At 34.3% G+C, this 57,671-nt stretch carries 43 protein-coding genes (1 of these 43 running past the window's edge); 35 read left to right on the top strand and 8 right to left on the bottom strand.

Features of this window, described 5'->3' with window-relative positions:
• The 4 genes from DM397_RS08535 to DM397_RS08520 all read right to left on the bottom strand — a co-directional run.
• Nucleotides 1-170, bottom strand: partial view of a helix-turn-helix domain-containing protein gene (locus DM397_RS08535; protein WP_111377244.1) — the start only. 754 nt of this gene lie to the left of the window's left edge; 170 of the gene's 924 nt are visible here — the first part of the coding sequence; the start codon lies at nt 168-170; the stop codon falls past the left edge of the window.
• Between the two features lie 166 nt (nt 171-336).
• Nucleotides 337-897, bottom strand: a complete 561-nt coding sequence (locus DM397_RS08530; protein ID WP_111377132.1) for a 2'-5' RNA ligase family protein — start codon at nt 895-897, stop codon at nt 337-339.
• Between the two features lie 24 nt (nt 898-921).
• A complete protein-coding gene (locus tag DM397_RS08525; protein ID WP_111377131.1) occupies nt 922-1,236 on the bottom strand; it encodes a hypothetical protein in 315 nt (104 codons plus the stop codon).
• 557 nt (nt 1,237-1,793) lie between these two features.
• Entirely contained in the window at nt 1,794-2,825 is a 1,032-nt protein-coding gene (locus DM397_RS08520; RefSeq protein ID WP_111377130.1) for a helix-turn-helix domain-containing protein, read from the bottom strand.
• Between the two features lie 107 nt (nt 2,826-2,932).
• Between DM397_RS08520 and DM397_RS08515 the strand changes: the two genes are divergently transcribed.
• The 3 genes from DM397_RS08515 to DM397_RS08505 all read left to right on the top strand — a co-directional run bounded on the left by DM397_RS08515 (nt 2,933) and on the right by DM397_RS08505 (nt 8,060).
• Nucleotides 2,933-5,323 carry a TonB-dependent receptor gene (locus tag DM397_RS08515; RefSeq protein ID WP_111377129.1) on the top strand — a complete coding sequence of 797 codons (2,391 nt, stop codon included), beginning with the start codon at nt 2,933-2,935 and terminating at the stop codon, nt 5,321-5,323.
• A 25-nt stretch (nt 5,324-5,348) separates the two neighbouring features.
• Nucleotides 5,349-6,581, top strand: coding sequence for a DUF4374 domain-containing protein (locus DM397_RS08510; RefSeq protein ID WP_111377128.1), 1,233 nt, complete (start codon nt 5,349-5,351; stop codon nt 6,579-6,581).
• A gap of 135 nt (nt 6,582-6,716) precedes the next feature.
• Entirely contained in the window at nt 6,717-8,060 is a 1,344-nt protein-coding gene (locus DM397_RS08505) for a PepSY-associated TM helix domain-containing protein (protein WP_111377243.1), read from the top strand.
• 89 nt (nt 8,061-8,149) lie between these two features.
• On the opposite strand, the gene DM397_RS08500 is transcribed toward DM397_RS08505, so the two are convergent.
• Nucleotides 8,150-9,088: an alpha/beta hydrolase gene (locus tag DM397_RS08500; RefSeq protein WP_111377127.1), complete on the bottom strand. Its 939-nt coding sequence runs from the start codon at nt 9,086-9,088 to the stop codon at nt 8,150-8,152.
• Nucleotides 9,089-9,495: 407 nt separating this feature from the next.
• Between DM397_RS08500 and DM397_RS08495 the strand changes: the two genes are divergently transcribed.
• The 8 genes from DM397_RS08495 (at nt 9,496) to DM397_RS08460 (ending at nt 19,341) form a co-directional block, all read left to right on the top strand.
• A complete protein-coding gene (locus DM397_RS08495) occupies nt 9,496-10,962 on the top strand; it encodes an MFS transporter (protein ID WP_111377126.1) in 1,467 nt (488 codons plus the stop codon).
• 97 nt (nt 10,963-11,059) lie between these two features.
• Entirely contained in the window at nt 11,060-11,899 is an 840-nt protein-coding gene (kduI, locus tag DM397_RS08490) for a 5-dehydro-4-deoxy-D-glucuronate isomerase (protein WP_111377125.1), read from the top strand.
• A gap of 1 nt (nt 11,900) precedes the next feature.
• Nucleotides 11,901-12,692 carry a gluconate 5-dehydrogenase gene (locus DM397_RS08485; RefSeq protein WP_111377124.1) on the top strand — a complete coding sequence of 264 codons (792 nt, stop codon included), beginning with the start codon at nt 11,901-11,903 and terminating at the stop codon, nt 12,690-12,692.
• Nucleotides 12,693-12,716: 24 nt separating this feature from the next.
• Entirely contained in the window at nt 12,717-14,117 is a 1,401-nt protein-coding gene (uxaC, locus tag DM397_RS08480) for a glucuronate isomerase (RefSeq protein ID WP_111377123.1), read from the top strand.
• A 196-nt stretch (nt 14,118-14,313) separates the two neighbouring features.
• Nucleotides 14,314-15,333, top strand: a complete 1,020-nt coding sequence (locus tag DM397_RS08475) for a sugar kinase (protein WP_111377242.1) — start codon at nt 14,314-14,316, stop codon at nt 15,331-15,333.
• A gap of 12 nt (nt 15,334-15,345) precedes the next feature.
• Nucleotides 15,346-16,014 carry a bifunctional 4-hydroxy-2-oxoglutarate aldolase/2-dehydro-3-deoxy-phosphogluconate aldolase gene (locus tag DM397_RS08470; protein ID WP_111377122.1) on the top strand — a complete coding sequence of 223 codons (669 nt, stop codon included), beginning with the start codon at nt 15,346-15,348 and terminating at the stop codon, nt 16,012-16,014.
• Between the two features lie 220 nt (nt 16,015-16,234).
• A complete protein-coding gene (locus DM397_RS08465) occupies nt 16,235-17,680 on the top strand; it encodes a tagaturonate reductase (protein WP_111377121.1) in 1,446 nt (481 codons plus the stop codon).
• Nucleotides 17,681-17,718: 38 nt separating this feature from the next.
• Nucleotides 17,719-19,341: a UxaA family hydrolase gene (locus DM397_RS08460; RefSeq protein ID WP_111377120.1), complete on the top strand. Its 1,623-nt coding sequence runs from the start codon at nt 17,719-17,721 to the stop codon at nt 19,339-19,341.
• Nucleotides 19,342-19,691: 350 nt separating this feature from the next.
• Here DM397_RS08460 and DM397_RS08455 read toward each other — a convergent pair whose 3' ends face one another.
• Nucleotides 19,692-20,720 (bottom strand): LacI family DNA-binding transcriptional regulator, encoded by a 1,029-nt coding sequence (locus DM397_RS08455; protein ID WP_111377119.1) that lies wholly within the window; start codon nt 20,718-20,720, stop codon nt 19,692-19,694.
• Nucleotides 20,721-21,008: 288 nt separating this feature from the next.
• On the opposite strand from DM397_RS08455, the gene DM397_RS08450 reads away from it, so the two are divergent.
• From DM397_RS08450 to DM397_RS08380, 15 genes are all read left to right on the top strand, one after another.
• Nucleotides 21,009-22,445 carry a glycoside hydrolase family 28 protein gene (locus tag DM397_RS08450; RefSeq protein WP_111377241.1) on the top strand — a complete coding sequence of 479 codons (1,437 nt, stop codon included), beginning with the start codon at nt 21,009-21,011 and terminating at the stop codon, nt 22,443-22,445.
• A 31-nt stretch (nt 22,446-22,476) separates the two neighbouring features.
• Nucleotides 22,477-25,605 carry a SusC/RagA family TonB-linked outer membrane protein gene (locus tag DM397_RS08445; RefSeq protein WP_111377118.1) on the top strand — a complete coding sequence of 1,043 codons (3,129 nt, stop codon included), beginning with the start codon at nt 22,477-22,479 and terminating at the stop codon, nt 25,603-25,605.
• A 13-nt stretch (nt 25,606-25,618) separates the two neighbouring features.
• A complete protein-coding gene (locus DM397_RS08440) occupies nt 25,619-27,292 on the top strand; it encodes a RagB/SusD family nutrient uptake outer membrane protein (RefSeq protein WP_111377240.1) in 1,674 nt (557 codons plus the stop codon).
• A gap of 100 nt (nt 27,293-27,392) precedes the next feature.
• On the top strand, nt 27,393-28,331 hold the full coding sequence (locus DM397_RS08435; RefSeq protein ID WP_111377117.1) for an alpha/beta hydrolase: 939 nt from the start codon (nt 27,393-27,395) through the stop codon (nt 28,329-28,331).
• Between the two features lie 12 nt (nt 28,332-28,343).
• Nucleotides 28,344-29,309, top strand: a complete 966-nt coding sequence (locus tag DM397_RS08430; protein WP_111377116.1) for a DUF4861 family protein — start codon at nt 28,344-28,346, stop codon at nt 29,307-29,309.
• A 5-nt stretch (nt 29,310-29,314) separates the two neighbouring features.
• Nucleotides 29,315-30,535: a glycoside hydrolase family 88/105 protein gene (locus DM397_RS08425; RefSeq protein WP_111377115.1), complete on the top strand. Its 1,221-nt coding sequence runs from the start codon at nt 29,315-29,317 to the stop codon at nt 30,533-30,535.
• Nucleotides 30,536-30,557: 22 nt separating this feature from the next.
• Nucleotides 30,558-31,781 (top strand): glycoside hydrolase family 88/105 protein, encoded by a 1,224-nt coding sequence (locus tag DM397_RS08420; protein ID WP_111377114.1) that lies wholly within the window; start codon nt 30,558-30,560, stop codon nt 31,779-31,781.
• A 148-nt stretch (nt 31,782-31,929) separates the two neighbouring features.
• Complete coding sequence (locus DM397_RS08415; protein WP_111377113.1) at nt 31,930-33,519, top strand: glycoside hydrolase family 43 protein; 1,590 nt, start codon at nt 31,930-31,932, stop codon at nt 33,517-33,519.
• A gap of 239 nt (nt 33,520-33,758) precedes the next feature.
• Nucleotides 33,759-35,759, top strand: a complete 2,001-nt coding sequence (pelA, locus tag DM397_RS08410) for a pectate lyase (RefSeq protein WP_111377112.1) — start codon at nt 33,759-33,761, stop codon at nt 35,757-35,759.
• Nucleotides 35,760-36,025: 266 nt separating this feature from the next.
• On the top strand, nt 36,026-37,381 hold the full coding sequence (locus DM397_RS08405) for a glycoside hydrolase family 28 protein (RefSeq protein WP_111377111.1): 1,356 nt from the start codon (nt 36,026-36,028) through the stop codon (nt 37,379-37,381).
• 291 nt (nt 37,382-37,672) lie between these two features.
• Nucleotides 37,673-38,416 (top strand): rhamnogalacturonan acetylesterase, encoded by a 744-nt coding sequence (locus tag DM397_RS08400; RefSeq protein ID WP_111377110.1) that lies wholly within the window; start codon nt 37,673-37,675, stop codon nt 38,414-38,416.
• A gap of 1,202 nt (nt 38,417-39,618) precedes the next feature.
• Nucleotides 39,619-40,062, top strand: coding sequence for a hypothetical protein (locus DM397_RS08395; protein WP_111377109.1), 444 nt, complete (start codon nt 39,619-39,621; stop codon nt 40,060-40,062).
• A gap of 22 nt (nt 40,063-40,084) precedes the next feature.
• Nucleotides 40,085-40,468 carry a hypothetical protein gene (locus tag DM397_RS08390; protein WP_111377108.1) on the top strand — a complete coding sequence of 128 codons (384 nt, stop codon included), beginning with the start codon at nt 40,085-40,087 and terminating at the stop codon, nt 40,466-40,468.
• A 194-nt stretch (nt 40,469-40,662) separates the two neighbouring features.
• On the top strand, nt 40,663-41,952 hold the full coding sequence (locus tag DM397_RS08385; protein WP_111377107.1) for a DUF4861 family protein: 1,290 nt from the start codon (nt 40,663-40,665) through the stop codon (nt 41,950-41,952).
• A 435-nt stretch (nt 41,953-42,387) separates the two neighbouring features.
• Nucleotides 42,388-42,564 (top strand): histone H1, encoded by a 177-nt coding sequence (locus DM397_RS08380; RefSeq protein ID WP_008467640.1) that lies wholly within the window; start codon nt 42,388-42,390, stop codon nt 42,562-42,564.
• A 125-nt stretch (nt 42,565-42,689) separates the two neighbouring features.
• On the opposite strand, the gene DM397_RS08375 is transcribed toward DM397_RS08380, so the two are convergent.
• On the bottom strand, nt 42,690-43,730 hold the full coding sequence (locus DM397_RS08375) for a GntR family transcriptional regulator (protein WP_111377239.1): 1,041 nt from the start codon (nt 43,728-43,730) through the stop codon (nt 42,690-42,692).
• 386 nt (nt 43,731-44,116) lie between these two features.
• Here DM397_RS08375 and rhaT point away from each other — a divergent pair, with 386 nt between their 5' ends.
• The 8 genes from rhaT (at nt 44,117) to DM397_RS08335 (ending at nt 55,002) form a co-directional block, all read left to right on the top strand.
• Nucleotides 44,117-45,166 carry an L-rhamnose/proton symporter RhaT gene (rhaT, locus tag DM397_RS08370; protein WP_111377106.1) on the top strand — a complete coding sequence of 350 codons (1,050 nt, stop codon included), beginning with the start codon at nt 44,117-44,119 and terminating at the stop codon, nt 45,164-45,166.
• A gap of 26 nt (nt 45,167-45,192) precedes the next feature.
• The gene (locus DM397_RS08365; RefSeq protein WP_111377105.1) at nt 45,193-47,337 is read left to right on the top strand and encodes a bifunctional aldolase/short-chain dehydrogenase; all 2,145 of its coding nucleotides are present in this window, start codon (nt 45,193-45,195) and stop codon (nt 47,335-47,337) included.
• 447 nt (nt 47,338-47,784) lie between these two features.
• Nucleotides 47,785-49,059, top strand: coding sequence for a TIM barrel protein (locus DM397_RS08360; protein ID WP_111377104.1), 1,275 nt, complete (start codon nt 47,785-47,787; stop codon nt 49,057-49,059).
• 64 nt (nt 49,060-49,123) lie between these two features.
• On the top strand, nt 49,124-50,485 hold the full coding sequence (locus DM397_RS08355) for an FGGY-family carbohydrate kinase (RefSeq protein WP_111377103.1): 1,362 nt from the start codon (nt 49,124-49,126) through the stop codon (nt 50,483-50,485).
• Nucleotides 50,486-50,580: 95 nt separating this feature from the next.
• Complete coding sequence (locus DM397_RS08350) at nt 50,581-51,321, top strand: (Fe-S)-binding protein (RefSeq protein WP_111377102.1); 741 nt, start codon at nt 50,581-50,583, stop codon at nt 51,319-51,321.
• Between the two features lie 163 nt (nt 51,322-51,484).
• Nucleotides 51,485-52,885, top strand: a complete 1,401-nt coding sequence (locus DM397_RS08345; protein WP_111377101.1) for a lactate utilization protein B — start codon at nt 51,485-51,487, stop codon at nt 52,883-52,885.
• Complete coding sequence (locus DM397_RS08340) at nt 52,878-53,465, top strand: LutC/YkgG family protein (RefSeq protein WP_111377100.1); 588 nt, start codon at nt 52,878-52,880, stop codon at nt 53,463-53,465. The genes DM397_RS08345 and DM397_RS08340 overlap by 8 nt, the downstream gene beginning before the upstream one ends.
• 166 nt (nt 53,466-53,631) lie before the next feature.
• On the top strand, nt 53,632-55,002 hold the full coding sequence (locus DM397_RS08335) for a glycoside hydrolase family 27 protein (RefSeq protein WP_111377099.1): 1,371 nt from the start codon (nt 53,632-53,634) through the stop codon (nt 55,000-55,002).
• A 104-nt stretch (nt 55,003-55,106) separates the two neighbouring features.
• Here the strand turns inward: DM397_RS08335 and DM397_RS08330 are convergent, their stop codons facing one another.
• Nucleotides 55,107-55,439: a YegP family protein gene (locus DM397_RS08330; protein ID WP_111377098.1), complete on the bottom strand. Its 333-nt coding sequence runs from the start codon at nt 55,437-55,439 to the stop codon at nt 55,107-55,109.
• A gap of 540 nt (nt 55,440-55,979) precedes the next feature.
• On the opposite strand from DM397_RS08330, the gene DM397_RS08320 reads away from it, so the two are divergent.
• Nucleotides 55,980-57,671 (top strand): hypothetical protein (locus DM397_RS08320; protein ID WP_162615475.1); only part of this gene is annotated, 1,692 nt, incomplete at its 3' end.

The following is a 57,671-nucleotide window of genomic DNA, read 5'->3' as shown; positions in this document are numbered from 1 at the left end:
CTTCTGTCGTAAGGCATTCCGGGTTTTCCTTTCATGCGCTCCAAAAGTTCTTTTATATCGAAAACATTAAAATGCCCGATTTCTTTCTGAATGTCATTTGGCAATAAGGAAGTTGGATCAACAGTTGAGCCTTCGGTAATTTCTTTGTAAAATGAATCTAGGGATTTCATATCGTGATGAATTGCAAAATTCAAATATACGAAAAAATAAGCTTTGTGAGTTTAACCGCAAAGAGCGCAAGGTTTTTTGATTTAGACAATCTATAAAAACGCAAAGTTCGCAAAGCTTTGTATAAAATCTTTGCGAACCTTGCGTAATCCCTAGCGTTCTTTGCGGTTAAAACAAGCTCCCTTGAACAAACTCCGGTTCTGGATTACTTCCGAAAGCAAAAGCATCAATTACAAAAAACTGTTTTACTTTGGGATCAAATTCCCTTAAAACAATTTCATTACATTCAAATTCAAGATTAATTGCGGTAAAAAGTTCAGAAGCAATTTTGAGATTCTCTGGTGTTAATCTTCGCCCAATCGACATATGCGGATTATCACTTTTTTTAAGTTTTAAAAACTTGAAGGTTTCATGAATCTTTTTCATGATAGGTACCAGATTGTTTTCTGAATCTTTGGTTACGCCAATAAAAAAAGCACCGCTATTTTGGAAAGAGTCAAAATGATCTAATGATACTGGGAAGGGAGTAAAAGTATTCGAAATTTTAGAAAGCTTTTTTTTGATAGAATCGAATTCAGATTCATCGATTGTAAATTCACAAATCGTAATGTGTGCTTCAGAATTACAGCTGTTGTACCAATTGATTTTGCTTTTTAAAGAATCTTTCAACTTTTTAACGGGCTCAACTAGTGTTTTAGAATAAAATACAACCGAATATGTTTTTTCCATTTTTTGAAGCTTTGAATGACAAATTTAAAGCTTTCCTTTCAAATGCAATCGGTGCAGGATTTCAGATTTTAATAGTCCGCTTCCACCACCAAAATGTTCAATGACTTCAACATCTGGATTATGTTTTAAGCAGAAAGAAGTGAATTCTTTCTCCACAAGATCTTCGATTGCAGAACTTAAAAGGACAATATCAATTTTGTTGTTTTGAAAGTATTCTTGCGCTTCCTTTTCATTATTAAAAGCAATCGCATTCCAGTTTTCATCTGCATTAACCAGACGTAGTAAAATAGCTAGAATGGCTTCATTTTTTCCGAGTAATAAAAATTGCAACTGTTTCATTTTTTTAAAGCTTCTAAGGTTCTAAGATACTAAGTTTATTGGTTCCTCATTTAATTATCTAATTGTCCAGATTATCTCATTTTCTAATTAAAATCATTGACAAATGTAGGGAGGGTTTTAAGAAAAACGGCTTAATCTAGGACAAGAAATGAGCTTTTTCGAGTCTTTTTTGGATATACATGAAGAAGAATCTAGTATTTCCTTTCACAAATTTACGTTAAAGAAGATTTTTACAATGTTTTGCGATACAATTACTTAAGGTTTTAAATTAAAGTTAAGAATGTTAATTTTTTCACACAATGAGGAAAACCGTAAGGTTATCTATTTTGTGAATTTTAATTTTGGCCTATAGAAATTTAAAAACAATGATAGCCTTTACCTTTTTGGTTATTATTTAATTTCTATAGAAAAACTGTTTTTGGAGAAACGTTTTACATTGAATTTGACATATTCATTTGATCGTGGGTACTTGTATATAAGTTTGCAATATACATTAATGTCTAATTTTTTTAGGGTTTTAAGATTAAGTCGACGGACGTAATTTTAAAACCCTTTTTTTACCACAATAATGAAAAACCAATTAGCCAAAACTGAATAATATCTGTATTGATTTTAAACTTTTGAGGCGAGAATCCGTAATAGTTTTTAAATGCTGCAGAAAAATGTGAGACATCTTTGTAACCGCATTTATAAGCCGCTTCGCTTACTGTAGCTTTTTTGTTTTGAAACAATTCTTTGGCATGTTCCATTCTCAGCTTAATGATATAGCTTTTGACAGTGGTGCCAAAACAAGCTTTAAAACCTTTTTTTAGTTTGAACTCGTTTAGCGAAATAAGTCTCGAAAGTTCGGGTAGAGTAGGTGTGTTTCTATAATCGTTTTCTAATATTTTTTTGGCTTCTAAAAGTTTATCATAATCTTCTTGATTGATTTTATCTGTTTCTAAAGGTTTGATAATTAATGTTTCGAGCTGATGAATAAGAAGTTCTTTAATTTTACTTTCGATATAAATTCTTTTTAAAACGCCTTCGCGAGTGCAGTTTTTAATTTCAGACGTTACCCACTGAATGGCAGGTGTAAAAGGAAGGTATTTTGAGGTCAAATAACTGGATTGCTTTTCGAGAATTTTTTTTGAAAATTTTTCGTGCAACTGCCAGTCTTCATTGATAATGTTATAATAAAACTCCTTAGAAAGAATAATTGACAAATAGTTGATCTCCGTAAATGGCGGAATGTTGAAAGTCGCTTTAAAATTGTTCGTATAAAAAATATTATGTGTGTTTTTCCTTGAATATTTTTCACTTTCCAATTGGTCAATGTAGGTTTCGACATTGCTGCTATAAATAAAATTCATCACAACCGATTCTTCATCAATTTCAAAACTGACTGTTCTTGGAGTGGAATAATACATCTGAGTATCAAGTAGAACCAATCCTTCGGTGATGAGATGACGGCTTACAATTTTTTCGGAATCGCCATTTTGAATGTTGACATTTTCTTCGGTTAAAATACTTTTTGGATAATATTTATCTCCAATTTGAATTTTAATTATAGGCGTTTCTGACGTTAAAAGTGTGGCGTTGATTTTCAAAATATAATCCGTTTTTACAAAATAATAATCCGTTTTTCCCTATCTTTTTTAAAGACGTTGATGGTACTTTTGCAGCAAAGTTATTTATAATTAGTCTAATTAAAGATATGTCAGCTCAAAAATTTTTATTTGCCAGTTTATTTTTTCTAACTACGTTCTTATCATTTTCCCAGCAAAATCAGGGGTTTTCAGTTTCCGGAAAGGTTGTTGAAAATTCTGGAGAAACAATTCCGTTCGCGACTGTTGTTGTCGAAAAAACAGGTTTAAGCGCTATGTCGGATGAAAACGGGAATTATATTTTAAAAAATGTACCGACTGGAAAACATACATTAAAAATTTCTGCATTGGGTTTTGCAGTTCAGAAAAAACAGATTGAAGTTTCAGGCAATTTAGAGGTTTCAATTAAAATGGAAAGCGAATTGCAGGAATTAGAAAGTGTTACAGTTCTTGGAAGATCGCAAACCGATAAAGTAAACAAGCAAGCCTATAGCGTTACGGCAATTGATGCTAAAAAACTGCACAACTCGACTCTAGATTTATCGCATGCTTTAGACCGTGTTTCTGGTGTTCGTAACCGTGAAGCGGGTGGAGTAGGATCAAGATCTGAACTTTCAATCAACGGATTCTCAGGAAATCAGATTAAGGTTTTTATAGACGGAGTGCCAATGGATAATTTTGGTTCTTCTTTTCAAATGAATAATATTCCAATCAATCTTGCTGATCGTGTAGAAGTTTACAAAGGCGTAGTGCCAATCTGGCTTGGAGGCGATGCTTTGGGTGGTGCCATAAATATTGTAACCAATAGCAAGCCGAGAACTTATGTAGATGCTTCGTATTCGTTCGGATCTTTTAATACACATCGCTCAAGCATAAATGCGGGTTATACGGCAAAAAGCGGTTTTACAACCGAAATCAATGCTTTTCAAAACTATTCAGATAATAATTATTGGGTAAATGTCGATGTAGCCGACTTAAATACGGGTGCTTATTTTCCAAATCAGAGAGTACGACGTTTTCACGATAAATACCGCAATGAAACCGTGATTTTGAATGTGGGTATTACTGGTAAAAAGTATGCGGATAAATTGATGATCGGTTTTACTGGCGGAGAAAATCAAGCAGACATACAAACTGGTGCCAGAATGGTTAGCGTATTTGGACAGATTTATAGAAAAGGAAGTATTGTAATGCCAACTTTAAAATATCAAGTTAAAGATTTATTTACAAAAGGGCTGAATGTGAATGTTACGGGGAATTACAATTTTGGTTACGAACAGAATATTGACACCGTTTTTAGAAGATACAATTGGTTTGGCGATTACAAACAATATGAAGGAGCAGGAGGAGAAAGAAGCCGAACGCTTCGTAAGTTCTATAATAACAATGGTATAGCAACAGCCAATGCGACTTATACACTAAACGATAGGCACTCTTTTATGGTCAATAACACGTTTAATACGTTTGATCGTAAAGAAAGTGACGAATTGGTTCCGGAATCTTTGGTGTATAAACAGCCTAAAAAAACACAAAAAAATGTGTTAGGATTAGGGTATAAATTAGATTATAACGATAAATGGAGCACTTCTGTATTCTTAAAAGATTATTCATTAAAAACTACTTATTCAAGAAGTTATAATCCGTCGGGAGCTACTGGAGATATTGCGTATCAGAAATATGTAGATCATACTTCTACAACGGGATACGGTGCTGCTACGAGTTATTATTTGAGACATAATTTACAGATAAAAGCTTCTTACGAAAAGACATATAGACTGCCAACTCCAGAGGAAATCTTTGGTAATGTGAATGATAATTTAGAAGGAAACCTTTCTTTAAAACCTGAATCCAGCAACAATTACAATTTAGGAGCAAGTTTTCAGACCAGTTTCCGTGAAAAAAATGCTTTGTCTTTTGATGTAAATCTTTTGCATAGAAATGCAGTAGACTTTATTCGTCCGACATTAAATAATAATCAAACCATGACTACCAATGTCAATCAAGGAAAAGTGACCAATTATGGTATTGATGGCGAGATTAGGTATTCGTACAGCAATCGTTTTACAGCAGGTATCAATACAACTTACCAGAATATTAGAAACAAAACAATGTACGAGCCAAATCAAAATTATGTATCTCCTTTTTATAATGACAGAATTCCAAATATGCCTTATCTGTTCGGGAACGCAGATGCAACAATGTTCTTTAATAATGTTTGGAAAAAAGGAAATAATCTGTCTGTAGGCTATAATCTGCTATATGTTCATACTTACTATTTGTCATGGCCAAGTATGGGAAGCAAGGATAGCAAATTAGAAATTCCGCAGCAGTTTAGCCATGATTTAAATGCTGTTTATACAATGGCAAACGGAAAATATAATATAGCATTTGAGTGTAAAAACCTTTTAGACAACAAGCTTTACGACAATTTCTCATTACAAAAACCAAGTAGAGCTTTTTACATCAAGTTGAGATATTACTTCAGTAAATCAAATAATTAAATTTTAATACAAACACTATAATACAATGAAAAAAAGTACAACATTAGCGTTATTATCAGCTGTATTAGCTTTTACAGCTTTTTCTTGCAGCAGTGATTCAGATAAATCAGGAGGAGAAACTGGCGGCGGAACAGATACAGGAAAAACTAAATATATTATTACCGCTACTACCGGAGCAGCTGGAATTGCAGATTATTTGTTAACTGCAGATGATATTTCTACAGGATCTATAACCACTATAGGAAACGGATTGGAGCAGGATGGAACGTATCGCTACTACATTACAGCACAGAATAACTTCTTCAGTTTGCTTTACGGACAAGGAAATCCTGGAGCAGTAACCACTTACAACTTAAATGCTGAAGGAAAATTGGTTAAGAAATCAGATTTTCAAGCAGAAACTGTACACGTATTTGCTGCAATCAATAAAGATATCTTAACAGTTAAAGTTCCAAGAAGTGGTGCTTCTATTGCTTCTATGTATAAAATTGACGCAGAAAAATCACTTATTGTTGGTGAAGCTCAGCAAGATACTAAGAAATTGGCTGGAAACGGAGAAAGAGCTTTCTATACTTGGGCAACTCAGGTTGGAGATAAAGTGTATATGCCTTATATGAGTATTAAAGGAGATGGAGTAGACAACTTTGGTACTGCTAATCCAGATAGTACTTGGGTTGCGGTTTACAACTATCCAGAATTGAAATTAGAAAAAGTGATCAAAGATAACCGTACAAGTTATTTAGGTGCTTATTTTACAAACGGATTATTTCAAGATGAAAATGGAGATGCTTATGGTTTCTCTGGAGCAATTGCTACTAGCAACTCTGTAATGACTTCTACAAAACCTTCTGCGATTGTAAAAATCAAAAAAGGAACTACAGAATTTGACAAATCTTATTTCTTTAATGTTCAGGAAAAATCTGGAGGCTATAAAATTTCGTCTACTACTTACATTTCAAAAGGTAAATTCTTATTGTTAATGTACGGAAATGCAGGTAAAAACAACGGTGCAGTAAAAATGGCTATTGCCGATGTTTACAACCAAACATTTACATGGGTAACAAATGCTCCAGAAACATTAACTTCTGTAACTAGCCGTTACAATATTACTTCAGAAGATGGAAGTTCTGCAATTGTAGGTATCAATACTCCTGATGGAAACTGGATTTACTCAATCAACGGCACAACTGCTGTTGCAACAAAAGGTATGAAAGTGGAAGGCGGACAAATTACTGCAATTCAAAAATTAAAATACTAATATTTTTTTGCCGTAAGTCCTTTTTCAGAGGGACTTGCGGTTTTTTTATTTATCCTATTTATCTATCCAATTATGTTTTCTTCTTCAAAACCAAATAATAAGAAAAAAAGTAAAAAGTCGCTTTTTAAGCGCATCATGGCCTGGCTGCATTTGTGGCTTGGTTTGGCATCTGGAATCATTGTGGTCATTGTCAGTCTTACAGGCTGTATTTATGTTTTCGAAAATGAAATAAAAGATTTTATTGAAGACTGGCGTTTTGTAAAACCTCAGGAAAAAGCATTTTTACTGCCGTCTCAATTGGTTTCGATTGCAGATAAAAGAATGAAAGACAAAAAAGCAACCAGTGTGACTTTTGGCGCAAAAGATGAAGCGGCAATTGTCGGTTATTTTGTGGAGAAGAAAGAAGAAGGAGGAAGAGGAGAAAGAAAAAAAGATCTAGCCCAAAATAATGAAAAGGCAAAATCTGAACTGAAATCTCAAGGAAAACCTAGTGAAAAAGGAAAAGGAAAGGACGAAAAACGTAAGGGCGGAAGACGTCAAGGAACATTTATTAGCGTTTATATGAATCCGTATACGGGAGATATATTAAACGTAAAAACTTTCTCAAGAGGAGATTCTCCAGATTTTTTCAGATGGATTTTAAACGGGCATCGTGCATTATGGCTTCCGTATGATATTGGAAGACCAATTGTTGGTGTTGCAGTTTTAATATTCGTCGTCTTATTAATTTCAGGCATCGTTTTATGGTGGCCTACAAAATGGATAAAATCTATTATTGATAAAAGTTTTAAAATAAAATGGGATGCCAGCTTTAAGCGTGTCAATTATGACATGCACAATGTATTTGGTTTTTACAGCTGCATTTTCCTGTTTTTTATTGCCGTAACAGGCTTAGTATGGAGTTTTGGATGGTGGAGCAAATCTTTGTATTGGGTGACTTCTGGAGGGAAACCATTGGTTGAAAACCGCGAATCTCCAAAATCTGACACAACTCATGTAAAAGAGTTTAATATTACAACAGCAGATAAAGTTTTATTGAATTTAAGAAAAGAAAATCCTCAGGCGGCGGGAATTTTAATCAGTATTCCTGCGAAACCTGCAGACCCGATTGGTGCTTTTGTATACAAACAAAAACACACTTTTTATAATATGGATCGCTACAGTTTTGATCAGCAGACTTTGAAAGAAATCTCGATTAAAACACCATTTTCAGGAAAATACATTGAAGCCAATATTCCAGACAAAATCAGACGTATGAATTATGATATTCACGTAGGAAGTGTTCTCGGACTTACAGGGAAAATTATTGCGTTTTTGGCGAGCTTAATTTCTGCCAGTTTGCCTATTACTGGATTTATTATCTGGTGGGGAAAACAGAAATTTGGTAAAAAGAAACCTGTAGCAAAACCAAAAGTGGCAACTAAAGCAATTCCTGTTTCTAAATTGAAAAATACAGCAGAGCAAGAAGTTACTGCTTAAACATATAAAATTGGTTTTTATAATTCCTTTTTGTTTTTTTTTTTTTTTATAAAAGGCAAAACTTGTAAAAGTTTTGCCTTTCTTTTTTTCTAGTTATAACCGTTTGATTTTAGCCATTCAGCACAATCTCTAGTCCAATATTTACTGGTGTCAGCAACACCTAATCCAAATCCGTGGCCTCCTTTTTCATATATGTGTAACTCTGCTGTAACTCCGTTTTTCTTTAAAGCTAAATAGTAATTGATACTGTTTTCTGGAATAACTACAGTATCATCTGTAGCATGAATCAAGAAAGTAGGAGGTGTTTTAGAAGTCACCCTCTTTTCGTTTGAGTAATTGTTTATTAGCTCTTTTGACGGATTTTCTCCAAGCAAATTGGTTTGCGAACCTTTATGAGTAATATCGTTTTCCATAGAAATTACAGGATAAATCAACAACGAAAAATCAGGACGTGCACTTACTTTGTATGCCGAGTCATACACTTTATCATCATAATGTGTTGAAGCGGTCGAAGCCAAATGACCACCAGCAGAAAAACCTAAAATTCCTATTTTACTAGGATCAACATTCCATTTTGAAGCATTTTGTCGTACATAGCGAATAGCTTCTTGTGCATCTTGCAAAGGGCCAACATTTTTGTTTTTCATGGTTAAATCGGTTGGCATACGGTATTTCAATACAAAAGCCGTAATTCCTAAACTATTAAACCATTCTGCCACTTTAGTTCCTTCTTTGTCAAATGCCAAATGTGTATAACCGCCTCCTGGACAAATTACAACAGCTGTTTGATTTGGTTTTGATTCTTTTGGAATAAAAATACTTAAAGTAGGTACAGAAACCTGACTTGTACTTTGCATCTTCCCATCTTTTAACTCTGGTTTTTCTTTATAATTGGTAGCTTTTACTTCATCTGGAATTTTATCCCATAACGGGATTACTTGATTTTGCGCACTCATAGAAAATAGTCCTGAAAAAAGAAGAAAACTCAATGTAATTCCTCTTGAAAATGGTGTTTTTGTAGTTTTCAATTTAATTTATAATTATTTGGTTTGTAATAGTATATGTTTTTTGGTTCAAAAATACAGCCGATGGCCTAAATTAATCAGCGCTGACAAAGAATACTCTTTTTAATCTTAAATTTCAGGACAATTTTACCCCAAAAAAGGATGAATTTCACCCATTGGCTTTTAACAAATATATTGTTTAATGTGTAATTTTGAATTCTTTTTTTTAAGTAATATGTTTATTTAGCTGGCTAAAATAATTTTTTGCACAATATTATTTGGATTGTACAGATTAAAAACTATATTTGTGCAATCGATTACATTATTTTTCTTTCAAGGTGTTAATTTATTGATTATACTATTTTTAGAAAGCAGTAAACATAGTCTTTTAAGATTACCAAAAATTACAAAAACTATAATACCCACTTACTATGAATCAAACCGAAACCGTTGCAGTAAATCAGAGTGTCAAAACCACAGGAAAATACCGTTGGAGTATTTGCGCATTGCTGTTTTTTGCAACTACAATCAATTATCTGGATCGACAAGTGCTTTCCTTAACTTGGAGTGATTTTATCGCGCCAGAATTTCACTGGACAAATAATGATTATGGAAACATAACGGCTTTATTTTCTATATTTTACGCAGTTTCACTATTGTTTGCAGGTAGATTTGTAGATTGGTTGGACACTAAAAAAGGATTCCTTTGGGCAATCGGAATTTGGTCAGTTGGAGCCTGTCTTCACGCTTTCTGCGGTATTGCAACTTCAGGAATTATTGCAGGAGAATGGTTTGTGGGCTTTCATGGTTCAAAAGAAATAATCAGTACAATAAGCGATACAGCATTGGTAATCAATGTGAGTGTTGCTTTATTTATTTTTGCTCGTTTCGTTCTAGCAGTTGGAGAGGCAGGAAACTTCCCTGCGGCAATTAAAACTACAGCAGAATATTTTCCTAAAAAAGACAGAGCTTTTGCAACTAGTATTTTCAACGCTGGAGCGACAGTTGGAGCCTTGGCAGCGCCAATTACAATTCCGTTTATCGCAAAATCTTTTGGATGGGAAATGTCTTTTATCATCATCGGAGCTTTAGGTTTTGTTTGGATGGGATTTTGGATGTTTATGTACGATAAACCAGAAAAACACTCAAGAGTTACGCCAGAAGAATTGGCTTATATTCAGCAAGATGATATTGAAGATAGTAAAATAGGTTTTAAGCCTGAAGCTGGAGGAAAAGTGTCTTTAGCAGATTGCTTCAAATACAAACAAACTTGGGCTTTTGCATTTGGTAAATTCATGACAGACGGAGTTTGGTGGTTCTTCTTATTCTGGACTCCAGCATATTTAAGTTCGGTTTATGGAATGGATTCTACAGAAGCTGCATTGCCATTATTTGTACTTTATATGATTACCTTATTGTCCATTATTGGAGGATGGTTGCCAACATATTTCGTAGAGAAAAAAGGAATGAATCCGTATGAAGGAAGAATGAGAGCAATGCTGATTTTTGCATTTTTTCCATTGTTAGCCTTAATCGCACAACCTTTAGGATATATTAGTTACTGGGTTCCCGTAATTATCATCGGAATTGCAGGTGCGGCTCACCAATCTTGGTCTGCAAATATCTTTACAACAGTAGGAGATATGTTTCCAAAAAAGGCAATTGCAACCATTACAGGAATTGGAGGTTTAGCAGGTGGAGTTGGTTCAACATTAATCAATAAAGGTTCTGGAGTATTGTTTGATTATGCAAAAGATACCAATATGGCTTTTATGGGATTCAAAGGAATTGAGGCTGGATATTTTATCATATTTTCTATTTGCGCAGTTTGTTATTTAACAGGCTGGATTGTAATGAAAACATTGGTTCCTAAATACAGCCCAATAACCGATTTATAAAGAAAAATACACATAATTGAAATATTTTTTTCATTTCAATTATGGTTATTCCATTTAAAAAATTAATTTTGTGCAATCGATTACATTTATTTAAATTATGACAAAATATAGTTCAAGATACGCGTCAAGCCCAGAAGCTGTAAAAAAATATGACACACAGCAATTGAGAGAAGAATTCTTAATTGATGACTTAATGCAGGAAGATGAAGTGGTTTTGGTTTATTCACACTACGACAGATACATTGCAGGTTCTGCAGTTCCTGTAAAAGGTGATTTAGCTTTAGAAACGATCGATCCTTTAAAAGCGCCTTATTTTTTAGAGCGTAGAGAATTAGGAATTATCAATGTTGGAGGAAGCGGTTCTGTTGTCGTAGAAGGAACAACTTATGAGTTAGGTTTTAAAGATGCTTTGTACATCGGAGCTGGAAATAAAGAGGTAGTTTTTAAAAGTGATGACAAAAACAATCCTGCTAAATTCTATTTAAACTCTGCTCCAGCGCATACGACTTACCCAACTAAAAAAGTAAGTTTAGCTGAAGCTAATAAATTACAATTGGGAACAATGGAAACGGCAAATCACCGTACGGTAAACCAAATGATTATTGGAAGTGTGGTAACAACTTGCCAATTGCAAATGGGAATGACAGAATTGAAACCAGGAAGTGTTTGGAATACCATGCCAGCACACGTTCACGATCGTAGAATGGAGGTTTATTTCTATTTGGATATTCCACAAGATCAGGCAGTTTGTCACTTCATGGGACAGCCGCAGGAAACAAGACATATTTGGATGAATAATCATCAGGCAGTAATTTCTCCGCCTTGGTCTATTCACTCAGGTTCTGGAACTAGCAATTATACTTTTATCTGGGGAATGGCGGGTGAAAACTTAGATTACGGAGATATGGATGTTTGTAAAATCACTGATTTAAGATAAGATGACAAATTTATTTGATATAAAAGGAAAAGTTGCCCTTATCACAGGAAGTACACACGGACTGGGAATGGCAATGGCAAAAGGATTAGGTCAGGCGGGTGCTACAATTGTGGTGAACGGAAATTCTTCTCAGGAAAAAATTGATCATGCTGTAGCCGAATTAAAAAGCGAAGGAATCAATGCAGTAGGATACAAATTTAATGTAACAGAAGAGCAAGAAGTAAAAGCTGCTGTTGCAAAAATTGAAAGCGAAGTTGGGTCAATCGATATCTTGATCAATAATGCTGGAATTATCAAAAGAATTCCGTTGCTTGATATGGAAGTTTCAGACTTTAGAGAAGTAGTTGATATCGATTTGGTAAGTCCGTTTATCGTTTCTAAGCATGTTGCAAAAGGAATGATTGAAAGAAGACAAGGAAAAATCATCAACATCTGTTCTATGATGAGTGAATTGGGACGAAATACAGTTTCTGCTTATGCTGCTGCCAAAGGTGGTTTGAAAATGCTAACTAAAAATATGGCAACAGAATGGGCAAAATACAATGTTCAGATCAACGGAATCGGGCCTGGATATTTTGCAACAGAACAAACCAAACCAATAAGAGTTGACGGGCATCCGTTTAACGATTTTATCATTAGCAGAACGCCAGCTGCAAAATGGGGAGACCCGAGCGATTTGGCTGGAGCAGCGATATTTTTATCATCAAAAGCGAGTGATTTTGTAAACGGTCACATTTTATATGTTGATGGCGGAATCCTTGCGACAATCGGAAAACCTTCAAACGAAGAATAATTTTCAAATTATATTTTAAAAGACATGAGCCAGACATTCATACACGATAATTTTTTATTAGAAAATAAATATGCTGAAGAGTTATACCATAATTACTCTAAAAATCAGCCCATTATTGATTACCACAATCACTTAAATCCGCAGTTTATTGCAGAGGATAAAATCTTCGATAACATTACACAGGTTTGGATTAATGGTGACCATTATAAATGGCGTGCAATGCGTACTTTGGGAATCAACGAGCAGTTTGTAACTGGAAATGGTTCAGATAAAGATAAGTTTTTAAACTGGGGAAAAACTGTTCCGTATACAATGCGTAATCCGTTGTATCACTGGACACATTTAGAATTGGCTCGTTATTTTGATATTTATGATTTATTGAATGAAAAGTCGGCTGAGAAAATTTATATCGAAACTTCTGAGAAAATAAATTCTCAGGCGTACAGCACGCAAAACCTTCTTAAAAAAGTAAACGCTGAATTAGTTTGTACTACAGAAGATCCAATCGACTCTTTAGAATTTCACCAAAAATTCGCAAATAATTCGACTGGAATCAAGATGAGTACGGCTTTCAGACCTGATAAAGCCATCTTAATTGCTAATGATGGATATAATGCATATCTGGACACATTAGGGGATGTGTCCGGTATTGCAATTAACACGTATGCTGATTTACAGTCTGCTTTAAGAAAAAGAATCGAATTCTTTAATGCAAACGGATGTAAATTAAGTGATCACGGATTGAATCAAATTGATTTTGAGAACTATACGGAAAGTGAAGTAAATGCTATTTTCAAAAAGAAAAGAGAAAATGGCGAATTGTCTCCAGAAGAGGTTTTAAAATTCCATAGTGCTATTTTAGTTTTCTTATCAGAAACTTATCATGAGTTTGGATGGGTACAGCAATTTCACTTAGGTGCATTGCGTAATAACAATGCACGTATGCACAGAATTTTAGGGCCAGATACTGGATGGGATTCTATTGGAGATTATCCGCAGGCACAAAAATTATCAGCTTTCTTAAACGCTTTAGACAGCAAAGACAAATTGACTAAAACTATTATTTATAACTTGAATCCTGCTGATAACGAAGTTATGGCAACGATGATTGGAAACTTCAACGACGGAAGCGTTCGCGGAAAAGTACAATTTGGTTCTGGATGGTGGTTCTTAGATCAAAAAGATGGAATGACAAAACAATTGAATGCGCTTTCAAACATGGGCTTAATTAGCTGTTTTGTTGGAATGCTTACAGATTCAAGAAGTTTCTTATCGTTCCCAAGACACGAATATTTCAGACGTATTTTATGTAATCTTTTGGGAGACGAAATCAAACGTGGTGAACTTCCAAACGATATGGAATGGATCGGGAAATTAGTTTCTGATATCTCATACAATAACGCTAAAGAATATTTCAAATTTTAATTTTTTTGAACCATTAAGAGATTAAGAAAATTAAGTTTATGTTCTAATAAGTAGTTACTTATAATAATAAAGAAGCGAGTGGGCTTAATAAACTTAATCTTTAATAGTAAAGAAAGCATGCAGTTAAGCTTAATTTTCTTAATCTCTTAATGGTAAAAATAAAAATGCCTTAATGGTAAAATTTAAAAAAGATAATATGAGTAGAGTAGTTGCATTTGGAGAAATTATGCTGCGTTTATCGACAGAAAGACATTTGCGTTTTTCGCAATCTACAGCATTTGGTGCTACGTATGGTGGCGGTGAATTTAATGTATGTGTTTCTTTGGCAAATTATGGTGTAAACGCTGAATTTGTTACCAGACTCCCTGAAAATGAAATTGGTTTTTCTGCTTTAAAAGAAATCAGAAAAATGAATGTCGAATCTAAAAGCATTGTTTACGGAGGAGAGCGTTTAGGAATTTATTTCTTAGAAACTGGAGCAGGAACTCGCGGAAGCAATGTGGTTTACGATCGTGCTCACAGCGCCATGTCGACTATCCAAAAAGGACAAGTTGATTGGGAAAAAGTGTTGGAAGGAGCTGAATGGTTTCACTGGAGCGGTATTACACCAGCGATTTCAGAAAGTGCAGCAGAAGCTTGTTTAGAAGCGATTAAAGTCGCTCATAAAAAAGGAATTAAAATTTCATGCGATTTAAACTATAGGTCAAAACTTTGGCAATACGGAAAAACTCCGAGTGAGGTTATGCCAGAAATGCTAAAGTACAGCAATGTGATTTTAGGAGATATTGATACGGCTTATTTCATGTTAGGAATTCCGAAAGTAAATCCGAATTATCAGGACGAAAAATCACTTCCAGCGGTATATGATAAATTATTTGAATTGATTCCGAGCTTGAAAATTGCTGCAACGACGCTTCGTTATTCTATTAGTGCATCACACCAAAGAATTGGCGGAATTTTATACGACGGAAAAGCAATTTACAGCGCAGCCGTAAAAGAAGTTACTCCGGTTGTAGACCGTGTAGGAAGCGGTGATGCTTTTATGGGCGGATTAATCTACGGTTTGTTGGAATACAATAACAACCAGAGAGCTTTAGATTTTGCAGTTGCGGCTTGTTGTTTGAAACATACAATTGCAGGAGATTACAACTTGGTTACTTTAAAAGAAGTTGAAAATATGATTGATGGTGATGGTTCTGCATTGGTATCAAGATAATTTAAAATAAAAATGGCAAAATATTCAAGAATTGAAGTAGTTCAGACCATGAAAGAGAACGGTATGGTTCCGTTGTTTTTTCATTCTGATATTGAACTAAGCAAAAAGGTTTTAAAAGCCTGTTATGATGGAGGTTCCAGATTAATGGAATTTACCAGCAGAGGCGATTTTGCTCACGAAGTTTTCGGAGCTTTAAATAAATATGCTTTGGCAGAACTACCAGGAATGATTCTAGGAGTTGGTTCTATTACAGATGCGGCTTCGGCTTCTTTATACATGAGTTTGGGAGCAAATTTTATTGTAACACCAGTTTTTAGAGAAGATATAGCTATAGCATGTAATCGCAGAAAAGTACTTTGGTCGCCAGGTTGCGGTACTTTGACAGAAATTGCTAGAGCAGAAGAATTAGGTTGTGAAATCGTAAAATTATTTCCAGCTGATACGTACGGGCCAGAATTCATAAAAGCAATAAAAGGCCCATGTCCGTGGACAAACATTATGCCTACAGGCGGTGTTTATCCAACAAAAGAAAGCTTGAGTTCATGGTTAAATGCGGGGGCAACCTGCGTTGGTTTGGGTTCTCAGTTAATTTCTAAAGACATACTTGACAATAAAGACTTCGACGGACTTACTGCAAAAGTGAAACAGGTTCTTGACATTATAAAAGATATTAGAAAATAGATTAAGGGGTAATCATGCCTAACTCCTTATTTTATAAGTTTTTTTTAGATTTTTAGAGATTGTAATTGAACATTACGCTTGAAAAATTTAGCTAGCCATTCCTCACAGCCGGCTTTATTTTACTCAATCGGGTGTAATGTTTCATTTACAATTTTAAAGGCAGAAATAATGAAATAGGGTTTATAAATGGTTATTTATAACGCATTAAAGAAAATTCAAAATGAAAAAATTAAATAGAGTAAATACAGGATTAGAAAAGTTACAGCCAATTAAAGTAGTTCAGTTTGGAGAAGGTAATTTTTTAAGAGCCTTTGTTGATTATGCTTTTGACAAATTAAATAAAGAAGTTGATTTTAATGCCGGTATTGCAGTAGTTCAGCCTTTGAAAGACGGTATGGTAAATATGATTAATGATCAGGACGGTCTTTATACCTTGTTTATGAACGGAATTAAAAAAGGTGAAAAGATACAAGATATTGTCTTGATTAATAATATTGTAAAAACGATAAACCCATATACTGAATTTGCAAATTATTTGGCTTTAGCCAAAGAAGAAGAACTTCAGTTTATTGTTTCTAATACTACAGAAGCTGGAATTGAATTTATTGAAAGTGATACTCTAGACATGCAGCCGCCAGTGTCATTTCCTGCAAAATTGACGGTTTTGTTATATGAAAGATTTAAACATTTTAATGGAGATGCTTCTAAAGGAGTTACAATAATTCCTTGCGAATTAATTGATTATAACTCTGAGACGCTTAAAAAATATATTTTACAATATGTTGATTTATGGAAGTTAGAAGATGCATTTAAAACTTGGGTATCAGATGCTTGTACATACCATAGTACTTTGGTTGACAGAATTGTCCCTGGATATCCAAGAGCTGAAATCGAAGAATACAATAATAAATTAGATTATGAGGACAATTTAATTGTTGCGGCTGAACCTTTTTTCCTTTGGGCTATTGAAGGTGGAGATGATCTAAAAGCAAAATTGCCTTTCCATAAAACAGATTTGAATGTAAAAATCGTTGATGATATACGTCCTTTTAAAATGATTAAAGTTCGTATTTTAAACGGTGCGCATACGGCAATGGTTCCTTTTTCACTTTTGCATGGTAATAAATTAGTAATGGAAACTGTTGACGGAGATTTTACTGGAAAATTTGTAAACAGCGTTATTAGTGAAATTAGTGAAACTCTTGATATGGACAAAAATGAAATTACGGCCTATTCTGAGGAAGTAATGGACCGATTTAAAAATCCATTTATCAAACATGCACTTGCTGATATTGCATTAAATTCTGTATCGAAATTCAAAGTAAGAGTTTTGCCTAGTTTATTAGGATATTATAATGCTAACAAAGAATTGCCTGTTAATTTGACTTTTTCATTAGCGAGCTTAATTCGTTTCTACAAAGGAACATGGAATGGTCAAAGTTTGCCGGTTAAAGATGGTGAAGATATTACAACTTTCTTTAACGGACTTTGGAAGTCTGATGATTACGAAAAAATTGCTCGTTTAACATTGCAAAACAAAGGTTTCTGGGATCAAGATTTAACGGAAATTCCAGGTTTAACAAGAGCAATTACAATTGCTTTGGAAGAAATAGATTCAAACGGAATTGAAGCTGGTTTTGCTAAGTTTCAAGAAAGAATAAAATAAAAAAACACAACAAAAAGAACAAAGAACAAAGGTTAATTATGGCAACGCAGAAAAAATTAATAAAAGTACACCCAACCGACAATGTTGCGGTTGCTTTGGTGGATCTTACTGCAGGCGAAGTGATTGATTTTGAAGGACAATCAATTACCGTAGAGTCTGATGTAAAAATGAAACATAAGATTGCAATGGTTCCTTTTAATGTAGGGGACAGAATCATTATGTATGGTGTTTTGGTTGGAAAAGCAAGCGCTAGAATCGAAAAAGGCGGTTTGCTTTCTACAGCAAACGTAAAACACGAAAGTGATAAAGTTACTGGTAAAACAGAAACGATTGGCTGGAACGCTCCAAATGTTGATAAATGGAAAGATAGAACGTGGCAGGGCTATCATAGAGAAGATGGACAGGTTGGAACAGAAAATGTATGGTTATTTTTTCCATTGGTTTTTTGTGAAAACAGAAACATCGAGATCTTAAAAGATATTTTTGAGAAAGAATTGATGAAACCAAAAGAGAACGATTATCAGTTATTGTTGCGTTCTTTAGTGAAATCAGAAACGGGTGGAGCAGGAAATCAAGAAGCTTCAAACGATGCTAACTTATTCAATAATATCGAAGTAAAATTCATCACACACCAAGGTGGTTGCGGTGGTATTCGTCAGGATTCTCATAGTTTGGCTAAGCTTTTGGCTGGTTATGTAAATAATCCAAACGTGGCTGGAGCAACGGTTTTGAGTTTAGGATGCCAGAATCTTCAGATTTCAATTTTCAAAGAAGCTTTAGATGCGATTAATCCAAACAGTAAAAAGCCTGTTTTAATCTACGATCAGCAATCTATCGGAACAATTGAAACGATGTTGAGCAGTGTGGTAAAAGACACTTTTGAAGCAATTAAAAAAGCAAACGAAATTAAGAGAGAACCAGCTCCATTATCTAAATTAAGAATTGGTTTAGAGTGCGGTGGATCTGACGGATTCTCTGGAATTTCTGCAAACCCAACATTGGGAGTGTTATCGGATCATTTAGTTGCTTTAGGTGGAACTACAATTCTTTCTGAATTCCCTGAATTATGTGGAGTAGAACAAGAATTAGTAAATCGTTGTATAGATGATAAGGATGGAAAACGTTTCTTAGACTTAATGAAATGGTACGAAAAAACAGTTGTTGATGCAGGTTCAGGATTCGATATGAATCCTTCACCAGGTAACATCAAAGACGGTTTGATTACTGATGCTATGAAATCGGCTGGTGCTGCTAAAAAAGGTGGAACATCTCCAATTACAGGTGTTTACGATTATGGAGAATATATTAGCGAACCAGGTTTTACATTGTTATGTACGCCAGGAAATGACGTAGAATGTACAACGGCTATGGTTGGTTCTGGAGCCAATATGGTATTGTTTACAACAGGTTTAGGAACTCCAACAGGAAATCCGATTGCGCCAGTTGTAAAGATTTCATCTAACACACAATTGGCAAACAAAATGTCTGATATTATCGATATTGATACTGGTGGAATTATCACGGGTGAAAAATCAATTGACGAAATGGCTGACGAAATGCTTGAGTTTATTATTGATGTTGCCAGCGGTAACATTAAAACAAAAGCTGCTATTTTAAATCAGAACGATTTTATTCCTTGGAAAAGAGGGGTTTCATTGTAGTTTTTTAGGCGCTAAGGTTCTAAGGAGCAAAGTGACAAAGGTTTATATAGAGACGCACAATATGGTGCGTCTTTTTTTGTGTTAGGTTTATACGTAGAGACGCACTGCAGTGCGTCTTTATTTTTCTAGAGAAAGCTCCGGAGGAGCAAAATATTTATAGCAAAAGATTGGCCGGTTACAACATAAAGCTCCAGAGGAGCGACATATATTTAGATTACAAAAATATGTCGCTCCTCTGGAGCTTTATTCTTGATGAATAATTTTTATCTATAAATATTTCGCTTCTCCGAAGCTTGCATAAAAAAGCCCATTCTAAAATGAGCTTATATAACTTATATGGTGAAAAAAAATTAAAAATTTGTTCTCGTAGAAGATTTACGAATATGTAATTCTGGTGCAAGGACAACCTTTTTTTCAATTTTAATAGTATCTGTTTTATCTACCTGTTCTAAGAAAACACGAGCTGACATTCTTCCCATTTCAAGCGGCGACTGATCTACTGAAGTTATAGATAATTCCATAAACTTAGTAAAAGGTTCGTTACTGAAACCAGCAACGCAAAACTCACTTGGAATACTGATATTTCGCTCTTTTAACTCTTGAATAGCTCCTAACGCGGCAAAATCACTCGAAGAAAAAATAGCATCAGGCGGAGTTTGTAATTGCAAAAGTTTATCAACAGCATCTTTACCTGCATCTACGCTACTTTTTGTAAAAATGACGTATTCTTCATTAAAAGAAAGTCCGTTATCCAATAAAGCTTGTTTGTATCCTAAAAACCTGTTCTTGAAAATATCTAACGATTGATCTCCAGAGAAATGGGCAATATTTCGGCAACCTTCATCAATTAAATGTTTTGTGGCTAAATAACCGCCTTTAAAGTCATTAATGGTTACAGAACTTACGCCGTCAATGTGCTTGCTTCTATCAAAAAAAATCAGTGGAACATTTTTTTCCAGTACATTTCTGAACGCGCTATCATTCTCATCTGAAATGCCGGTAACCGACATCATGATTCCGTCAACTTGAGCATCTACAAGGGTATGAAGATTTTCGTTTTCCCTTTTAATGCTTTCGTGAGTCTGACAGATAATAACCTGATAACCGTGCGGATAAAGCTCTTCTTCGATTCCTCGAATAACCGAGGCGAAAAAATTGCTGTCAATACGCGGCACAATAACTCCGATATTATTACTTCGGCCACTCTTTAAAGCTAGCGCCAGTTTATTTTGCTTGTAGTTCATCGCAGCAGCAGTTTTAATAACCAACTCGCGCGTAGCTTCCTTAATTTTAGGATTATTGTTTAACGCTCTGGAAACGGTTGCAGCTGTGATATTTAGTTTTTCAGCAATATCGTAAATAGTTACTTTTTCACTCATTCAAAAAAAGTTTATCGAATTATTTTTAAACAAAAGTACATTTTTTTTCATTACGCAATAAATATTGTTATCGATTACCATAATTTAAAATTCAAACGTTTTAGGTTTTACAATGATAATAAATTATCTAAATTTTTGCATTAAATGTAATTAAAATTTGTAATAAAAATTAAATATATAATTTTTTTCTAAATTAATTTGGTGTCTCAGAACTATTTTTCTACTTTCGTGTAATCGATTACATAAAACATGATGTTTTCGATAGTAAAACAAGAAAAATCTGTGCAAATGATTACAAATAAGATAGTCGCAATAAAAAAGATTCTTTTTTTAGCCTTTTTAGGGCTTTTAGTGTCATCATGTGCAAGAAAATCTTCTTCTGTTTCTTCAGATCCATGGAAAACAATGGATTTGGTTATAAAAAGCATTCCGCAAGTACATTTTTCAGATAAAGTTTATAACATAAATGATTTTGGTGCTGTTGCTGATGGAAAAACGTTAAACACTTTAGCATTTCAGAAAGCTATAAAAGAGTGTGCGGCAAATGGTGGAGGACAGGTTTTAGTTCCGAACGGAAAATATTTAACAGGAGCCATTCATTTGGAAAGTAATGTTAATCTGCATTTAGAGGATCATGCTGAGATTCTTTTTAGTTTAGACCCAAAAGATTATCCTATTGTTCATACTTCTTGGGAAGGTACAGAAGTGATGAATTATTCTCCGCTTATTTATGCAAAGAATAAAACCAACATTGCCGTTACAGGAAAAGGTATATTAAATGGACAAGCCGATAGCACGAACTGGTGGATTTGGTCTGGCGGAAAAAATTATGGATGGAAGAAAGGCATTCCGTCTCAAAATGACCCGACAAATCGTGAAGTTTTGGCCGATATGGCCGAAAAAGGAATTCCAGTTTCTGAAAGAGTTTTTGGCGAAGGACGTTACTTAAGACCAAATTTTATTGAATTTTTTGAATGCAATACTGCTTTAATAAAAGATGTAAAAATCATCAATTCTCCTTTTTGGATTTTGCATCCAATAAAAACAAACAATATGATTATTGACGGAGTAACGGTTAACAGCCATGGTCCAAACAATGATGGCTGTGATCCTGAATATTCGCAAAATATCATAATTAGAAACTGCACTTTCAATACTGGAGATGATTGTATTGCAATTAAAGCAGGACGTGATGGTGACGGAAGAAGAGTGGCAATACCAAGTAAAAATATCATTGTGCAAAACTGCAAAATGATTGATGGTCACGGAGGCGTTGTAATTGGAAGCGAAATTTCGGCAGGAGTAAATAATGTTTTTGTTGAAAATTGCATCATGGACAGTCCAAATCTGGATCGTGCCATTCGAATCAAAACCAATTCAAAAAGAGGCGGAATCATTGAAAACATCTATGTAAGAAATCTTGAGGTTGGAACCGTAAAAGAATGTGTTCTAAAATTGAATATGTTTTACAATGTCTACGGATCTCAGACAGGAAACTTTATGCCAACAATCAGAAATGTAAGTTTAGAGAATGTAACGGTAAAAAACGGTGGCAAATACAGCGTTTGGGCAGAAGGTTACAAAGAATCGCCAGTTGAGAACATTACGCTGAAGAATGTAAAAATCCAGAAGGTCGATTCCATCTATTTATTAAAAAACGTAAAAAACATAAATTTTATAAACACCTATATCAATGAGAAAAAAGTAGAATCTATTAACAACTAAAACACTATCAATTAACCAAACATTAAACCACATGAGTATTAAACAATTATCTAAGAAAAAAGATAAGTACTTTGTATTTTTCTTTTTCCTGAATTTTTTGCTGTGCAGTTCTATATATGCACAGTCAACCACAGTTGAAGGGAAGATTACCGACGCAACTGGTATGTCACTGCCAGGGGTAAACATTAATGAAAAGGGCACTAAAAACGGAACTTCGACAGATTTTGAAGGAAGTTTTAAAATTAATGTATCAAACAGTAAAGCTACTTTAGTAATTAGCTATTTAGGCTTTCAGACACAAGAAGTAAGTGTTGCTGGAAAATCAAAAATCAATGTAACTCTTGCTGAACAATCCAATTCATTAAACGAAGTGGTTGTAGTTGGATACGGTTCTGTAAAAAAGACTGATCTAACAGGGTCTGTTAGTACAATCAGTGCAGCAACTATCACAGAAAGAAATACAATTAATCCTTTAGAAGCTATTCAGGGTAGTACGCCTGGAGTTCAGATTTCATCTTCATCTGGACGTGCGGGAGATGGATTTAAGGTAGTAATTAGAGGAAACAATTCCCTTATCGGAGATTCAAGTAATCCAAGTATGGTAGGATCTTCACCATTATACGTTGTAGATGGCGTTCCGATGGATGGAATTGATTTTTTAAATCCGCAGGATATTGCGAGAATGGATGTTTTAAAAGATGCTTCTTCTGCCGCTATTTATGGCTCTAGAGGTTCAAATGGAGTTATCATTGTAACAACAAAAAGCGGAACTAGTGCAAAAGCAGGAATCAGTGTAACTTTTGACACTTCGTACGGAAATAAAATTGCGACTAGATTACCAAAAATGATGTCTGGAGAAGAGTGGTGGAAATTTCACCAAGTTGCTTATATGAGTGCCAAACCTCTAACACAAACTCCAGCGCAATTAGCTGCTTTAGCAGGAAATCAGAGCCCATTATTAGTTTCTCGTGCCAACAGCGGATACAATTTTGACTGGTACGATGCCGTACTTCAATCAGGAATGACAGAGAATAATTATTTAAACATCTCAGGCCGTTCAGATTCTGGATTAAGCTACAATTTAGGATTCGGAATTCAGAGTGATCGCGGTCTTATAGAAAATGATGCAACAGATAAATATTCTTTTAAATTAGGATTGAATCATAAAATCAATGACAAATTTTCAACGGGCGTAAATGTAACAATTGCTAGATTAAACAATCAATTAGGAAGTGATTTAGCAATGCAAGATGCTTTCAGATTAAGTCCGCTTATGTCACCTTGGGCTATTGATGATGAAGGAAATGAAAAAGTAGGAACTTTATTTTTCCTTCCGGGAAAGCTGACATATCCTGATGGTTCGTGGGCTATCAATAAAACTTCAACAGTTAATCCATTAATGGAGATTGCTAATTCTTCTCAGAAAGAGGACACTTGGCAGACCGTTGGAAATGCGTATTTCCAGTATCAGCCTTTAAAATGGCTTTCGTTTAAAACCACATTTGCTGCAGGAATTATGAATAGTAAAGATTCGTCTTCTTACACAGCACAAACTAATGCAGGTGTTACATTAAACGGAAAGAATTCTGCAACGTTAGAAAGTTCAGACAACTTCAATTATACATGGGACAATCAAATCGATTTAAAACATACCTTTAATGAAGTGCATGATGTCAGTGTGTTATTATTACAGAGTTTGTATTCAAATGTTGACGAAAGCTCATACATGTATTCTAATAATCAGCCTTTTAATGTTGGAACTGATAATATGGGCTCTGGTGCGCAAACGAGTTATGTAATCAAATCGGCTTATGCAAAAAACACATTAAATTCTTATGCAGTACGTTTAAATTATGCATTTAAAGATAAATATTTAGTTACAGCATCTACTAGATGGGATGGTTCGTCTGTTTTATCTGAAGGGAATAAATGGGAAAGTTTTCCTTCATTGGCTTTAGGATGGAAACTTAGCAAAGAATCATTTTTAGTAAATAGTTCTGTTGTTTCAGATTTAAAATTGCGTGCTAGTATTGGTTATACAGGAAATGATAACGTAGCACCATATACTTCTCAAGCACTTTTAAACCAGCAGACATTTTATGCAGCAGGTTCAAATGTTTTACCAGGATGGCAATCGGAGAATTTGGCAAATCCAAATTTAACTTGGGAGAAAACTAGAGAATACAACTTAGGTGTTGATTTCGGATTCTTAAAAAATAGAATTACAGGTACTGTAGATGTGTATGATAGATTATCAGACAATCTAATTTACAAACAGCAATTGCCAGCTGAGTCAGGATGGAAAAATACATTTGCAAATGTTGGATCTGTTAGCAATAAAGGTATAGAAGCTTTATTGACTACAAAAAACATTAAATCTGGAAAAGTAACTTGGGAAACGACTTTTACTTTTACTAAAAACGTAAATAAGTTAGAATCAATTTACAATCAGGATAAAGTTAGTGATATTGGAAACAAATTAATTCTTGGTGCTCCATTAAACCCAAACTACAATTATGTGTATGACGGTGTTTGGCAAGAAAGTGAAGCAACGCAGGCAGCATCTTACGGAATGGCTCCTGGACAAGCAAGACCAAAAGATTTAAACGGAGACGGAAAATTTAATCAGGATGACAGAACAGTAATCGGAAATCCAAATCCAGAGTGGCAGGGAAGTTTGTATTCAAAGCTAGTTGTGGGACAATTTGATTTTAATTTCTCAGTTTTAACAAGCCAAGGGCAAACAGTTTTAAGTACTTTCCACCAAAACTTTGCAGATGTAAGTGACCGTGGACGCCAGAAATTAGCAATGGATTATTTTATTCCAACCAACGGTGCAGGAATTGAAGCTAATGCAAATAATACCAACCCAAGACCAGGACCTGTTGCAACAGGTGCAGGAGCATATTGGACTTCTCTATTTGGGTATTACAGAGACGTTTCTTACGTGAAAATCAAAAATATATCTTTAGGTTACACTTTAGATTCTGAACTATTGAAAAAACTAAAAATTTCTAATTTCAGAATTTACGTGAACGTTCTAGATCCATTTGTGTTTACAGATTTTGATGGTTATGATCCAGAATGGGCAGCTTCTTCTTTTGGAGTAAACCGTCCAGCTGCAGTAACTACACAATTGGGATTAAGTGTTAAATTTTAATAAAGATATTCAAATGAAAAAAATATTAGTAATGATAGGAATAATCGCTGCAGCTGTAAGTTCTTGCAGTGATTATATTGAAGAAGATAGCCGCTCGTTTGTACCAGCAGATGCAACATACAAAACTGCAACAGGATTTCAGTTATTGGTGAATACAAACTATGCTTGGTTGAAAGGAATTTATGGCGGAAATCCATGGCTTTTTGAAGCAGGAACCGACATGTATGCAGAAGGAAGAACTCCAGAACCAGCTGGTTTAAGTCAGTATGCACTTTTAATTCCATCTTCAGACAATGTTGCAGATTTATACAATTCTTGCTACCAGCAGATTCAGGCAGTAAATAAAACAGTATACTATTCTACAGTAACAGAACAGACTCCAAATATAAACACGCTTGTTGGTGAAGCACGTTATTTAAGAGCAAACGCTTATTTCTTATTAGTTCAGACTTATGGCGGAGTTCCGATTGTTTTAGATAATATAACAACTCCAGTTTTATCTTTTACAAGAAACAGTGCAGAAGAAGTGTACGCACAAATTATTGCAGATCTAGATTTTGCTTTAGCAAATGTAGGAACAGCTGCTTACAGCACAGCAGGAAAAGTAAACAAAAGAGCTGTAAACGATTTGTTGGCAAAAGTATATTTAACACGAGGATACGAAACTTTTGGTAAAGCGGATGATTTTTCAAAAGCGGCGGCTTATGCAGATGCTGCAATTGCTGGACAGAGTTTAGGACTTGCTTTTGATCAATTGTTTAAACCAGGGAACGATTTAAATGCAGAAACGATTTTTTCTGTACAATATGATAAGGCTTCAACAAGTACTGATCCAACAAAATTAGGTAATAACCAGTTTTACTATTTCAGTTCTTATTTAGGGGGGGCAGAAACAGGAGCACCCTTAAGAAGTTACAATTTGTGTCCGACAGATTATGCTTTAGGTTTGTACGAAAAAGGTGATACAAGGTGGAATGCGACTTTTATGACTGAAATTGTAGAAGGGCCAGAAACTACAAATGGAGTTACAAAAACTATTTTATATTATCCATACTACAGAAGTTCAAATCCTGCTTCGTTAAAAGTGAGACATTTTTATGAGCCAAAATGGTTTACAGCTGATGATAAAGCAGCTTGGATGACAGCTAATGCTTCAAGATTATCGGCAACATTTGTATACCACCCATGGGGAGAATATTCTGCAGCTCATACGTTAATTAAAAACTTAGACTGTTATACTATTCCAGTTAAGAAGTTTGATGATCCAGATCCAACTACGCCATCAAGTACAGGGCCTGTAAGTACAAGAGATATTATTGTTTCGAGACTTGGAGAAACTTATTTAATTGCGGCAGAAGCGTATTTAAAAGCAGGGAATCCTGGAACGGGTTTAACTCGTTTAAATGAGGTGCGCAGAAGAGCAGGAGTTGCCAATGCGACTTTAGCTCAGTTTAATATCGATTATATCCTTGACGAAAGAGGAAGAGAACTATTAGGCGAATACAAACGCTGGTTCGATTTAAAACGTACGGGAACATTGGTAGCCAGAGCTTCAGCTCATAATTATAAAATTAAAGAAGCAAATTTTGTTGGTGTTGACGGAAAGCTTAAAATTTTAAGACCAATACCGCAATCTGCTTTGGATTTAAACCAAAATAAAGATTTTCCTCAAAATCCTGGTTATTAGTAATTTGTTAGTTTTTTGAGAACTATGTTTTTTGAAGTAGTTAAAAAGGAGTTTGACTATAGGTCGAACTCCTTTCTTAACTAAATAGTGAAGATTAGAAATGCGAAAATTTAAATTAATCTTAGCGTTGTTTTTTAATGTAATTGTAATGCAAAGCCAGCAGTACAAGGTAGACACTTCGTATACCATTAAGAGCACTTACGTTAAATTAATTAAGAAATATCCATTTATTACCATTCCAGAAATAAAGGCAAATCCAGATGTTAAAGAGACGTTTGATTTGGTTTACAATAAAGAGCAAGATCGCGTTTTGCATTTTGATGCTTTTATCAATACTAAGAAGAAAAAAAATCCTGCCGTAATTATGATTCATGGCGGAGGATGGAGATCGGGCAATAAAAACCAGATGCAGTTTTTAGGTGCAGCAATTGCAGCAAAAGGCTATTCTTGTTTTGCTATTGAATACAGATTATCATTGGAAGCAAAATATCCAACAGGAGTTATTGATGTTAAAAATGCAATAAAATATATTAAAGAGAATGCGGTAAAACTCAATGTAGATCCAAACAAAATTGCGGTTTTAGGCTGTTCTTCGGGAGGGCAAATGGCAGCTTTGATTGGTACAACAAATAATGATCCGTTTTTTGAAGATAAAAATTTTAAAAGCCGTTCTTCGTCAAAAGTTCATGCCATAATAGATGTAGACGGTGTTTTAGCATTCAAGCATCCAGAATCTTCAGAAGGAGATATGGCGGCATTTTGGTTAGGAGGAAAATCAGTTGAGATTCCTGAAAACTGGAAAAACGCTTCGGCATTGAGTCATACAGACAAAAATACACCACCCGTATTATACATCTGCAGCAGTATTCCGAGATTTCATGCAGGAAGAGACGATATGATTCAGATTTTAAACAAATATAAAATCTATAATGAAGTGCAGACCATTCCAGATTCGCCACATTCATTTTGGTTTTACGAACCTTGGTTTACACAGACAATCTCGTACAGCGTACGATTTTTAGATACAATTTTTAAATAATTTAGAATACAAATGAAAGCAAAAATCACCACAGCAGTTTTATTTTTCGCAGGTCTAACAGCCATAAATGCGCAGAAATATGATATCAAAACCAATAAAACGTATGCCGAAATTTCTGCAAAAACAGACGGAAAATGGGAAGGAAGAAAATATAAGGGCGGTACTGTATTTAAAAATGTGGATCGATTAAAACTGGCGCCAGAACATACTGACCACTCTTTTGATATTCGTTACGAAGGTCCAGGCTGGGAAAACAACAGAATTGGATATCGTTTGTATTTAGATTGGAGAAATGCTATTGATATCTTCGGGAAAAAGACATCAGAAAATATTTTGCCAAAAGTAGGGCAGGACGGTTTCGATTCATACCATGAAATGAGCGATTGGGGAGCTGATATTTTAAAAGCTGGAAAAGGAATCGGAATTGGTTCTATTGACCGTTATTTAAATAATGAAAAATTACACTTCCGTGAAGTTGATTCAACCATTGCAACAGTTGCAAATAAAGCTAATGAATCTGTGGTAAAAGTAAATTATTATGGATGGAAAACAGCTTCGGATAAAATTGATTTTATTTCAGAATTGACTATTAAACCAGATCAGTTATATACGCAGCATACGATTAAAGCATCACAAGCAATCAAAGGGATCTGTACTGGAATTGTAAAACAGAAAACAGCTGAATTGCTTAAAAAAGAAAGCAAAAACAAAAAATGGGCGTATCTGGCAACTTATGGAGAGCAATCTTTGGTTCCAGATAAGTTAGGAATGGCAATTTTTTATGAAATTAGTACTATCGAAAATATTGCAGATACAGATTTAGATTATCTTTTAGTTTTTAAACCAACAACAAAAGCGGTGACTTTTTACCTTTTAGGTGCTTGGGAACAAGAAGTAAACGGAATCAAAACGAAAGAAGAATTTGCGCAATATTTAGATAAGCAATTAGAAGTACTGAATAAAAAAGGCAAAATGTAATTTTTATGTATAAATCTCTTTCAACAAAATTCATTCTCGGAAACATTCTGGTTTTAATGCTGATTTTTGGAAATAAAATTACTGCTCAAAATCAAGCTGAAGTATCAGATAATGTCATTCCGTACAATTTAAAATGGTCAGAACGAACAGCACTCTCTATTTTAAGCAAGTATCCGAATGCATGGCAGCTAGATGGAAATGACAAACCAAAATGGGATTATAAAATGGGTTTTGTATTATCCGGTTTTGAAAAATTGTATCAGAAGACTAACAATAAAAAATACCTAAACTATATTCAAGAATATGTTGATGGAATGATTGACAGTACAGGAAATATTAAAAAATATGATATTAAAGAATACAATATCGATTGTTTGAATCCCGGAAAACTGTTGTTTAATCTTTATGATGTCACAAAAGATTCTCGCTATTTGCAGATTATCGGAAAACTTAGAAATCAGTTAGAAAGTCAGCCAAGAACACCAAGCGGAGGATTTTGGCACAAACAGATTTATCCAAACCAAATGTGGATTGACGGTTTGTATATGGCAGAACCTTTTTATGCGCAGTTTACGGTTAAGTACGAAAAAGGAAAAAGCTTAGATGATATTGCTAAGCAGTTTGAATTGGTTCAAAAACATATTGTAGACCCAAAAACAGGTTTGGTTTATCAAGCTTGGGACGAAAGTAAAGAAATCGCGTGGGCAGATAAGCAGACGGGAACTTCGCCAACCATTTGGGGCAGGGGAATTGGCTGGTACATGGTGGCGTTGGTTGAAACATTGGATTATTTTCCAAAATCGCATCCAAAATATGAGGTTTTGGTTGGATACTTGAATCAGATTGCAAAAAATGTGAATCAGTATAAAAGTGAAAATGGGTTATGGTATCAAGTAGCTGATAAACCAGAATTGTATGGAAATTACGTAGAACCCTCTGCTTCTGGAATGATTATTTATGCTTTTGCAAAAGGAGCGAATAAAGGCTATTTAGCATCAAGCTACAAGTCAAAAGCCAAAAAATCATTTGACAGCTTTGTAAAAGAATTTGTGAAAGTAGATAAAAAAGGAGAAGTCAATATATTGAATGTTTCATCAAATGTAGGTTTGGGCGGAAAGCCATTCCGTGACGGAACAAACAGTTATTATCTGACTTCCAAAACAAAAGAAAACGGTGCAATAGGCCTTGGAGCATTTTTATTAGCATCAATTGAATTAGAAAAATAGTTGAATTTAAATATATGTTGAAATGAAAAATAATAGAAAGCATAGTTACTTCATGTCGATTCTGATGGTCTTTGTTATGACAATTACGAGCTGTAAAGTAACCTCGCAGGAACCTGCAAAAGATATCGTGATTGGTAAAAATGCGAAATGGTCTGATAAAATGGCCTTAACGTTGATGAAACGTCATCCAGAAGCATACATGATTGACGATGCCAAAAAGCCAAAGTGGGATTATGTTCATGCTTTAGTATTGCATTCGATCGAAGAATTATACAAAAAAAATCCAGATCCGAGATATAAAGCTTACATCAGAGGTTATGTAGATAATTTAGTTCAAGCTGACGGAAGCATTAATACATACGAATTCGATAAATACAATATTGATTTAGTATTGCCAGGTCGTCTGCTTTTTAATGTATATGATTATTCAAAAGAAGATAAATATTTAAAAGCGTTACAATTAATTCGCAAACAACTTACAGAACAGCCAAGAACGCAAAGCGGTGGATTCTGGCACAAACAAATCTATCCAAACCAAATGTGGTTAGATGGTTTATATATGGGCGAACCATTCTATGCAGAATACACTGCTAGATTTGAAAATGGAAAAAGTTTTGACGATATCGCAAAACAATTTGAAGTGATTCAGCTTAAAGCAACAGATCCTAAAACTGGATTATTGTACCATGGTTGGGACGAAAGCAAGCAAATGCCTTGGGCAAATAAAGAAACAGGAAACTCTCCAAACTTCTGGTCTAGATCTTTAGGCTGGTATGTAATGGCTTTGGTTGATGTTTTAGATTATATGCCAAAAGATCATCCAAAAAGAAAAGAATTGATTAAATATTTAAACAATGCTTCTGAAGCGATACTTAAATTTCAAGATAGCAAATCTGGTTTATGGTATCAGGTTACAGATAAAGGCGGAGAAAAAGACAATTATTTAGAAGCTTCTGGATCTGCAATGTTTGCGTATGCTTATGCAAAAGGAGCAAACAAAGGCTATTTGCCAGCTAAATTTAAAAAAGCAGCCAACAAAGCTTTTGACGGATTAACAACGATTTTAATCAAAAAAGTGGATGAAGATGGCGGAATTACTTTAACAAACTGCTGTCAAGTAGCAGGTTTAGGTGGAAACCCATACCGTGATGGTTCTTACGAATATTACGTAAACGAAAGAAAAAAAGACAACGATCCTAAAGCAACAGGGCCTTTTATTTTGGCAGCTATTGAGTTAAACAGATAATTTTTAGAAGTTATGAGTTATGAATGTTCTGCTTTGTCTTGCTGAGCGGAGTCGAAGCATCGCAAAGAAACTCCACAAAGAAAAGCAAATTTAAGACCCGACAGGTTTTTAAAACCTGTCGGGTTTAAATAAAAAGTATAGTTTAAAAATGAAAAATATAAGAATCATCCTTTTCCTCTTCTGTATTATTCCTTTTCAAAAGAATACCGCACAAGTCTGGACGCCAGATAATGGAGACGGAACATACACCAATCCGGTTATTCATGCCGATTATTCAGATCCAGATGTTGTTCGCGTAGGCGATGATTATTATATGACAGCTTCATCTTTTAACTGTATTCCGGGTTTGCCAATCTTACATTCAAAAGACTTGGTAAACTGGAAAATTATCGGACATGCTTTGGTAAAACAGCCACCGTTTGAAACGTACGATAGAGTACAGCACGGAAACGGAGTTTGGGCGCCAAGCATTACGTTTAATAAAAACGAATTTTATATTTATTATCCAGATCCCGATTTCGGAATTTATATGATAAAAGCAAAAAAAGCAGAAGGCCCTTGGTCTGAACCGCTTTTGGTTAAAGCAGGAAAAGGATTGATCGATCCTAGTCCGCTTTGGGATACCGATGGGAAAGCTTATTTGACTCATGCTTTTGCAGGAAGTCGCGCGCAGATTAAAAGTCTGTTAGTCGTATGTACGATGAATCCAGAAGGAACAGTTGTGAACAATGACGAAGTTATGGTTATTGACGGACATAAGGGCGAAGAAACCATTGAGGGGCCAAAATTTTACAAGCGAAATGGATATTACTACATTTTTGCTCCAGCTGGCGGAGTTCCAACAGGATGGCAGACGGTTTTAAGATCGAAAAATGTTTTCGGGCCTTATGAAAAAAAGAAGGTTCTAGAACAAGGTTCGACCAAAATAAATGGTCCGCATCAAGGTGTTTGGGTTACGACACAGACAGGAGAAGACTGGTTTTTTCATTTTCAAGATAAAGAAGCCTATGGACGCATTGTTCATCTCCAGCCAATGAAATGGGTAAACGATTGGCCAGTTATGGGAGAAGATTTTGATAAAAACGGAATTGGTGAGCCAGTAACAACTTACAGAAAGCCAAATGTCGTTAAAAAATATCAGATAGAAGTTCCAGCAACTTCAGATGAGTTTAATGAACCTAAACTGGGACTGCAATGGCAATGGCAAGCCAATAAACAAATCAATTTTGGATTTCCAACGAGTTTAGGATACTTGAATTTATTTTGCAACACGAGTACAACCAGTATTTTTAATGCACCAAATTTATTGTTGCAAAAATTTCCCGCAGAAGAATTTACCGCTACAACAAAACTGACTTTTAATTCGAGGCTAAAAGGCGAATCCACAGGTTTGATTATAATGGGATTAGATTATAGTTTTCTGTGTTTTAAAAATGTTGATGGAAAACTATACTTGAATCAGAAAACGGGAACTTTTGATAAAACCGTTTCGGAAACAGGAACAAAACCAGTTTTAATTGAAAACAATACCATTTATCTGAGAGTTCAAATTAAGAAAGACGGAATGTGCAGTTTCTTTTACAGCTTAGATGATAAAAATTATCAGTCAATCGGAAATGAGTTCAAATCTAGAGAAGGAAGATGGATTGGTGCCAAAGTTGGACTTTTCGCTTTGGGCGAAGAAATAAAAAATGATTCTGGAAATGTAGAGGTAGATTGGTTTAGAATCACGAAATAAAAAAGTGCAAAAAAGGAGAAAAAAGGAAATTTTTTATTTTTTTTCAAAAAAGTGGCTTCTATAATTTGATTGTGCTGTATTAAATTTAAAAAGCAATATCAAGCATATTTTATAAGAAAAAGATTTCTTAAATATGTGTTCAAATGATTTTTCTTACAGTATGGTTGAAAATGAGCTAATTTTTCACTTTTAGAAGACAAAAATAGTTCCTTACAATAAAAGCATTAAAAAACGATTAAATGATGCAATTAAAAAAAACAGCTTTAATGCTTATTCTATTTTTAAGCATTGGAATTCATGCTCAAACCACTTATAAAAGATGGCCTGACATTATTCGTAAGAGTGATGCCGCTTGGTTTACAACAGCAGATGCAAAAAGAATAGCCGAAAATGTACTGCTCTACCAAAGAGACATTGGAGGCTGGCCAAAAAATATTCAGATGCAAGATGAGTTGACTGAAAAGCAGAAAAAAGATTTAATTGCACTCAAAAAAACTGCCGTAGAAACGACAACAGACAACGGAGCAACGTGTCAGGAAATGCTGTTTATGTCTAGAATGTATGCGCAGGTAAAAGACGAGCGTTATCGAGAATCTTTCTTAAAAGGTTTAAATTATCTACTAGAAGCGCAATATGCAAATGGCGGTTGGCCGCAGTTTTATCCGTTAAAAAAAGGCTATTATACGCACATTACCTACAATGACGATTCGATGGTGAATATTATGAATGTCATAAAAGCCGTAGCAGACGAATCGGATTATTTTAGCATTAAAGCATCAAAAGAAACTGTAGAAAAATGCAAAAAGTCATTTGACAAAGGAATTGACTGCATCTTAAAAACACAATACAAACAAAATGGAGTTTTGACCGCATGGTGCGCACAGCATGATGAAGTTACGCTGGCTCCTGCAAATGCAAGAGCTTTTGAATTGGCTTCGCTAAGCGGTTACGAATCGGCAAAAATAGTATTGCTTTTAATGTCTATTGATAAGCCTTCAAGAGAAATTGTAACAGCTGTAAAAAGCGCTGTAACTTGGTTTGAAAAAACAAAAATCACCAATTTAGAAGAAAAAAGAGTTTTAAATGATGCTGGGAAAATTGTCGATAAAAAAATGATTCCAACAGCAAATGCTAAACCAATTTGGGCAAGATTTATGGATTTAGAAACCAATGAGCCTTTCTTTTGTGACCGTGATGGAATTAGAAAAAAATCATTAGACCAAATTGGATCAGAAAGAAGAAATGGCTATTCTTGGTATTCGGATGCACCACAAGAAGTTTTGAAAAAATTTCCAGACTGGGCGGTTAAAAATGGAACGAAAGTAGGTGCCGCCGAAAAGAAAAATGTCAATTATATTACCGTAGCACAAGATGGTTCGGGAGATTATACCAAAATTCAAGATGCCGTATATGCAACTCCAGCCTTTCCGTACGAGAAAGTAATCATATTTGTTAAGAACGGAATTTATAACGAAAAAGTTAGAATTCCCGAATGGAACACTCATGTAGTTTTACAGGGAGAAAGCAAGGAAAACACCATCATTACCTTTGATGATAGTTTTTCGAAAATTGCTCTGGGAAGAAACAGCACCTTTTATACCTATACGCTTTTGGTTGAAGGAGATGATTTTTCGGCATCCAATTTAACCATTAAAAATACTTCTGGAGAACGCGGACAGGCTATTGCATTGTCAGTTACAGCAAATCGAGCCAAAATAACAAACTGTAATCTTTTAGGAAATCAGGATACATTATATTTATCTGGAAAAGAAGCCAAACAATATTTTAAAGATTGTTACATAGAAGGAACAACCGATTTTATATTTGGTGGTGCAACAGCTTTATTTGAGAACTGCACTATTCACAGCATCAAAAGTTCCTATATCACAGCAGCTTCCACTTCAGAAGGAACCCAGTTTGGATTCGTTTTTAAAAACTGTAAACTCACAGCAAATCCAGAAGCAAAAGAAGTATATTTAGGAAGACCGTGGCGTATTTATGCCAAAACCGTTTTTATTAACTGCGAAATGGGAGCACAGATTAAACCAGAAGGTTGGGAAAACTGGTCAAAACCCGAAGCAGAAAAAAATGCCCTTTATGCCGAATACAATTGCACAGGCGAAGGATTTCAGCCAGCAAAAAGAGTAAAATGGTCGTATCAGCTTTCAAAGAAAGAAGCAGCACAATATTCGATAGAAAATATTCTTAAAGATAAAATCGCAAATTGGTACTTGAAGTAAGTCGCGGTATTCAGTCACTGTCACAGTTTGTACTGAATACTGCGACTACGACTAAAAGCTAAAAATGACGGCATACAAAAACAAATGAAAAAAAAAATCTGCATAATCTGTTAAATCTGCGAGAGTAAAATTTTCAGGCTCCCGATGGCTATCGGGATAAAAAGATCAAAGCAGATTAAAAAGATTTTTTTAGAATTAAATCTGCGCAAATCAACTAAAATCAGCATAATCTGCGTGAAATCAAAAAAAACTCAATATTTAAAAAAATGAATCTAAAGTATTTGTACTTAATACTCCTGTCTAGTATGTGTTTTGCACAAAGCGGAGATTTTCCTTCAGCAAAAGTCGATTCTATTGTAAAGAACATAAAACTTCCTGAAATTCCTTCTTTTCAAATCAATGTGATGAAACTAGGAGCAAAGGGAGATTCTGTTTCAGACAATAAAAAAGCTTTTGATAAAGCAATGGCATTGTGCAAGAAGAACAACGGCGGAACTATAATTGTGCCCAAAGGGATTTATAAAATAAACGGTCCAATTCACTTTGTAAGCAATGTCAATTTGAAGATAGAAAAAGGTGCCAAAATAAAATTCAGCGATAATCCAAAAGATTATCTTCCAATGGTTTTAACAAGTTGGGAAGGCACAATGCTGTACAATTACAGTCCGCTTATTTATGCCAATAACTGTACTAATATTGCAATTTCAGACGAAGGAACAATAGACGGAGAAGGGGGAAAAACTTGGAAAACTTTTAAAGCAAAAGAAAACGAAGGCAAGAATAGAAGCCGTGACATGAATCATAATAATAGTCCAATTGAAGAAAGAAAATTTGGAGAAGGTTATTTTTTAAGACCACAGATGATTCAGTTTTTGAATTGCAAGAACATTTTGGTTGAGAATATCCGAATCGAAAATTCGCCATTCTGGTGTCTTCATTTATTAAAATCGCAAAGCATAACCATTCGCGGAATAAGCTATAAATCGCTAAATCACAACAATGACGGAATCGATCCAGAATATGCAAAAGATGTTTTGATTGAAAATGTGACTTTTAATAACGGAGATGATAATGTCGCGATAAAAGCGGGAAGAGACCATGAAGGAAGAGCCAATACAGCAACGCCAAGTGAAAACATCGTAATACGAAACTGCAATTTTAAAGGACTTCACGGCGTAGTAATCGGTAGTGAAATGTCGGCCGGAGTTCAAAATGTTTTTGTAGAAAACTGTAAAACAGCAGGATATTTAAAGAGAGGCATTTATTTAAAAACCAATGCCGATCGTGGAGGCTATATTAAAAATATATTTGTTAACAACATTCAATTGGATCAAGTAGAAGATTGTTTGTATATAACAGCAAATTATCACGGAGAAGGCAAAGGATATCAATCGGATATATCAAATATATATTTCTCGAATATTACCTGTAACAAAGCATCAGAATCAGGAATTGTAATACAAGGATTCGCAGACAAAAAAATTAAAAACATATCATTAAAAAATATAGAAATCAAAGAAGCGAAAAACGCGCTCTCAAACGAAAATGCTGAAAATGTCCTGATGACAGATGTGTTTATAGGACAACGATCGACAGTGCCTACAGCAGTTTCTAAACATTAATTTTTTACCGCAAAGTGATAAAGGTTTTCTGTAGAGACGCACTTCAGTGCGTCTACTTTGCGGTTAATTTTTTAACGCAAAGCACACAAAGAATGCGCAAAGTGCACAAAGTTTTTGTATAGGAGGCAAAGTTCGCAAAGTTTTTCCGTAGAGACGCACTGCAGTGCGTCTACACAAAGAGAATCGACAAAGCTTTGTGTTCTCTTTGACAAAAAATATAAAAATAAACTTAGCGAACTTTGCGTAAACCTTAGCGTGCTTTGCGGTAAAAAAAATAAACAACAAAAGAAAATGAAAAAATACATCATCCTAACACTACTAATCACATCGGCTTGTTTTGCACAAAAAACATCCCTATACTGTATAGGCGACTCTACAATGGCAAATAAAAAAGATCCCGACAAAAATCCAGAACATGGCTGGGCGCAGGTATTGCAACCATTTTTCAACGAAAACATAACAGTCATCAACAAAGCTGTCAACGGACGAAGTACTAGAAGCTTTATCAACGAAAAACGATGGGATTCTATTTACAGCAAACTTAAAAAAGGAGATTACGTCTTTATAGAATTCGGACATAATGACCAGAAAATAGAAGACTCAACACGTTATACAAATCCGCATACAGCTTACAGATACAATCTTATTCGGTTTGTAAAAGAAAGTAGAGAAAAAGGCGCTATTCCAATACTGCTAACCTCTATTTCAAGACGCAACTTTAACGAAAAAGGCGTTTTGGTACCAACGCACGGCGATTATCCTCTAGAAACTCGATTGGTGGCACAAGAATACAATGTGCCATTTATAGATTTAGAATATTATACCGAGTTATTGGAGCAATCTTACGGACCAGAAAAATCAAAACAACTTCATCTTCATTTTAAAGCAGGAGAGAATGGCTTTTACGATAAAGATAAAGCTGATGATACGCACCTTTCATTATTAGGAGCCAATAAAATTGCTGAAATTGTAATTAACCAAATTAAGCTTTCAAAAGATGTTTCTTTAAAGAATCTTAAAAACGGAATTAAGTAAAATGTTTTAAAAGTGAACAGCGAGAATTATTTCACTTTTTGCTCTTGCGTATAATTATTTTCAACATTCAGAAGCAGTTCCTATAGTTTTAGTGGGTATGTTTCTATGTGCTAAAATCTCAAGCAGCACGATTTAAATTTTAACCACAACCAGTGGAGTTCATCCATCTTTTAAAAACAAATGAAATCTTCTGCTAGGCAATATTTATATCTAGGAAGAAAATCTCATTTGATTGCGCATCCATTTGATTTTCTGATAATGCTGTACTTCGTATATATATAAGTTTAGAGTAGTTTGCTTTTCCTTCAAGGTTTTATTTTCATCCCTAGAGAATATCAATTTAAGCTGTTCGGCGTAAAAAAATGCTATTCCTTATATAAGCTATCAACTATTAATTAGTTTTTTTTTATGATACTAGATCTAGTGATTAATAGATTCATTCATTAATGGTATGTTTATTTATTCATTCATAATAGTTTCTGGTTAATTTCCTGATTAGATTATAATTTGAATTCAACTTTTAATTATTAGGAGTACTGATAAAATAATAGGTGTTTTTAAACACAATTTAAAATCGAAAATTTGAATTTAAGCGATATTGAAGAAAAGAAGCATTTTATAATCTATCATTCGTATATCAAAATAATAGTTAAATGGAGTTTGTCTTAAAATGTAATTTTAAAAACTTTTAGTGATAGCGTGAATGTTTTGTTTGTAAGATATTTGCACATGTAGAATAATAATCTGGTTGTGAAATTCTCAGATTTCTTTTTACTTTTTTATAAGCCTTAATAAAAGGAGAGAACTTTAGCTTCTCTCCTTTTTTTATGTTCAAGAAGTAAAATTGCTATTGTAAAATGTAATGTATAGATTAACTATTCTTCTACAGAAGAATCAACTAAAAAACTATTTTTTTGTATTCCAAGTATATCTGTATGATATAAAAGAAAGATAATATGAGCACTTTTTTTTATGGGCTTCTAACAAGCAATTTTAGATAGAATTTATTTTTTTTATTTGGTAAAGTATTGTTTTTATGTTAGTTATGATTTTATTTTTTCATATATACCTTAATTTATAATTTTTAAAACTTCTACGGGTATTTTGAAATCTATTTTCGAAAGAACTTTGCATCATCAAATCTAGATGATTGAATTTTAAATACTTAATGAAATAATTAAAAAACAAAATAAATTAAGGTTATGAAAAATAGATTACTCCCTTTATTTGTTGTTTTAGCATCTTATTCAGCTTATTCACAAGTAGGTGTTGGTACGAAAACACCACATTCGTCTGCTCAATTGGATGTTAGTGCACAGAATAAAGGTGTTTTAATACCAAATGTTCCTTTAACAAGTCTGACAGATAATGTCACGATTAAGAATGCTAAAGAAAGTTTATTGGTATTTAATACTACAAATAATTCTTTGATAACACCAGGTTACTATTACTGGTATGATAACAGATGGAATAGAATCGCTGCAGCGGGGGATGGTACTACAGGAAAAGATGGAAAATCGGCGTATGAGGTTTGGACAGAAATTCCTGGTAATGAAGGAAAACCGGTTACTGATTTTATCAACAGCCTTAAAGGAGATAAAGGAGACAAGGGCGAGGTTGGAATTGCAGGCATGTCCGGCACATGATAGCAAAGGCGTTTTCTTAAAAATGTTTAAAAGAAGATTTAAAGAAGAATTCGATTTTTATGAAGATTCTTTTTTTGAGGAAACTGAAAAAAAATCTGATCGGATAGTGTATGTTATATACAATCACAGTGAACTGCTTAATTTTTTATCGCACGGCAAAAGGGGAGCAAATACTTTGGTCTGTTTATTTAATATCCAGTTTTATAGAAGCCTTTCATTTTTGGAAGTAACTAACAATTTAATTTTGTTTGATGAGTCAAAAACAAGGACTGAAATTCTAAAAGAGTTGAAACTTTTTTTTAGCGGTAAATCTGAATATAAGGAGGAGAAAAAATCTTTTAAACCTTCAAAAGATTTTCTGAAAAAGTTTCAGGAATATTACAGAGCGATGTACTTTTTGATGTAATTTATTTTATTTTTTTATATTTTTTTCGTGAGTACATTTTGGTTAAAAAATGATGCTTTTAAAGCAGGGTAAATGTTGTTCTTTATCCTGCTTTTTATTTTTGGCTCATTCATTAAACAAAGTTTTCTAATTTTAAGTGTTATTATAACAATTAAAACCGCTAAATTGTTCTGAAAAATAAAGAATAAGAAAGAATGAAAAAAAGAGTATTATTTTATCTTCCAACTGTTTTAGCTACAGTCTTATTGATAGGTTGTAAAGTTTCTAAAAATGTATCAGAAAGAACGATTATTTTAAAGAACGGCAGTTCTTTGGCACTTTCGCAAAAGGCAATTTCTATAAAAAGAGAGAATATAGGAGAAAATAACATAAAGGGAACTTTTCCGATATTGCTTTCTAAAACAGATACAATTCCTGCGCAAACAAATGATTTTACTGATGATGGAAAGTGGGATGAACTTTTTTTTACTGTGGATTTTCTTCCAAACGAAGAAAAAGATATTCAATTAAAATGGTCTGAAACAGATCCGAAGTTTCCAGTAAAAACAAGTGTTCGTTTTGGAAAAAGAGAAGGGAAGGATCTTCCAGTTCATCCTGATACGCAGGAAGTATTAATGGCAGATCAAGTTCATAGAAAATTGGGCTATCAAAAATACCAGACAGATGGTCCAACTTGGGAAAATGATAAAGTCGGTTTTAGACATTATTTGGACGGAAGAAATTCTAAAGATGTTTTCGGGAAAAAACTTCCAGGAATAACTCCCGAAAATGTGGGGATAAATAGCAAAGGTGCAGTTGAAGATAATTATCATGTAATGTACGATTGGGGAAGAGATATTTTTCCTGTTGGAAATTCTGTGGGCCTAGGAGGTTATGCATTGTTGATTGATAATAAAATAAATAGACTTGGAATTTTAGGCAATGACACTATCAATAATGTAGAAAAGACCACTTTTAAAATTGCTGCTGAAGGCCCTGTTAATTCTGTTTTAAGCTACCATTATCAAAATTGGAATGCTGGAGGAAATCTATATCAAGTGCAGGAAACCACTTCTATCTGGCCAGGCATGTATGGTTATAAAAACACTGTTTCTATAAATGGTATTAAAGGAAATGAAACTTTTCTGGCAGCAATTTCTAATTTAAACAATAAAAATCCACTTCAAGTTATAGAAGCTGGCGATTGGATTTGTTTAATTCAGCATGATTATCTGACTTATGAACGCCAATGGATTTTAGGAACAGCTATTTTAGTTCCTGCAAAAATCTACCAAGGTTATATAGAAGCTCCAAAAACGGGGCAGCTGACAGATTCGTATTTAGCAAAATTGAAAGTAGAGAATAATAAAGAAATAAGCTATTATGCCATTGCGGCCTGGGAACTGAGCGCAGATAAAGGCTTTAATGACCCAGTTTTCTTTACTAATTATGTGACCAATTTGGCCAAACAGCTTTCCATCAAGGTAAAAATGGAAATAAAATAAATTTGAAATGGCTAAACTATTATGCAAGTAAAATGGCTTAGATTGTTTGAATCTTATGGATAATTCTTTATTCTTTAAATGTAAAATAGCTTAAAAATGTTTGTCCCAATAAGACTTTCATAGCGTAAAATTTTCCTTTTTCGCGTAATTTCTCCGCTTAGAAGTTCGCTGTTTGAAGTATTTCTAGACTTAATTCTAGAAAAATTGGTTATTTTTTAAAATGCTTTATAAAAAGCTCTAAAAGTGGTTATAAAATCACATTCATGTATAAGTTACTGATTGTTAATGTATTGTATTTGCTGGGGTTTTTGAAAAATCAGAAGTCAATTTATTGTAAAGAAATTGAATGAAAAACTGCATTAAATTTAACAGCAAAATTGTTGTAACTATCACACAAACTTTTATTTTTGTGGCTTAATTTAACAATATATAAGCATGAAAGATTTATTAGTAAAAATCAACGCCGAAATTGAAACATTCAAAGCTGAAGCTGAATCTTTGACTGAAAAAGGAATTAAAGCTGCTGGACCAAGAGCACGTAAATCAACTTTAGAAATTGAAAAACTTTTAAAAGAGTTCAGAAAAGTTTCTATCGAAGAATCAAAAAAATAATACAACTAAGACCTCGTCCAAAAGACGAGGTTTTTTTATAGAATAAATTATCAGCAAAAAGACGTAGACTTTTAGACAAAGAGAAGAAACCTTTGTCCCTCAGAACCTCAGAACCTTTGCACCTACTAAATAGAATTTCTATCAATAAAATTAAAAGGAACTTTTACATGACCTTTTTCTTTGTTTAAAATCATTCTCGCAGCAGTTTCTCCCATTACATTAAAATCGGTCGACATTACAGTAATGCCAAGTAAGTCTTTTAAAGGAGTGTCGTTATAAGAGATAACACCAATATCTTTTCCTAAAACAAATTCTTCATCACGAATCTGTTTTACTAAATTTACCAAATCAGATTCTTCGATAGTGATAAATAGGTCTCCTTTTTTAAGAATCATATCATCATAAACCTCACTTAAGATCTCAAAATTGATTTCGTGTTCGACACAGAATTTTCTAAATCCGTGCAAAATTCGTCTAGGATAAGGATAAACTGCTTTGTCAGGATAAACCAGAATTAAACGTTTGTATTTTGATATTTTAGAAAGACCTTCTATTAGAGCATTATAAATATCATTTTCAAAATCTTGATAAATCTTAATTACGTCATCGCCTGTTCCTAATTTGATATTATCTAAAACCACTAGTTTTTCTTGCGGGATCTTTTTAATAGCACTGACGACTTCATCAGTAAAACTTAAATGCCTTAATTCGTCTGTTTTAAAGTGCGTTGTTATTACGTAATAATCATAAGCACCTTCAAACTTATCTAAAATATTCAAAAATAAAGTTTCGTCGCAGTGGTAAATTTGGAGGTCAACATGAGCATTAGCACCTAGTGTATCAATAAATGAACTATAGGTTTTCATTTTGTAGGAACTCAATTTATTGGTCAAAAATAAAATATTGACTTTAGATTCCAATTTTGTTCGGGTAATATAGTAGCCTTTTCCCCTAATTGAAGAAATGATTTTTCTTTCTTTTAAAATATTATACGCTTTCTCAACAGTATCACGAGACATATAAAATTCTTCGCTGAAACTATTTATAGAAGGAATTTTTTGATTGATTTTTAAATTTCCGTTAGCGATGTTCTGAAGAATAGAGTCTACAATCTGTTTGTATTTCGGAACTCGAGAATCTTCGTCTATTTTAATAAGTTTGATCATGTTCATTTTGAGGAAATCTGTCTTGTATTTCAACAAGACTCTTTTAATTCTAAATAATTTTAAAAAATCTCTTCTATAAAAAAGAATCTGTTAAGCAGAATCATTTTCATAACGAAAAAGAGAAATCGATAAGGCTTGTAATATTTTTTTTATGATTTCTGAATTTTAACCCAAATGAAGAATCAATAATTACGAAATCGATTGCTAAAATAGCCATTTTAAATTTATTTACCCAATAATTGCAAGCTGTTATTTCTAATAATCTTTAGTTTTAACAAAAAATATGAAATCCGTAAAGGATAGTACAGGACAGTTTTCTTTTTGACATTCTCTTATTTTACAAAACCAAATTACTAACAAACCTAACCTAAACCAAAAACAATAATATGGAATCATTATTAGGGATCATTTTTCACTCTATCGGAGGATTTTCTTCAGGGAGTTTTTATATGCCTTTCAAAAAAGTGAAAGACTGGGCTTGGGAGAGCTATTGGCTTGTGGGAGGATTTTTCTCTTGGCTGATTGTTCCGCCAATTGCAGCGTACTTAACGATTCCAAATTTTACAGAAATTATTGCATCAGCTTCTCCATCAATAAAAACTTTCACATTTACAATGGGGTTAATCTGGGGAATTGGCGGTTTAACTTATGGTTTAGGCGTTCGTTACCTAGGAATGTCTTTAGGAAATTCAATTACATTAGGATTCTGCTCTGCATTTGGAGCTTTAGTGCCTTCCATTTATTATGATATTGTTCCAACAGAAGGGAAAATTTCATTCTCTCACATGCTTACTAATACTGGCGGGCAGATCGTTTTATTGGGTGTGGTGGTCTATCTGATCGGAATTGCAATCTCAGGAAAAGCAGGAATGCTGAAAGAGAAAGATTTTGCAACTGGTCATGAAGATAAAGACAAAGACTTCAATCTCGTAAAAGGTTTGATTGTAGCGGTGATTTCAGGAATTTTAAGTTCATTCTTTAATTACGGAATTGAGGCTGGAAAATCTATGGCTGAGCAAGCTGTAGTAAATGGAGCTAATCCTTTGTTTCAAAACAATGTAACTTATGTTGTTTTACTTTGGGGAGGATTAACAACCAACTTTATCTGGTGTCTTTACTTGAATTTTAAAAATAAATCAATTAAAAATTATACTGATAAATCTACTCCAATAACCAAAAACGTTTTGTTTTCTGCTCTTGCAGGAACCATGTGGTTTTTACAGTTTTTCTTTTATGGAATGGGAGAAAGCAAATTAGGAAATGGTGCAAGTTCTTGGATTCTGCATATGGCAACCATCATTTTAACAGCTAACTTTTGGGGATTTTATTTGAAAGAATGGACAGGGGTTTCTAAAAAAACAATGAGAACTTTTTTCTGGGGAATTGGGCTTATCATGCTTGCAATTGTTTTGGTAGGAATTGGTAACTCATTATAAATACAAGAAATAATTTAAAATAGTATATGTCGAATACAAACACAATTAATAATATGAATTTTAAGCATGTAAGCTACCTTTGGGATGAAGCTAAGGCAGCAGCATTAGCAGGTGATGAAGTAGCGCTTTTTATTTATCGTTCTAACTTGTTAGGAGCTGATTTAAGATTGACCAACTACGGAGGTGGAAACACTTCTGTAAAAATTACAGACAAAGATCCTCTTACTGGAGAATCTTCTGAAGTAATGTGGATTAAAGGTTCTGGCGGTGATATTGGAACGTTGACAAAATCAGGTTGTGCAGCTTTGTATTTGGACAGACTTCGTAATCTTGAAAACGTTTACAGAGGAATTGAGTTTGAAGATGAAATGGTAGAATTGTTCAATCATTGTATTTTCGATTTAGCTTCAAAAGCGCCTTCTATCGATACACCTTTACATGGTTTTCTTCCATTCAAACATATCGATCACTTACATCCAGACGCGGCAATTGCAATCGCTGCTGCAAAAGATGGAAAGAAAATCACAGAAGAATTATTCAACGGAGAAATTGGCTGGGTAGGTTGGCAGCGTCCAGGATTTGATCTTGGTCTTCAGTTGAGAGCTTGTTTAGAAGAAGCAGAAAAAAATGGTAAAAAACTACGCGGAATCATGTTAGGTTCTCATGGTTTGTTTACTTGGGGAGACACTGCGTTTGATAGTTATATCAATACGCTGGAAGTAATCGAGAAATGTGCGACTTACTTAGAAGATAATTATGGAAAAACACGTCCAGTTTTTGGAGGAAAGAAAATTGACAGTCTTCCAGAAGCAGACCGTAAATTAAAAGCAGCAAAAGTAGCTCCGATTTTAAGAGGTTTCTGTTCATCAGAGCGTCAAATGATTGGTCATTATACAGACGATGCAAGAGTTTTGGAATTTATTAATTCTAATGATTTAGCAAAATTAGCTCCATTAGGAACATCTTGTCCAGATCACTTCTTGAGAACTAAAATCAGTCCATTGGTTTTAGAATTAGATCCAAACGAAGATTTATCTGATGTTGCTGCAGTAAAAGCAAAATTAGCTCCTGCATTTGAGGCTTACCGTGCTATGTACAAAGAGTATTATAATGCATGCAAAAAATCAAACTCGCCAGCAATGCGTGACCCAAACCCGGTTGTTATTTTATATCCAGGAGTTGGTATGTTCACTTTTGCTAAAGATAAAACAATGGCTCGCTTGGCATCTGAATATTATATCAATGCCGTAAACGTAATGAAAGGTGCTGAAGCAGTTTCAGAATATACTTCTTTACCACACCAAGAAGCTTTTGATATTGAATATTGGTTATTAGAAGAAGCAAAATTACAGCGTATGCCAAAACCAAAAGCATTGTCTGGAAGAGTAGCTTTAATCACTGGTTCTGCGGGCGGAATTGGTAAAGCTATAGCTAAAAAATTCGCTCAAGAAGGTGCTTGTGTGGTAATTAATGATATTAACGAAGAGCGTTTGCAAGGCGCATCTGATGAGTTTATTAAAGCTTTTGGTAAAGATGCCGTTTCTAGCACTTTATTGAATGTTACTGACGAAGTAAGCACAGAAAAAGCATTAGACGAAGCTTGTTTAGCTTTTGGAGGTGTAGATATTATTGTAAACAATGCTGGAATTAGTATTTCTAAATCTATTGCAGAACACACTTTAGAAGAGTGGGACAGATTATACGATATTTTGGTAAAAGGACAATTTATTGTTTCTAAAGCCGGAATCGAGGTAATGCGCAAACAAGGTTTTGGAGGTGATATTGTCAATATCGTTTCTAAAAATGCTGTTGTTGCTGGTCCAAATAACCCAGGTTATGGTTCGGCAAAAGCTGCTCAAGCGCACTTAACACGTTTAATGGCTGCAGAGCTTGGAGCAGATAAAATTCGTGTAAATACAGTAAATCCTGATGCTGTAATTTCAGACTCAAACATTTGGTCTGGAGGATGGGCAGAAGGTCGTGCAAAAGCATACGGAATCACAGTTGAAGAACTTCCGGCTTACTATGCAAAACGTACGTTATTAAATGAAATCATATTGCCAGATGATATTGCTAACGCTTGTTATGCTTTTGTTGGAGGTTTACTAGGTAAATCTACAGGAAACGCCTTAAACGTTGACGGTGGCGTAGGCATGGGCTTTTATAGATAAAGATTGTTTAGGTTTTTTATATAAGTTTGTTTAAGCAAAAGTGGTTTTTTGTGGTCTAGCGTTCGAATTCTTTCGAACGTTAGATTTTTTTAGCATATAACAATTCGCTTTAACAAAGAAAACTTAACAAAAAAGTGAAGTACAACCAGAGTTTAACTGATATTAAATTTTTAAGTTGAAAATTAGTAAACATATGAAAATTACAGAACGCAGATAAAACGGATTCGCTATCGCGAAGACGCTGAAAAAACGGATTTTTTTGTTTCACGCAGATTTAGACAGATTTAATAGATTAAATCTCAGGATAAAAAAATCTGCGTCAATCAGCGTTTTCGCGATAGCGAATCTGTGTCATCCGCGTCTAAAATCTAGGCATTGCGTGTTAAAAAAATATACTAAACGTATAAAATTTATATCTTGTAAAACTCTATTAAAATATCAATAACTATGTTAATCGGATCAAACCACATCGAATCTCATAACGAAGATTTATTAAAAAAACACCAAAATAAATTAGTTTTTACAGCATCAGAAATAAATGATACAGAAGCGATTATTCAAAAATTAATCGACTTTCAAATTGCAATTCCATCTTGGGCTTTAGGAACAGGGGGAACAAGATTTGGACGTTTTGCTGGAGGTGGAGAACCTCGTTCTTTAGAAGAAAAAATTGAAGATGTTGGATTGCTTCACAAATTAAACAATGCTTCGGGAGCTATTTCTCTTCACATTCCGTGGGATATCCCGACTGATTACAAAGCAATCAAAACACTTGCTAATCAGCATGGTTTGAAGTTTGATGCGATGAACTCAAATACATTTCAAGATCAGGCAAGTGCCGAACATACTTATAAATACGGTTCTTTACAAAACGTAAACAAAGCGGTTCGCAAACAGGCAATCGCTCACAACATAGAAGTTATTAAACACGGAATCGAATTAGGATCTGAGTCTTTAACAGTTTGGCTGGCAGACGGATCTAATTTCCCTGGGCAATTAAACTTTAGAAAAGCGTATCAAAATACATTAGAAAGTTTAGAGGAAATCTACGATGCATTACCGTCAAACTGGAAATTATTTTTAGAGTATAAATGTGCTGAGCCTAACTTTTATTCTACGACTGTAGCAGATTGGGGGCAGTCTTATTCGTATGTTAAAAAGTTAGGCGACAAAGCGCAGACTTTAGTCGATTTAGGCCACCACCTTCCAAATGCCAATATCGAGCAGATTGTTTCTTTATTATTGATGGAAAACAAACTAGGTGGATTCCACTTTAACGATTCAAAATACGGAGATGATGATTTAACGGCTGGAGCATTAAAACCATATCAATTATTCTTGATTTTTAATGAATTAGTGGAAGGAATGGATGCAAGAGGAATGAATCATGCCAAAGATTTAGGCTGGATGATTGATGCTTCTCATAACATCAAAGATCCATTAGAAGATTTATTGCAGTCTGTTGAAGCGATTATGATTGCTTATGCGCAAGCACTTTCTGTGGACAGAAAAGCATTAGAAAAAGCGCAAGAAGAAAATGACGTGGTAAAAGCACAAGAAATTCTTCAGAATGCATTCCGTACAGACGTTCGCGCATTAGTTGCAGAAGCTCGTCTTCGTTCTGGAGCGGCTTTAAACCCTGTAGCATTATATCGTTCGATTCAAGTAAGACAAAATCTTATCGAAGAAAGAGGTTTAAAAACAATGGCAACGGGATTATAATTATAAATTATTAATTGTTAATTATAAATTGACAATTGATAATTAACAATTTACAATTAAAAAAATGAATGTAGTTGCGATTTTTGATATTGGTAAAACAAACAAAAAGGTTTTTTTATTTAACGAAAATTATAAAATTGTCTGGGAGAAATCGGTTAATCTGGAGGAAACCACAGACGAAGATGGATTTCCGTGCGAAGATATCGAAGTACTTAAAAATTGGATTTTAGATCGATTATCTGAAATAAAAGAGCTTAAAGATTATGTTTTAAAAGCCATCAATTTTAGCACTTACGGCGCCAGTTTTGTTTATATAGACGAAAATGGAAAAGTTTTAACTCCTCTGTATAATTATTTAAAGGATTATCCAGAGGATTTAAAATCAGATTTCTACGAAAAATATAAAGGAGAAAAAAAGTTTGCTGTAAAAACAGCTTCTCCAGTTTTGGGCAGTTTAAATTCGGGAATGCAGATTTACCGTATAAAAGAACAGAAACCCGAAATATTTGAAAAAGTAAAATACTGTCTGCATTTGCCGCAGTTTTTAAGTTTTCTTTTAACGAATGAAGCATACGCTGATATTACAAGTATTGGCTGTCACACCAATTTGTGGAATTTCAAAAAAATGAAATACCATAAATGGTTGAAAGAAGAAGGTATTTCAGATAAAATACCGCCAATCCATTTTGGTAAAGATGTGATTATGACTCGTGATAATCTGGCAATTGGAGTTGGTTTACACGATAGTTCATCGGCAATTATTCCATATACAATCAATTTTACGGAACCTTTTGTATTATTGTCTACGGGAACTTGGAGTATTTCTTTAAATCCGTTCAACAACAAACAGCTGACTTTTGACGAATCGCAAAACGATTGTCTATGTTACATGCAGTACACAGAAAAGCCTGTAAAAGCGGCAAGATTGTTTGCAGGAAACGAACATGAAGTACAGACCAAACGTTTGGCACAGCATTTTAATGTTCCTGTTGATACGTACAAGGAAGTTTATTTTGATAAGAAAATCGTAGCCAATTTGCGAGCTCTCAATTTTCAAATCATTTATCCTAAAAAGTACAATTTTGATATTTTGAAAGAATGCCCATTTCAAGATAGAGATCTTTCGCATTATAAAGATTACGAAACAGCATATCATCAATTAATGCTGGATTTGGTAGAACAGCAGGTTTTTTCTACCAATTTGGTCATTCATAATAGTCCGGTAAAAAAGATTTTTGTGGATGGAGGTTTCAGTAAAAATTCAATTTATATGAATTTATTGGCAGAAGCTTTTCCAGACGTTGAAGTGTACGCCGCTTCGATGGCACAGGCAAGTGCTTTGGGTGCAGCGTTGGCAATTCATGATAATTGGAATCCGAAACCAATTCAGAACGATTTAATTGACTTGAAATTTTATAAACATTAGGTAAAAACGGTCTGTATGTTGTAAATTTGCTTAGAAACGTATTTTTTACATTTTTACTCTATACGCCAAATGAACAACACACTAAATACTACAACATGAAAATTGGACTTTTTATACCTTGTTATGTCGACCAATTTTATCCAAAAGTAGGAATTGCAACCTACGAATTACTACAAAAATTAGGTTGTGACGTCGAATTTCCGATGGGGCAAACCTGCTGTGGACAGCCAATGGCAAATAGCGGTTATGCGCATTTAACAAAAGGATGCGACGCCAATTTTATTGCCAATTTTTCTGGATTTGATTATATAGTTTGTCCTTCTGGAAGCTGTGTTTTGCATGTAAAAGAGCATTTGCATGACGAAAAACAAGAAGAGAAAGCGACAGCAATACGAAATATAGTTTACGAACTTACAGAATTTATTACAGACGTTTTAAAAATCGATCATATCGACGGAAGATTTCCATATAAAGTCGGAATGCACGTAAGCTGTCACGGTCAGCGTGGATTAAAGCTTTCGCAAATGTCTGAATTAAACGCACCATTTTTCTCTAAACCAGAACAATTATTACACGGTATTAAAGATCTTGATTTGGTTGCTTTAACCAGAAAAGACGAATGCTGTGGTTTTGGAGGTACATTTTGCGTGACCGAAGAAGCCGTTTCTGTAAAAATGGGACAAGATCGTATCAAAGATCACGAAAGTCATGATGTGGATTATATTACAGGTGGAGATATGTCTTGCTTAATGCATTTGGATGGAATTCTAAAAAGACAAAAAAGCAGAATTAAAACCATTCATATTGCCGAAATATTAAATTCACTCGAAAACTAAAAATATGAGTAGTTTTTTTAACCGCAAAGTTCGCAAAGAAAAAATACGCAAAGCACGCTAAGAGTAAAAAATCTCTTTGCGAACCTTGCGTAAAAACCTTGCGAACTTTGCGGTTAAATAAATCATTATAAACATTTCAAAATTGACTTTTAAATAATTAAAAATGTCATCAGAAAAAATAATACAGCACAGCGAAGCCGCAGCAAAGTTCAATAAAGACGTAGAGCGTGTCAATTGGCATGATGAAACACTTTGGTTTGTTCGCGCTAAAAGAGACAAATCAGCGCATCAAATAGCAGATTGGGAATTGCTTCGTGAAACTGCTTCTCAAATCAAATTTAATGTGCTTTCTAATATTCACGATTATTTAGTTGAATTTGAGGCTAATGCCCAACGAAACGGAATAACTGTGCATTGGGCTGCCGATGCCAAAGAGCACAACGAAATCGTGCATTCGATCATGGCTAAACATGATGTAAAGCAAATGGTGAAATCCAAATCGATGCTTACAGAAGAATGCCATTTAAATGATTATTTAGCCGAAAAAGGAATTGAAGTAATCGATTCTGATTTAGGAGAATATATCGTACAGCTTCGAAAAGAACCGCCAAGTCATATCGTGCTTCCGGCGATTCACTTAAAGAAAGAAGATGTAAGCGAAACTTTTCACGAACATTTAGGTACAGAAAAAGGAAATTTCAATCCGCAATATTTGACAGAATCTGCTCGCCATAGTTTGAGAAATACTTTTTTGACTAGAAAAGTGGCGCTTACAGGAGTCAATTTTGCTGTTGCAGAAACTGGAGAATTTGTGGTTTGTACCAATGAAGGAAACGCTGATATGGGTGCGCATTTAGCAGACGTTCATATTGCCTGTATGGGATTCGAGAAACTGATTCCGAAAAGAGAACATTTAGGGGTTTTCTTGAGATTATTGGCAAGAAGTGCAACTGGTCAGCCTATTACTACTTTTTCAAGTCATTTCAAGAAACCAAGAGACGGAAAAGAAATGCATATCGTAATTGTAGACAATGGTAGAAGTACACAATTAGGAAGAGAAGATTTTAGAAATTCGTTAAAATGTATTCGTTGCGGTGCTTGTATGAACACTTGCCCAGTTTATAGACGAAGTGGCGGCCATAGTTATCATAATGCGGTTGCAGGACCAATTGGTTCTATTTTGGCGCCAAACTTAGATATGAGCAAAAATGCCGATCTACCTTTTGCCAGTACGCTTTGTGGCTCTTGTACCAATGTTTGTCCAGTAAAAATCGATATTCATGATCAATTATACAAATGGCGTCAGGTTTTGGTAAAAGAAGGACATACGCCAAAAGCTAAAACTATTGCAATGAAAACGATGGCTACCGTTTTAGCCAATCCGACAGTTTTTAATATTGCTGGAAAATCAGGACGATTTGTAATGAAGAACATTCCAGGAATGGTCAATAATAAGATGAATAAATGGTACGATCAGCGCGAAATGCCAGATGTTCCAGAAGAATCTTTTAGAGAATGGTACAAGAAAAATTCGCGAGAATCTAAAGAAAAAGGAAATGAGTAGTAAAGGCGAAATTTTAAAAAGAATAAAAGCAAATCAACCAGAATTGGTTTCAGAACTGCCAGATTTAAATCTTTTAGGTTCTGAACAATTTGATGTATTAGAAACCTATAAAACAGTTTTAAAAGGAATTGGGGGAGATCCTGTTGAAGTTGCAGATTATAACGAAATCATCAATTACATCAAATCCAATTATAATTTGGAGAAACGATTAATTACAACACTTCCAGAACTTTCAGAAATTGCTTCTTTAGATTGGAAAACAGTAGATCCGCATTCGCTTCAAGATGTTGAATTGACAGTTGTAAAAGCACATTTCGGCGTGGCAGAAAACAGCGGACTTTGGGTAACCGATGAGATTTTAGGACAGCGTGTTGCGCCTTTCATAGCACAATATTTAGCGATTATAGTTCATAAAAAAGATCTTGTGCCAACCATGCAGCAGGCTTATCGAAGAATTGGAAATATGGAATACGGTTTTGGAACTTTTATAGCTGGACCTTCAAAAACAGCAGATATTGAACAATCTTTAGTTCTTGGTGCGCATGGGGCTAGAGGGTTGATTGTGTTTTTATTGGACTAAGAAAACAAATAAAAAATATAAAATAATGAATGCAGAAAGGGTAACTTTTCTGCATTTTTTATTTTCATTTATAAGTGATTGATCATATAAGAAAATAAAAAAATCAGTATAGTACGTTTTTTTTATTATTTTTAAAGTGTATAACTTACACTTAATCACACTTGCAATGAAAATCAAAAACTTATGTACAATGGCGATGGGAATACTTTTTCTGTCTACAGTATCAAATGCTCAAACCAAAGCATTTCAGAAAGAAGAATTCAAACAATGGGCCCAAACACCTCCAATGGGTTGGAATAGTTGGGATTGTTACGGACCAACAGTTGAAGAACACGAAGTAAAAGCCAACGCCGATTATATGGCAAAAGAACTGAAGAAATTTGGCTGGGAGTATATCGTAGTCGATATTCGCTGGTTTGTAGAAAACGATAAAGCAGGAGGTTATAACCAGACCGATCCGCGTTATGTAATCGATCAATACGGAAGATATCTGCCCGCAGTTAATCGATTTCCTTCAGCAAAAGACGGTCAAGGTTTTAAACCTTTAGCAGATTATATTCATAAAAAAGGATTAAAGTTCGGAATCCATATCATGCGCGGCATTCCTAAAAAAGCAGTTGAAGATAAACTGCCCATAAAAGGAGCAAACGGAATTACAGCAGATCAGGTTTATACCACTGCTTTGCAATGCGAATGGCTGAGAGACAACTATACCGTTGTGGCCAACAAACCCGGAGCGCAGGAATATTATGATTCTATTTTCGAATTATATGCGCAATGGGGAGTAGATTTTATTAAAATTGATGATTTGTCAAGACCGTATCATGAAAGCGAAATCAACTTAATTAGAAATGCGATTGACAAATGCGGACGAAAAATTGTATTAAGCACTTCGCCGGGAGAAACGCCAATTTCAGATGCCGCTCACGTAAGCACTCATGCCAATATGTGGCGTATGGTTGATGATGTTTGGGATACATGGCCACATATTACGCATTTAATGGATGTAGCACAAAAATGGTATCCATATATCGCGCCAGGAACTTGGCCAGATTGCGATATGATTCCGTTAGGACGCATTTCGGTAAGAGGAGAAAGGGGCGAAGATAGAATCACGCGTTTAATCAAAGACGAACAATATACTTTGATTACATTTTTTAATATCTTCAAATCGCCATTGTTTTTTGGAGGCGATTTGCCTAGTAATGATGTTTTTACTTTATCATTACTAACGAATAAAGAGGTCCTAAAAATGCATAACGAAAGCAACAATGTAAAGCAGCTTTTTCAGAAGGAAGGAAAAATTGCCGTTACATCAAAGAATATAAAAGACGGCAGTGTTTATTTAGCTTTATTCAATATTTCGGATAATGTTTCGCAAAAAGTTTCTGTAAATCTTTCTGATGTAGGAATTTCTGGCACAGCCCAAGTTTTGAATATGTGGACAAACGAAAAATCAAAAGTAACTTCAAAAGAATTAACAGTCAATTTAAAACCGCATAGTTCCGTTTTATATCAATTAAAAACTATGAAATAAATCAACACCAAGCAGATGTTCTAATTGATAAAGGAATATCATTTAATAAAAAAGCTGTTTCTAAATAAATAGAAACAGCTTTTTTTATAATGTATAGATTGTGATTATGCTGTCTGATCGTCAATTGTTGCATCTGGAGCATTTTTCTTTACAGATTCAATTCCGTTTTCTCTAGCAGCTACGCTTTCGTACATTTCGCTAGAGCCAATAATCTGACCATTTCCTGCTTTTAGATTGAAATATGGTTTTCCGTTACTAGATTCTTTTCTGTCATAGCGATTATCATCTTCCGCATTTGTCTTTACAGATTCGATACCATTATTGCAGGCCGCTTTTGTAGTATAGCCTTCACTCATTAGAATGGTCTGACCATTACCAGCTTTTAAATTGAATTGGAACTCTCCGTTGGCTCTAGTAGTGATTACAAATTTTCCCATGTAGTTTACTTTTAAAGTTAGGTATATAAATATTGCTATTGATAAAAATACAAAAGTTCAGCATAATAATTGGTTTTGTAAGAAAAAAAAATCTAAAAAGATGTTTTTTAGCAAATTGACTTTTAATTGGCTTTGTGCATTTTTAAATATAAGATTTTAAAGATTGCTATGGTATACCTTACTAATGCTCTATTTACTTGAGCTATTCTGTTCATGTATGTAAAACAAAAATTAATTGTTGCTTGATTAGGGTTAGAAGAGTCTTTTTTAGCAGATTTTTTTTGTTTTCCCCAATTGAATTCTAAAATCATTTTTCTTATCACAGAAAAAAATGTCTTAATCTATAAGTTTAAAAACTTTTAGAGGCAGGTCAAACATCTTGTTATCAGCGACCTTTATCAGTCAAAGTTTTCTTTTGATTTTAAAATAATTCTATAGCAGTTTGTTTGCAGAGTAAGTTTCTCTCTTTTTTTGTAACAGGTTGATATTGAGTTTTTTTTAGATGTTTTTTTAATAACCTAATTTAATGTTTTAATGATTATGAAGAATAAATTACTTCCTTTACTTTTTGTCCTAGGTTGTTATTCTGCTTACTCACAAGTAGGAATAGGAAAAAAAGAGGTGACGCCTTCTGCACAATTAGAAGTTTTTGCTACAGACAAAGGTATGTTGATTCCGAGAGTTGCGTTAACAGGTTTAACAGATGCAACCACAATTAAAAGTGGAAACATCAACAGTTTGTTAGTTTTTAATACAGCGACTGTGCTCGATGTTAAACCTGGTTACTACTATTGGTATGAGGACAAGTGGAATAGAATTGTAATTTCGGGAGAAGTTCCGGATGGTACAGGAAATGTTACTTTTAATCCAACTACTAATCAGTTTACTTATATTGATATTGCAGGAAATACGCAGGTTATTGATATAGAATCAATTATAAAAGCTAACGAGGTCGTAACGACTTTAGTAAAAGATACAGCCAATAACGGCAAGTATGTTTATACGAGTGAAGATGCAACGGTCACAACTATTGATGTGGTAGGAGATGTTATTACTAATGCTTCTTCAATTTTCAATAATCCGGCTGTAACGACTATCATCCAACAGATTTCAGAGTTGGCAGAAGGCAATGTAACGTATAACTCAACAACAAATGAGTTTAGTTACGTTGACGCAACAGGAACGACTAAGGTGATCAATATTAATGATATTGTTAAGCTAAATGAAACCATTACCACGCTTACCAATAATGGAGCGGGATCATACACGTATAAAAACGAAGAAGGAGCTTCTAGCGATATTAATGTGGTTCAGGATGTTATTGACAATTCATCTACAATTTTCAGTAACACTGAGGTTAAAAAAGATATTACGACTTTAGTTGAAAGCCAACAGACAGTAACGACTTTAGTAAAAGATACAGCCAATAACGGCAAGTATGTTTACACAAGTGAAGATGCAACTGAAACGACTATTGATGTGGTAGGAGATGTTATCACTAATGCTTCTTCAATTTTCAATAATCCGGCTGTAACGACTATCATCCAGCAGATTTCAGAGTTGGCAGAAGGCAATGTGACGTACAACTCAACAACAAATGAATTCAGTTACGTTGACGCTACGGGAACCACTAAGGTTATCAATATTAATGATATTGTTAAGCTAAACGAAACTGTTACTACGCTTACCAATAATGGAGCGGGATCATACACGTATAAAAACGAGGAAGGGGCTTCTAGCGATATTAATGTAGTTCAGGACGTTATCGATAATTCATCTACAATTTTTGCTAACACCGATGTTGTAAACGAAATCACAAAGCTTGTTGAAAGCAAAGAAACTGTCACAACTTTAGTAAAAGATGCCGCTAACGATGGCAAGTATGTTTACACAAGTGAAGATGCAACTGTAACAACTATCGATGTGGTAGGAGATGTTATCAATAACGCTTCTTCAATTTTCAATAATCCGGCTGTAACGACTATCATCCAACAGATTTCAGAGTTGGCAGAAGGCAATGTGACGTATAACTCAACAACAAATGAGTTTAGTTACGTTGATGCTACGGGAACCACTAAGGTTATCAATATTAATGATATTGTTAAGCTAAACGAAACTATTACTACGCTTACCAATAATGGAGCGGGATCATACACGTATAAAAACGAAGAAGGAACTTCTAGTGATATAAATGTAGTTCAGGACGTTATCGATAATTCATCTACAATTTTT

This window comes from Flavobacterium nitrogenifigens (assembly GCF_003254565.1).
In the GTDB taxonomy this organism is placed as follows: domain Bacteria; phylum Bacteroidota; class Bacteroidia; order Flavobacteriales; family Flavobacteriaceae; genus Flavobacterium; species Flavobacterium nitrogenifigens.
This window is presented reverse-complemented; position numbering and strand designations above follow the sequence as displayed.

Excerpts from the sequence above, each read along its gene's own strand:
- DM397_RS08530 (WP_111377132.1), bottom strand. The coding sequence starts at position 897 with ATGGAAAAAACATATTCGGTTGTATTTTATTCTAAAACACTAGTTGAG.
- DM397_RS08525 (WP_111377131.1), bottom strand. The coding sequence starts at position 1,236 with ATGAAACAGTTGCAATTTTTATTACTCGGAAAAAATGAAGCCATTCTA.
- DM397_RS08515 (WP_111377129.1), top strand. The coding sequence starts at position 2,933 with ATGTCAGCTCAAAAATTTTTATTTGCCAGTTTATTTTTTCTAACTACG.
- DM397_RS08510 (WP_111377128.1), top strand. The coding sequence starts at position 5,349 with ATGAAAAAAAGTACAACATTAGCGTTATTATCAGCTGTATTAGCTTTT.
- DM397_RS08505 (WP_111377243.1), top strand. The coding sequence starts at position 6,717 with ATGGCCTGGCTGCATTTGTGGCTTGGTTTGGCATCTGGAATCATTGTG.
- DM397_RS08495 (WP_111377126.1), top strand. The coding sequence starts at position 9,496 with ATGAATCAAACCGAAACCGTTGCAGTAAATCAGAGTGTCAAAACCACA.
- kduI (WP_111377125.1), top strand. The coding sequence starts at position 11,060 with ATGACAAAATATAGTTCAAGATACGCGTCAAGCCCAGAAGCTGTAAAA.
- DM397_RS08485 (WP_111377124.1), top strand. The coding sequence starts at position 11,901 with ATGACAAATTTATTTGATATAAAAGGAAAAGTTGCCCTTATCACAGGA.
- uxaC (WP_111377123.1), top strand. The coding sequence starts at position 12,717 with ATGAGCCAGACATTCATACACGATAATTTTTTATTAGAAAATAAATAT.
- DM397_RS08475 (WP_111377242.1), top strand. The coding sequence starts at position 14,314 with ATGAGTAGAGTAGTTGCATTTGGAGAAATTATGCTGCGTTTATCGACA.
- DM397_RS08470 (WP_111377122.1), top strand. The coding sequence starts at position 15,346 with ATGGCAAAATATTCAAGAATTGAAGTAGTTCAGACCATGAAAGAGAAC.
- DM397_RS08465 (WP_111377121.1), top strand. The coding sequence starts at position 16,235 with ATGAAAAAATTAAATAGAGTAAATACAGGATTAGAAAAGTTACAGCCA.
- DM397_RS08460 (WP_111377120.1), top strand. The coding sequence starts at position 17,719 with ATGGCAACGCAGAAAAAATTAATAAAAGTACACCCAACCGACAATGTT.
- DM397_RS08455 (WP_111377119.1), bottom strand. The coding sequence starts at position 20,720 with ATGAGTGAAAAAGTAACTATTTACGATATTGCTGAAAAACTAAATATC.
- DM397_RS08450 (WP_111377241.1), top strand. The coding sequence starts at position 21,009 with ATGATTACAAATAAGATAGTCGCAATAAAAAAGATTCTTTTTTTAGCC.
- DM397_RS08445 (WP_111377118.1), top strand. The coding sequence starts at position 22,477 with ATGAGTATTAAACAATTATCTAAGAAAAAAGATAAGTACTTTGTATTT.
- DM397_RS08440 (WP_111377240.1), top strand. The coding sequence starts at position 25,619 with ATGAAAAAAATATTAGTAATGATAGGAATAATCGCTGCAGCTGTAAGT.
- DM397_RS08435 (WP_111377117.1), top strand. The coding sequence starts at position 27,393 with ATGCGAAAATTTAAATTAATCTTAGCGTTGTTTTTTAATGTAATTGTA.
- DM397_RS08430 (WP_111377116.1), top strand. The coding sequence starts at position 28,344 with ATGAAAGCAAAAATCACCACAGCAGTTTTATTTTTCGCAGGTCTAACA.
- DM397_RS08425 (WP_111377115.1), top strand. The coding sequence starts at position 29,315 with ATGTATAAATCTCTTTCAACAAAATTCATTCTCGGAAACATTCTGGTT.
- DM397_RS08420 (WP_111377114.1), top strand. The coding sequence starts at position 30,558 with ATGAAAAATAATAGAAAGCATAGTTACTTCATGTCGATTCTGATGGTC.
- DM397_RS08415 (WP_111377113.1), top strand. The coding sequence starts at position 31,930 with ATGAAAAATATAAGAATCATCCTTTTCCTCTTCTGTATTATTCCTTTT.
- pelA (WP_111377112.1), top strand. The coding sequence starts at position 33,759 with ATGATGCAATTAAAAAAAACAGCTTTAATGCTTATTCTATTTTTAAGC.
- DM397_RS08405 (WP_111377111.1), top strand. The coding sequence starts at position 36,026 with ATGAATCTAAAGTATTTGTACTTAATACTCCTGTCTAGTATGTGTTTT.
- DM397_RS08400 (WP_111377110.1), top strand. The coding sequence starts at position 37,673 with ATGAAAAAATACATCATCCTAACACTACTAATCACATCGGCTTGTTTT.
- DM397_RS08395 (WP_111377109.1), top strand. The coding sequence starts at position 39,619 with ATGAAAAATAGATTACTCCCTTTATTTGTTGTTTTAGCATCTTATTCA.
- DM397_RS08390 (WP_111377108.1), top strand. The coding sequence starts at position 40,085 with ATGTTTAAAAGAAGATTTAAAGAAGAATTCGATTTTTATGAAGATTCT.
- DM397_RS08385 (WP_111377107.1), top strand. The coding sequence starts at position 40,663 with ATGAAAAAAAGAGTATTATTTTATCTTCCAACTGTTTTAGCTACAGTC.
- DM397_RS08380 (WP_008467640.1), top strand. The coding sequence starts at position 42,388 with ATGAAAGATTTATTAGTAAAAATCAACGCCGAAATTGAAACATTCAAA.
- DM397_RS08375 (WP_111377239.1), bottom strand. The coding sequence starts at position 43,730 with ATGATCAAACTTATTAAAATAGACGAAGATTCTCGAGTTCCGAAATAC.
- rhaT (WP_111377106.1), top strand. The coding sequence starts at position 44,117 with ATGGAATCATTATTAGGGATCATTTTTCACTCTATCGGAGGATTTTCT.
- DM397_RS08365 (WP_111377105.1), top strand. The coding sequence starts at position 45,193 with ATGTCGAATACAAACACAATTAATAATATGAATTTTAAGCATGTAAGC.
- DM397_RS08360 (WP_111377104.1), top strand. The coding sequence starts at position 47,785 with ATGTTAATCGGATCAAACCACATCGAATCTCATAACGAAGATTTATTA.
- DM397_RS08355 (WP_111377103.1), top strand. The coding sequence starts at position 49,124 with ATGAATGTAGTTGCGATTTTTGATATTGGTAAAACAAACAAAAAGGTT.
- DM397_RS08350 (WP_111377102.1), top strand. The coding sequence starts at position 50,581 with ATGAAAATTGGACTTTTTATACCTTGTTATGTCGACCAATTTTATCCA.
- DM397_RS08345 (WP_111377101.1), top strand. The coding sequence starts at position 51,485 with ATGTCATCAGAAAAAATAATACAGCACAGCGAAGCCGCAGCAAAGTTC.
- DM397_RS08340 (WP_111377100.1), top strand. The coding sequence starts at position 52,878 with ATGAGTAGTAAAGGCGAAATTTTAAAAAGAATAAAAGCAAATCAACCA.
- DM397_RS08335 (WP_111377099.1), top strand. The coding sequence starts at position 53,632 with ATGAAAATCAAAAACTTATGTACAATGGCGATGGGAATACTTTTTCTG.
- DM397_RS08330 (WP_111377098.1), bottom strand. The coding sequence starts at position 55,439 with ATGGGAAAATTTGTAATCACTACTAGAGCCAACGGAGAGTTCCAATTC.